We start from the raw sequence: 50515 nt of genomic DNA, 5'->3' as shown, positions 1-50515 counted from the left end.
GACAAGCCTGGTCGCCTGACCCCAGTAACGAGTCTCTACCGAACCCGGGGCGGTTCATGCACGTTCGGGCACGCGAGTTGTCCATGTAAGTGGTCCCGAGTGTGTATTTCGGTTGCCTGAGTGTGTGTTTCGCTTGCCCGAGTGTGGAGTTCGGCGACCGGAACGGGGAACACACGCGACCAGAAACGTGCCTGGGTGGCGGGCGGCCGGTGTGGTACAACGGAAGCGTCAAAGCAGAAAACAGTCAGCGCCAGGTCGGTCGGTGGAGTGCGCTGACGTGTTTCCCGTGGAAAGGAACATGTCTCGTGTCCACCGACCGATTCGGTCTGGCCGAGGGTGAGTACACCCCGGACCCGGCCAAAGATCTGACCCTGCTCCTCGACGGCTTCTTCGAGCACCTCGCGCGCGCCCTCGAGCTGCCCGCGGATCGGCTCGGCGCCATCCGGCGGCGGCACGCCGAACTCGAGGAATCGAACGCGCACCTCATCGTCGACGAACCGGCCCGGTACAACCTGAAACTGACGCTCGCACTGGTCGCCGCGTACCAGTTCCTGCGTCCGGAACTGGGCCGGGACAAGGCCATCGCGGCCATCCAGGCCGCGTTCGTCGAGCCGTATGCCGAGGACATGCGATCCGGCACCCGCGCGATGCTCGACGCGGCGCCGGATCCGTTCACGGCCATGGTGGACATGGCCAAATCACGCGAGAAGTACGCGTTCGGCGCGGGTTTCGAGTTCCGGCACGCGGCCGATGACGACCGCCGGTTCTTCGAGGACGTGCACCGGTGCTTCTACCACGATGTGCTGGTCGCGAACGGGGCGCCGGAACTGACCCCGTCGATGTGCGCGTTCGACGCCAACTGGATCGAGGCGATCGATCCCGCACGGCACGGCTTCCGGTTCGAGCGCCGCACCACGATCGGCATGGGCGGAACGCACTGCCCATTCCATTTCCAACGCAACGAATGAGAAATCCGGGTGCGGGAGCCGGAACACCCCGACTCCCGCACCCGGCCCCTCATCACGACCCGGAGTTCTGCCCGATCCAGGACGTGTAGGCCACCGCCGAGGTGTAGATCGACGGCCCCGTCGCACAGGTCGAGTCGCCGTTGCCGCTGCGGCTCGTCACCCCGATCAGCTGCCACTTGCCGTCGGCCTGCACGACCTGTGGACCACCCGAATCGCCGTAGCACGCGCCCTTGTCGCCGTCCGGGTTGTTGGTGCACAGTTCCACCTTGCCGTCGATCCCGGTGCACTTACCGGCATCGACGACCTCGGTGTCCAACTGCTGCAGGGTCTTCGGCGCACCGCACGCACCGCGCTCGGGGCAGGTCTGCCCCCAGCCGATGAGCCGCGACTTGGTCCCGGCGTCGGCCTTGCTGCCGAGATCCACCGGAGCCGCCTTGGCCGGCGCCGACAACTGGACCAGCGCGATATCCCCACCGGCTTCCTGCTTGCCGTAGTCGGGATGCACGATGATCTTCGACGCCTGCGCCTCTTCGCCGCCCTGCGTGCGGTCGGTGGTGCCGATCCGCGCCTTCACCGAACCGGGCTGCTCACTCTGCACGCAATGCGCCGCGGTGAGCACCCAATCCGGTTTGATGAGTGAGCCGCCGCAGAAATGGTTGCCCGACCCGTCCTGCAGGGACACCATGAACGAGTACGTCTGGTCGGCGTCGCCACCGCCGACGATGAACGGGTTGACGTCCGCACCCGCCGAACCCGCTCCCATGACACTCGTCAGCACGCACGCGGCGCCCGTGACCAGGCCCGCGAGCAGTGAACGTGCCTTCATGTCCGCCTCTCCTTCCGTGTCCCCTTGCCCCTGGGGACACCACGGAAGGTAGGTGACGTTGGTTATTAAGTAACACCTCCGAAAGTTCCAACTAACCTTTCTTGCCGTCTTCCGCCAAAACGCAGCCGAGCATCGCGACGATTTCGCGCTCCGCGTCGGCCTTGGCGACCCCGATCTGGCCCAGCACTTCCGCCCCGGCGCCCTCGCCGTGCTCGAGCAGGGCCAGCAACATGTGCTCGGTGCCCACGTAGTTGTGCCCCAGCCGGAGCGCCTCGCGCAGGGTCAGTTCGAGCACCTTCTTCACCGGCGCGCCGATGGTGATCTTGCCCGGCGCCGCGCCGGTCCCCGGGCCGATCACCGCGCCGACCTTCGCCCGGACCTCGCCGAGGGGCGCCCCGAGTTTCGCGATCACCAGGGCGGCGATGCCTTCCTCCTGGCTCAGCAAACCGGACAGGAGGTGCTCGGTGCCGATCGTCTCGCTGCCCGCGGCGAAGGCCGACTCCTGCGCCGCCACGATCACCTGCCGCGCACGAAGCGTATACCGGTTGTATACACGTGCGATGTCGGCGACGGTCTCCATGTCGACATCCTTGGGCACGAACCGCTTCTGGGCCGCCTGCTTGCTCACGCCCATGCTGGCGCCGATCTCGGTCCAGGAGGCGCCGGAGCGCCGGGCCTGGTCGACGAAGTGGCCGATCAGGTGGTCGGCGACCTCGCCGAGGTGGTCGGCGGCGAGGACCGCGGCGGACAGGTGGCCGAGCACGTCGGCCTCCGGGGCCTGGTTCCTGATGAACTCGATCAGTTCGTCGAGCCGTGGTGGTGGAGTGGTCATGCGTCAACCATAAGTTGACGACCCGAGATCCGTCAACCACAGGTTGACGATCAGGCGAACGGCAGGCCCACGTAGTTCTCCGCGAGGCTGGTCGCCGCCGCGGCCGAGGACGCCGTGTAGCGCAACTGGGAGAGCTGCAAGCGGCGGGCGAACTCGTCCGCGCCCGGATCCACGTGCAGCATCGTGGTCATGAACCAGGAGAAGTGCTCGGCCCGCCACACCCGCCGCAGGCAAGTGTCCGAATAGGACTCGGCTAGCTCGGTCCGGTTGTGGCGCACCCATTCGGTCAGGGCCGCCGAAAGCGCGTAGACGTCCGCGACGGCCAGGTTCATCCCCTTCGCCCCGGTCGGCGGCACGATGTGCGCCGCGTCCCCGGCCAGGAACAGCCTGCGGTAGGCCATCGGCTCGGTGACGAAACTGCGCATCGGCGTGATTCCCTTGTCCACCAAGGGGCCCTCGTGCAACGCGAAGTCGCCGCTCGTCTCCAGCCGCAGCGCGAGCTCGGCCCAGATCCGCTCGTCCGGCCAGTCCTCGAGCCGTTCGTCCGGCGCGACCTGGAGGTAGAGCCGGGTGAGCTCGGGCGAACGCATGCTGTGCAGCGCGAAACCGCGTTCGTGGTGCGCGTAGATCAGTTCCTCGTGCGAGGGCGGGGTCTCCGCCAGCACGCCCAGCCAGGCGAACGGGTATTCGCGATCCAGCGTGCGCAGCCGCCCCGCCGGAATGGCCGGCCGGCTGATCCCGTGGAAACCGTCGCAGCCCGCGACGAAATCGCAGACGAGTTCCCGCGCGCCACCGCGCGGATCGCGGTAGGTGAGCCGCGGCCGGTCCGATTCCAGATCCTGGATGTCCACTTCGGACACTTCGAATTCGATCGGCCAGCCCTTCGCCTCGTGCGCGGCGATCAGATCCTTGACGATCTCCTGCTGACCGTAGACGGTGATCGACTTCCCGGTCAGCTCGGTGAGCGCGATCCGGTGGTCCTCGCCGTCGAAGCGGAGCGAGAAACCGTGGTGCGGCAAGCCTTCGCGGGCCAGGCGGTCGCCGAGGCCGAGTTCGGTGAGCAGTTCCACGGTGGGGTGTTCGCAGACCCCGGCGCGCACCCGCTGCTCGACGTAGGACCGGCTGCGCGCCTCCAGCACGACCGCGTCGATGCCCTCGCCGTGCAGCAGGTACGAGAGCAGCAGTCCGGCCGGACCGGCGCCGATGATGCCAACCTGGGTGCGCGTCACGCGAAACTCCTCACTCCGCTCGATCGACCCCCAGCGTGCTTTCGACCGCCCGCCCAGACGAGCTGACCTTCCGCTGAGCGGAAGACTTTGTCCGGGGTGCGCCGAGCGAGCGGGACACCCCGCGCGCGGCGGCGCGCACCGCGGGCACCAGCGCCATCGGCTCGGCGCCCTCGGCCGGGACCACGATCGACAGCGCGGCGACCACGGTGTCGTCCGGGCCGAACACCGGCGCCGCGACCGAAAGGGCCACCAGTTCGACCTGCCGGTCGCTGATCGCGAACCCGTCGCGGCGGACGTCGGCGAGCACCCGCCGCAGCCGGTCGGGTGCGGCGATCGTGTTGCGGGTGAAGCGTTTGAGCGGGGCGGCGAGCACGCTTTCCTGCACCTCGGCCGGCGCGTGCGCGAGCAGCACCAGGCCGACGCCGGTGGCGTGCGCCGGGAGGCGGCCGCCGGGCCGGGAGACCACGTTCACCGCGCCCCGCCCGGAAATCCGCTCCAGGTAAACAACGTCCGGCGCGTCCAGCACGACCAGCTGGACGTTCTCGTGGGTGGCTTCGTACAGGTCTTCGAGGAACGGCATCGCGGTCTCCCGCAGCCCCATCCCGTGCGGGGCGAGCGAGGCGACCTCCCACAGCCACAGCCCGACCCGGTACCGGCCGCGGTCGGTGCGTTCCAGGGCGCCGCGCCGGGTCAGCTCGCCGACCAGCCGGTGCGCGGTGGACAGGGGCAGCCCGGTCCGGCGGCTCAGCTCGGACAGGCTCAGTTCGGAACGGTCCGGGGTGAACGCGCCGAGCACGTCCAGAACCCGGCCGGCGACCGACGGCGCGCGGTCGGTGTTGTGGCGCATCGCCCCATTCAACCGGGTACCGGCGAGTCAGGTGGCGCCCCACACCAGATCGGCGGTTTCGGCTATCCGCGCCAGTTTGCGGGCCTGCTGATCGGCGGTGAGGTCGTTGCCCTCGACGGTCGAGGAGAACCCGCATTGCGGGGACAGGCAGAGCTGGTCGAGGTCGAGGTACTTCGCGGCCTCGTCGATGCGGCGGCGCAGCTGGTCGACGGTTTCCAGTTCGCCGCGTTTGGTGGTGACCAGGCCGAGGACGACGTACTTGTCGCGCGGCACGAACCGCAGGGGTTCGAAACCGCCGGAACGTTCGTCGTCGTATTCCAGGAAGAAACCGTCCACGTTCAATTCGGTGAACAGCGCCTCGGCGACGAATTCGTAACCGCCTTCGGCCACCCAGGAAGAGCGGAAATTGCCCCGGCACAGGTGGGTGGTGACGGTCAGCCCGGCGGGCCGGTCGGCGAGGGCGGCGTTGATCTGGGCGATGTTGCGCAGGTGCAGGGTGTCCGGATCGCCGCCGAGCGCGGCGATCATCTCGCGCTGCTCCGGATCGTTGAGGTAGGCCAGGCTGGTGTCGTCGAGCTGCAGGTACGTGCAGCCGAGCGCGGCCATCCCGGCGACCTCGCGCGCGTAGGCCGCGGACAGGTCGGCGAAGAACTCCTCCAGATCCGGGTAGACGCGCTCGTCGACCGCCGCCCGGCCGCCGCGGTAGTACACCATGCTCGGGGACGGGATCGTCTGCTTCGGCGTGACGCCCGGGTCCACAATGGACTTGAGGAAGGCGAAGTCGTCGCCGAAGATCGTCCCGGACAGGCCAACGGGTGCGTCGACGCGCAGGCCGAGCGGGGTGAATTCCAGGTCACCGGCGGCGTTGCGGAACTTCACGTGCAGGCGTTCCTCGGTGCGGGACACGCCGTCGAGCTGGTAGATGAAGTCCATGTGCCAGGAGGAGCGGCGGAATTCGCCGTCGGTCGCCGACCGGAGCCCGGCGGCCCGCTGCATCGCGACCACGTCGGTGATCGCGGCGTCCTCGGCGGCGCGGAGTTCGGCGGCGGTGCTCGTCCCGTCGGCGAACGCCTGGCGCGCCCGGTGCAGCTCCGGGGGCCGCAGCAGGCTGCCCACGTGATCGGCTCGGAACGGCGGTGTCCTGCGAGGAGCCATCGTCCAATGTTCAACTACCCACCCCGGCCCGCGCAAGCCCCGCCCGCACGGCGGCACCGGCGCGGGACCTCGCGGATGACCACCGGAGACGGTTTTTAATCACGTGCCGGGAGCCGACCCGGCCAAGTACCGTCGCGCCCATGCTGCGCCCCGAGTACCCGATCGAGACGCCCCGCCTGCTGCTGCGCCCGTTCACCATGGACGATCTGGACCCGCTGCACGAAACCCTGTCCCGGCCCGAGGTGGTCCGGTTCCTCTACTTCGACGTGCTGACCAGGGAAGAGGTCAGGGAAAAGCTCGCCGACCGCGCCAAGGCGACCGAGCTGACCGCCGAGCAGCCGACCCTGCGGCTCGCCGTCGACCGGCGCGACACCGGTGAGCTGATCGGCGACGTGATGCTGCGCCGGATCAGCGCGGAGTACGAACAGGGCGAGATCGGGTTCATCTTCCACCCCGACCACCACGGCCAGGGGTTCGCCTACGAGGCGGCCCGGGAGATGCTGCGGCTGGGCTTCGACGAACTCGGCCTGCACCGGATCATCGGCCGGTGCGACGCGCGCAACCACGCGTCCTCCGGGCTGCTGGAACGCCTCGGCATGCGCCGGGAGGCGTTGTTCCGGGAGAACGAGTTCGTCAAGGGCGAGTGGTGCGACGAACTCGTGCTCGCCATCCTGGCCAAGGAGTGGGCCGACCGGGGTTAGGGCTTCCGCTGGTCCTCTTCGGGCGCCGGTTCGTCGGTGGATTCGGCGGCGAGCCATTTGAGTTTGATCTCGAACTGGCCCTGCAGACCGGTCTTGGCGATCACCGCGCCCGCCTGCGCGTCCAGCTTCACGCCGAACTTGAGCTCCACCTCGTCCGGCCCCATCTCCCGGAACTGGGCGAGCGCGGCGGTCGCGGCGCTGCGGACCTCGTGCAGGGCCCGTTCGAAGGACGCCGACGCCTGCCGTACCACGCCCGAGGCCCGCGACGCCCGGGCCAGCCCGGGTTCCTCCTCGACCTCCACCAGCACCGAACCGCCCTCTTCCAGGGCGAAACGCACGAACTCGGTCACCGCACTCCTCTTGCGCCGCCGCGGTCCCTCATGGCGTTTCCGAACCTTACGCCGAAATGGCGGCACCGGTCAGCGGCCAAGCGGTGGCCGGGACGAGCGAACGCGTCGTCCGCGTGCCCGTCCCGGCCACCGTTCGAGCATCAAACCTCCCCCGGACCCCCAGGCCGGGGGTGGCGGTTCGCACTCTTGTGCAGGGCCCGACCCCTAAACTGCTTCACATCAGTGGAGCCGGTCACGAGGAGAGCCTAGACTGGTGGCACGGACGTTTCAACTGATGAGGAAACCATCGACCAAAATCACGTTTTCGCCAGTGGAGAACGTGACGTGCTGCGGGGAGGTCACGATGGTCGAGCGCACGCGTCAGGGGCGCACCCTGGCGGACAAGCTCAACCACCTGTTCACCAACAAGACGCCGCGTGACGGCCAGGAGTACAGCAACGAGCAGGTAGCGGCGGCGATCACCGCCCAGGGCGAGGTGAAGATCTCGCAGAGCTACATCTGGCAGCTGCGGAAGTCGAAAAAGGACAATCCGACCTTCAAGCATCTGCAGGCGCTCGCCGGGTTCTTCGGGGTGCCGGTGAGCTACTTCTTCGACGACGAGGTCACCGACCGCGTCGACCAGCAGCTCGAGGCGCTGAAGAGCGAGCAGGCCAGGCTCAACGAGATCGCCGCGAGCAGTGACGCGCAACTCATGGCGTTGCGCGCGGGTGAACTGTCCCCGCACCGCCGGCGGCTGGTCATGGATCTGCTCGATGTCGTCTACCGGGAGGAGCAGGCCGGCCGGGGCGATACGTCGAATGAGTGAAGGTGGGGACGGGGGTGATCGAACTCTGGCCAGGTCGCTACCGTCTAAGCGATGCTTCGAAGGACGGGCCCACTCACACCGATAGCGGGGTGACTGGTGCGGGAACGCAAGTTACGGCGACGCTGCAGGCAACTGCTGCACGAACTGGACATCCACCCACCCCTTGACGTCCTCGAGCTGTGCCGGAAGGTGGGGGAACAACGCGGCCGGCCGATCCGGCTGATCGCGCACCGGATCCCGGTGCCGGGGCCGTTCGGCGCCTGGGTCGCCACCGGCCAGGCGGACTACATCGTGTACCAGCGGGACACGAGCAAGGCCCACCAGTGCCACATCATCCTGCACGAGCTCGGCCACATCCTGGCCGGTCACCGCGCCACCGCCGAGGACGACAGCCTGGTCGCCGAGCTGACCCCGCCCGGCGACCTGCGCGACCGGTACCCGGACCTGGAACCGGAGTCGGTCCGGCGCGCCCTGCGGCGGACCTCCTACGACACCGATCACGAGCGGGAAGCCGAGACGGTCGCGACGATCATCCTGGAATGGGCGTCCGTGCTGGACCGGGTCGCCCCGAAGTCCTCGAACGAGGCCGCCGCGCAGCGGATCGAGACCGCGCTGGGCGAACGGCTGGGCTGGTTGTGAACAGCAAGGTCGCGCTGACCGTGGTGCAAGGGGTGATCCTCTACCCCGCCCTGTTGTGGAAGACCTACCAGCTCACCCGGGCGCCGAAGGACGTGGCGCGCTGGATGGTCACCGCCTGCCTGGCCTGCTTCGCGGCCGCCTACCCGTTCGGTCTCCTGGCGGGCAAGGTGAACCAGCCGGACCCCGGGCCGATCGTGCCGCTGCTGTTCCAGCACATCTTCCTCTGCGGGCTGGTCTACACCCTCGCCTGCTTCTTCCTGTTCTCGGCGCTGCCGGCCGCGCGGGCCCGGCGGCGGGCCTGGCTGGAGGCGGTGCCGCTGGGCGCCGCGATCCTGGTGATGGCGATCGTCGCGGTGCTCATGCCGGACACCCCGCCGGCCGAGTACCCCCTCGCCGGGGTCTCGGTCTTCTACCTCGCCGCCGATCTGTACCTCACCTACGGCATCGCGAGCGCGTGCTTCTTCGCGCGGCGCTACGCCCGGGGCGCCGCGCCCCGGCTGGCCCGCGGGCTGCTGGTGGCGTCCGTGGGATTCGCCATCGGCGCGGTGGGCGGGGCGACGCTGATCGCGATGGTGCTGGTGCACTGGGCGGGCGCGGCGATCCCCTGGCTGCTCGTGCAGGGCACGGTCTTCCTGGTGTTCCCGAGCGCGATCCTGCTCGTCGTCGGCCTGTCCTATCCCGGGGTCGCCACCCGGGTGGCCGCGGCGCGCGTGTGGTGGCAGCACCTGCGGATGTACCACCGGCTCGGTCCACTGTGGACACGGCTGCACGAGGCGTTCCCGGAGGACGCCCTCGCCCGCGCGCCGCTGAACCCGTGGCGGGACGCCCTGAGCCTGCACGGCGTGCACCGCAAGTACTACCGGCGGGTCATCGAATGCCGCGACGGGCTGGTCCGGATCAGCCCGTACCTCGCGCAGCTGGGCCCCGGCGGTTCCCTGGCCGACCGGCTCACCGAGGCGCTGCGCGCCCACGCCCGCGGCGAACCGGCGCCGCCCGAGGCGATCCCGGTCGCCGTGCCCGACGGCGACGGCCTGGACGACGACGTCCGCGAACTGGTCGCCCTCTCCGAATCCCTGCGATTGGCTCCCGCATGACCAGGGCGTTGATCATCGGCGGCGGGATCGCGGGCCCGGTCACCGCGATGGCGCTGGACAAGGCGGGGCTCGGCGCGACCGTCTTCGAGGCGTACCCGACCGGCGCGGACGACGTGGGCGCCTTCCTGACGATCATGCCCAACGGCATGGACGCGCTGCGCGCGATCGGCGCGGACGGGCCGGTGATCGAGGCGTCCTTTCCCGCCGACACCATCGAGAGGTACGACCACACCGGCGCGAAGCTCGGCGAACGCCGGGCGGGCGGCGGGCGGGGCGGCGCCCGCACGCTCAAACGCGCGACCCTGTACCGGGTCCTGCACGACGAGGCCGCCCGCCGCGGAATCCCGCTGCACCACGGCAAACGGCTCACCGGCGCGCGCACCGCGCCGGGCGGCCGGGTCACCGCGGAGTTCGCCGACGGCTCGCACGCCGAAGCCGATCTGCTCGTCGGCGCCGACGGCATCCACTCGACGACCACCCGCGCACTCATCGACCCGGCGGCGCCGCGTCCCCGCTACACCGGGCTGAACATCGTCTACGGCTACACGCGTTCGCGGGACTTCCCGCCCGCCACCACCGCCTACCGCATGATCCAGGGCAGCCGCGCGTCCTTCGGCTACACCACCGCCCCGGACGGCGAGACGTTCTGGTTCTGCCGCCTCCCGCTCCCGGAGGTCACCCGGGACGAACTCGCCGCCGCCCAGTGGCGGGATCGCGCGCTGGAGTTCTTCGCCGCCGATCGCAGCGCCGCACGGGACGTCATCGCCGCGACCGGCGAGGATCTGGTGGGCAGCAACGGTTACGACGTGCCGTCGACCCCGGCCTGGCACGCGAACCGGATGGTCCTCACCGGCGACGCCGCGCACGCCGCCTCCCCGGCCGCCGGGCAGGGCGCCTCGATGGCGCTGGAGGACAGCGTGGTGCTCGCCCAGTGCCTGCGCGACCTACCGGACCTCGAGCGGGCGTTCGGCGCGTATGTCGCCCGCCGCCGCGCGCGGGTGGAACGGCTCGTCGCCGCCAGCGCGGGACAGGACGCGGCGCGGGTGCGGCACGCCGCCTCCGCCGCTCCCCGGCAGTCCGAACCCGGCGACGACCGCGAGTGGCTCTACGGCCACCACATCGACTGGCACACCCCGGTCACCGCCGCCTAAGGTCACGCCGGTGGGGCGAGAACCACCGCGGCGTTGTGGCCGCCCATGCCGATCGACGACTTGAGCGTGAGCCCGTCGGCCATCGGCGTGACCCCGTTGAGCAGACCGGGCAGACCGTCGGCGACGGTCGGCGGCGCCGGGATGGCGCCCCGCTGGTAGCTCATCGCGGCCACCGCGAGTTCCACCGCGGCGGACGCGCCCTGGCAATGGCCGGTGAGCGGTTTGGTCGAGTAGACCCCGGTCTCCGGCGGCAGCAGTTCGCGGAGCACGGTGGCTTCGGCCTCATCGCACTGTTTCGTGCCGGTTCCGTGCGCGTTGAGGTAGCGCACGGCAGACGCCGGCACGTCCGCGTTCTCCAGCGCGCCCGCGAAGCAGTTGCGGATCTCGGTGAGCGAGGGCTCGATCGAGATGACGTGGTACGCCTCGTGGGTCATCGCGCCGCCGAGTACCCGCAGATAGGGATCGGTGGCCTGGTTGGAAAGAACGAAACCGATCGAGGCCTCGCCCATCACGAAACCACGGCTGCCGTCCTGGAACGGGCGGCAGGCGTCGAGGGGGTCCGCGTCGGTCACCGCGACGCCGATCTTGGCGAAATGCAGAACGTTGTCCCGGTTCGCGGACAGATCGGTGGCCACGAAGACCACGTCGTCCGCCATGCCCGCGTCGAGCCACAGTTTCGCGGTGATCAACGCCGAATTCCCGGACGCGCACATCGCGGTCACGTTCATCGCCGGGCCGTGGAAACCGAATTCCTTCATCAACATCGCGGTCGGTGTGGACGGCATGAGCGCGAGGTAGTCGCGGACCGACTGGGTGCCGTGGTGGTCGACGTGGAAGCTGCGCTGCACGTCCACGTCGCCGAGCACGACCGCGTGCAGCAGCCCCACCCGGCGCCCGGGCCGCCAGCCGCGCGCCCCGGCGTCGGCGATCGCTTCCCGCGCGGCCGCGCGCAGCGCGCGGCTGAACCGGCTGAGCCCGTCCTCGGGGTCCCCGCCGTCGGGGACCCGCACGACCCACGCGGTTTCGTCGAACGCGACGCCGTACCCGTCGGCGAGGATGGCCGCCGGTTTGGCACTGACCAGCCCGTTCCAGAGCGCCTCCCGCCCCCAGCCGTAGCCGGTGACGGCACCGATCCCACAGATTCCGTATCCTGCAGAGGCCATGTGCTCGCCCTCTCTTCCTATCCTTGTTCCAGCTCCGCTCCGGGGTACGGGCGGATGCTTGTGTTCTGGCGAAATGGACACCGGTGATTTGTGTCACCCACAACCATCCGCCGCTCCGACGATGGTCGCCGCGCATCGAGTTGTCGGACAGTCAAACTGTAATGCCCGATTTTTCCCGTTCACCGGCGATCAGGGCGTGATGTAATCGGAGTCCACACTGCGAACGGGCGGATCGGACGGGACATGGAGGCTGACGCTCACGACCTGGGCGGGCTCGCCACCGGCACCAAGCTCGGCCACGAACTCATTGTGGACCTGGCGTTATCCGCCGAGTCCGCGATCATGTGGTCGTTCGACTTCGCCGCGGGCAACATCACCTGGATGCCTGGGCTGGACGCGGTCCTCGGCATGCCCGGAGCGCCCGCGGAGGAGGTCCAGACCAGGCTGGGCGAGTTGCTCGCGCCGCTGACCGTGGCCGCGCGGTCCGCCCCGGTGTGGGAGGACTTCGAACTCGAACAGCCGTTCGCGACCCCGGCCGGGGAAACGAAATGGGTCCGCTTCCGCGCCCGCACGTTCGGCGGCACGCGCCCGGGCGGGCTGCTCGGCATCGCCACCGACGTGACCGACCGGCACCAGGACCGGCAGGCGATCGCGGACCTCGCGGACCGCTACCGGCTCCTGGTCGACCTCAGCCCGGAAGGCATCTGCGTTCACGAGAACGGCCTACTGGTCTACGCCAATCCGGCGACCGTCCGGCTCCTCGGCGCCGAATGCCCCGGCGACATCCTGGACCGCCCGATCGTCGAACTCGTCGATCTGCGTTCGGTTCCGGGGATGCGCAAGCGCATTCAGGCCCTCACCACCCCGGGCGCCCGGTCGGAGCCGTCGGAACTGCTGCTGCGGCGGCTCGACGGCAGCACGATCATGGTGGAGACCGTTTCGGTGCGCACCACCTGGAAGGGCCGCCCGGCCTACCAGGTGATCCTGCGCGACGTCACCGACCGCAAGGCGGCCGAGGCGGCGTTGCGTTACCAGGCCGCGCTGGTCAGCCATGTCAGCGACGCGATCATCGCGACCGACAGCCAGGCGGTGGTGACGAGCTGGAATCCCGCCGCGGAATCGGTGTACGGCCGGTCCGCGGCCGAGGCCATCGGGCGGCCGGTGAGCGAACTGGTCGGCGCGCCGCTGGAGCCGGGTGCGGTGCTGCTGGCCGGTGGCGTCGTCCAGGACACCCATCGCGCGGCGGACGAATCGGCGTTGTCCATCCGGGTGTCCGCGGCTGAGATGAACGGCGGCTACGTGCTGGTCTGCGCGGACGAAACCGCGCGCCGCCGGGCGGAGCAGGATTTCAGCACGGTGGTCGCCTCGCTGGACGAGGGGGTCGTGGTGGTCGGCGCGAGTGGTCTGGTCGAATCCGCGAACCCGGCCGCTCGCCGCATTCTCGGTATGCGCGAAGAGGATCTGCTCGGCATGCCGCCGACCGCGTTGCGGCTTTACGACGAATCCGGCACACCGGTGCCGCTCGACGAATACCCGACCACGCAGACCCGGCTCACCGGCGAACCGCAGAACGGCCGGGTGGTCCGGGTGCGCCGGCCGGACGGGCGCAGCGTGTGGCTGTCGCTGACCTGCCGCTCGCTCAGCCCGGACGGCGAACTCCCGGCCCCGGTGGTCAACTCGTTCACCGACATCACCGAACGCCGCGCGATCCGCGAACGCCTGGAGCACGAGGCGACCCACGATCCGCTGACCGGGCTGGCGAACCGCACGCTGGTCATCGAACGGCTGTCCGCGGCGCAGGAAAACCCGGGGCAGCCGGGGCTGACCGCGGTCCTGTTCATCGACCTGGACAAGTTCAAGGTCATCAACGATTCGCTCGGCCACAGCGTCGGCGACAAGGTACTGCGGATCGCCGGCGAGCGGCTCCGGCACGGCGCACGCCGCGGCGGCCTGGTCGGGCGGCTCGGCGGCGACGAGTTCGTCGTCGTGACGCACGGCGTGACCGATCACGGCGAGATCCGCCTGCTCACCGAGCGGCTGCGGGATTCGCTCACCGAACCGATCACCGTGGACGGGCGGCAGCTGCACGTCGACGCGAGCATCGGCATCGTGCTCGCCGGTCCCGGGGACAGACGTTCGCCCGAGGATCTGCTGCGCGACGCGGATGTCGCGATGTACCAGGCGAAAACGCTGGGCCGCGGGCGGTACGAGTTCTTCGACGTCGAACTGCGCGAGCGGATGCAGCGGCGGCTGCGCCTGGAACAGGATCTGCGCGACGCCGTGCAGAACGGGCAGCTGTGGGTCGCCTACCAGCCGGTGGTGGACCTGCAGACCCGGCACATGGTCGCCGTCGAGGGCCTGCTGCGGTGGGACCACCCGGTGCACGGCGCGATCTCGCCGACCGAGTTCATCCCGCTGGCCGAGGAAAGTGATCTGATCAATCTCATCGGCATGCACATGCTGTGGGAGACCACCCGGGAACTGGCCATCCGCCGGGTGCGGCACGGCCTCGACACGCACCTCAAGGTGAACCTGTCCACCCGGCAGCTCGACGATCCGCAACTGGTGCCCGCGGTCGCCGAGGCACTGCGCACGACCGGGCTGCCGCCGCACACGCTGTGCCTGGAGATCACCGAAAGCGCGCTGATGCGGGATTCCGCGGCCGCCACCGGCGCGCTCAGCGAACTGCGCGGGCTCGGGGTGCGCCTGGCGATCGACGATTTCGGCACCGGGTACTCGTCACTGGCCCAGCTGCAGCGGCTCACCCTGGACACGCTCAAGATCGACCGTTCGTTCGTCACCGATCTCGGCGAATCCGCCGACGCCGAAGCGATCGTCACCAGCATCATCGCCATGGCGCACGCGGTGGACCTGACCGTGGTGGCCGAGGGCGTGGAGAAGCCGCGGCAGCTGGAGATCCTCCGCGGGCTCGGCTGCGACCAGGCCCAGGGTTTCTACCTCGGCCGCCCGGCCCCAGCCGGACAGCTGTTCCCGCGGGCCAGCACGGCCACCACCTGGCCGGTCGAGCCGGATCCGACGCTGTGACAGCACCTCTGAAGAGAACTTGACCTGCCAAAATGCGCCGGGGACTCGCCGGCCGAAGGCCCCGCTATCGCGGCGGCAGGGCGCCCCACAGCGAAAGGTGATCATGCCTCACCAAGGAGCGCCCTGTCGACGGGATCGCGGAGCGAGTTCTCAAATGGGCGCTGACTGTTACGGTGAAGTGGTCGCCGCCGGAAGGAGCGCCATGCCAGAGCCCATTTTGATCTCCATCGCGGCCGCGCTCGGGGGCAAGGCGGCCGCCGGGCTGTACGAGCTGATCAAGAAGAAGTTCGCGAAGCAGCCCGACGCCATCGCCGCGCTGGAGGCGGCCAAGGACGCGCCGCGGGATTCCGAACCGGTGCGCGCGCTCGCCGAACGGCTGGAAACCGCCGGGCGGGCGGATCCCGAATTCGCGAAGGCGCTGCGCACCGAGGCAGAGCGCGCCGAGGTTCACCAGCATGCGGAAACCGGCGGGGTGACCAACCACATTTCCGGAAACGTCACCGGCCCGGTCGTGCAGGCCCGCGACATTCACGGCGGAATCAAGTTCTGAGCGGATGGCTTCCGGCCACGCCGCGGTGGCGGACGGCCCGAACTGAACGCACCATTCTCGCGGTCGCGCACAACGTGACCGCGGCGACCCGGCTGTTCGACGTGCTGCCGGTGGTCGCCGGGGACCCGCGGGTGCAGATCGTGTTCACCAGCACCGGATCCAGCGCGTTCACCGCGGGAACCGAGGAGTTCCTGGCCGGGCACGAGGTGGCGGTCCTGCCGTGGCGGGAAGCGCTGCGCACCCGGTTCGATCTCGCGATCGCCGCGAGCTACGGCGGAGATTTACCGGAAATCAAAGCCCCACTGCTGGTCGTCCCCCATGGAATGGGATACAATAAGTACCTGGAAATCGGAAATCGGAAATCGGAAATCGGAAATCGGAAATCGGTTTTCGGGCTTTCGTCGCCGTGGCTCCTGCATCGCGGTGAACTGGTTCCCTCGATCATCGTGCTGTCCCACCACGAGCAACTCGACCGGCTGCGGCTCGCCTGTCCCGAGGCGGTCGGCGCCGCCGTGGTCGCCGGGGATCCGTGCCTGGACCGGATGCGCGCCAGCCGCCCGCTGCGGGAAACCTACCGGCAGGCCCTGGGCGCGAACCCCGGCCAGCGGCTGGTCGTCCTGTCCTCGACCTGGGGCGCCGATTCGCTGTACGGCCAGAACCCTTTGCTGGTAAGGGAACTCGCCGCACGGTTGCCGTTCGACTCGTACCGGCTGGCGGTCGCGCTGCATCCGAACATCGTGCACGGGCATTCGCGGTGGCTGGTCAGCCGCTGGTTCGACGACTGCGCCCGCGCCGGTGTGCTGGTGCTCCCCCGCGAGGAGCTGTGGCGGGCCGCGCTGGTGGCCGCCGATGTCACGATCGGCGACCACGGCTCGGTCACCTTCTACTCGGCCGCGCTGGGCACTCCGGTGCTGCTCGCGGCGGCCCCGGCCGGCGCGGTGGACCCGCGTTCCCCGATCGGCCGCCTGCTGGACCTCGCCCCGCGCTTCGATCCGGCGCGGGACGCGGCGGCCCAGCTCGAACGGGCCGTGGCAACGCACGATCCGGCCGCCTACGCCCCGGTCACCGACCTCGCCACCGCCCGCCCCGGCGCGTCGGCGGCCGTGCTCCGGCGCACGATCTACCGCGCGCTCGACCTCCCCGAGCCGCCGCACCCGGTCGACGAGCGGGCGTTGCCCGTGCCGGAGGTCGACACGACCCCGCCGCACGCGCAGCTCGTCCGGGTCGCCCTGCGCGGGAACGGCGACCTGGCCGCCACGGTGACCCGGTACGCCGCCGACGCGCTGCGCAAGCCCCCGCTGATCCCGGCGGGCGCCCACCTGGTGGTGGGGACCGGGGAACCGGCGACCCGGCTGCTCGACCTCGCCGACATCGTGGTGCACGACCGGCCCCGCGACGCCGGGCGGTGGATCACCGGCACGCTCGCCGCGCTGCCGGGTTGCGCGCTCGCCACCGCCCGCGACGAGGACGGTTCGTGGCTCGCCGGAACCATGAACGGGCGGTTCGTGCGGTTCGACGGGCCGCGGCGGCACGGCGCGCTGCTGGCGTCGGTGCTGCACGCCTGGCTGGAATCCGGCCGCGCGCTCGACGAGCTGCCGAAACGGATCACCGTGCACCTCGCGCACGATTCGTTCACCGCACACGCCACCGTGTGCTAGGCCGGGAAATGTTCCCGGCCGCCTGGGACCCGGTTCCCTGTCCGGCGGGGGTTCCGCGCCGCGACGATCTCCTCCTGCCCACGACAGGAGGAGAAAGATGCGACGGATGATCTCCCGCGCGGCGATCGCACTGGCGTTCGCGCTGCTCGGCGTTGCGCCCGTCCCGGCGGCGTCGGCCACGGCCGCGGAACCAGGGGCCGCCCCGCGGGTGTGCTCCTACGACGTGCCCCAGCCGCTGTACCGCCGGTGGTACGACAACGGCCGCGGCGACGGCTCGTTCGGCTGCCCGACCGGGAGCGCGTTCGCCTACGGCAACGGCTCGTACCAGTGGTTCGAGAACGGGGCGATGGTCTTCTCGCCCAGCCAGGGCACGAACATGGTCACCTCCGCCTTCCGGGTGGGCGGCACCGGAATCCGCTTCGAATGGGGTGTCAGCGACCCGTTCAACTACGTCGACTGGCTGGTCAACATCCGGCGCGACGGCCAGGACATCGGCGGTGACCAGGAGTGCGACCTGACGCAGGGCGCGGGCTGGTGCGGGCGGTTCAGCGGGATCACGTCCTGGGGCAACCTCCGGCCCGGCGAGTACCGGATCGTGGTGGAAGGCTGCGATCTCGGCTCGGGCGGGCACACCTGCCGCCAGGGGTGGACGTTGCCGGTCTGGCTCACCCTGTGAGCCGGTCCAGCCGCTCCTGAACCGCCCGCACCCGGGCGCCGAAGTCCCGCAACCGGTAGATGGCGGCCGCGTCCCGCAGGTACGCGGCCGCCACCTCCGGTTCGTCCCGCGCCAGCGCGAGATCGGCTCGGGCCTCGCCGAGCTGCCCGCGTTCGAAATGCCAGCCGCCTTCGGCCGCCAGCTCGGAAGCTTCGTCCAGCGCCACCGCGGCCTCCGGCAACCGACCGGCTTCGATCAGCTTCTTTCCTTGCCACAGACCGGTTTTCACCAGATTGTACGGCTCCGCCCGGTCTTGGAAATCCGCGCGGACGGCCGCCAGCAACGGCAACGCTTCGGCCGCGGGCAGGGCCTTCGCGAGGTGGAACCGGGCCAGCGTGAGCCGCCGCGGCACGCCGATCCGCTCGGCCATCTCCAGGTTCCGCCGCAGCAGTACGGCGGCCTCCGCGGTGCGCCCCTGATCGAGGCGGACCAGCGCGAGCGACTCCACGGCGGTCGCCTCCGCGTCCGGCGAACCGGCGCGGCGGCCCGCTTCGCCCGCGGCGGCGAACAGTTCGGCGGCGCGCTCGAGCTCGCCCCGTTCCCGGTGCGCGAACCCGTGCTGGCAGCCGAGCACGGCCGCGCTCAGGTCGTCGCCGAGCGCCACCGCGGCCTCGACCCCGATCGAGTTCGCGGCCGCCATGTCGTGGACGTACTTGCCCTGTTCGTGCAACGGCCACAGCGCCAGGCACAGCTGGCAGGTCCGCTCCAGCTCACCGAGCTGGTAGGCGAGCCGCACCGCGCCGAGCAGGTTCTCGCGCTCGTCCTCCAGCCAGCGGCGCGCTTCCGCGGGGGTCTGCCCGCCGGTGTCGACGGGCAGCCCGGGCCAGATCCGCTCGCGCCAGCCGCGATCGGGCATCAGCAGGGCGTCGGCCGCGCGGGCGCGGGCCCAGTAGTACGCGATCACCCGCCGCCGCAACGCCTCGGCGTCCTCGGCCTGCGCGCGGGCGTGGCGGCGGATCAGCCCGGAGATGAGGAAGCGATCCTCCTCGGTCTCCTGAACCAGCCTGGCACGCAACAAATCCCGCAGCCCGTCGGAAACGTCGTCGGGATCCTCGCCGAGTGCGACCGCCACGGCGTCCGCGCTGACCGAACCGGATCCCGGATGGACGCCGAGCACCTGGTAGCACCGCCGCGCGAGGGCGTTCAGGCGGCGGTAGGCCGCGTCGAACACGACCGACACCGAAAGGTCCGGGTCCGGGGAGAGCTCGGCGAGCGTGCGCTCGTCCCGGGCCAGCCGCCGCGCCAGGCGGGCGATCGGGCGGTCCGGGAACTCGGTGAGCAGGGACGCGACCACGCACAGGGCGACCGTCGAACCGGCGCACAACGCGATCACCTCGCGCACCGCGTCCGGTTCGGCGGCGAGCCGGTCCTCGCCGACGATCCGGCCGAGCAGCAGGCGCGCGGCGTCGTCGGCCATCGGCGAGATGTCCACCGGCCGGACCGCGACCCAGGCCCGCAGGCTCTCCAGCCGCCCGGCCTCGGTGACCAGCACCGCCGAAGCCCCGGCTCCGGGCAGGAACGCCCGCACCTGCCCGGCGGTGAGGGCGTCGTCGACGACCAGGGCGAGCCGCTTGCCCGTCGACCACGACCGCCACTGCGCGGCCCGGCCCTCCAGGCTCGCCGGGATCTCGTCCGCGGTGATCCCGGCGGCCATCAGGAGTTCGGCGAGCGCGGGGCGTTCCTGCTCGGCCTCGTCCGGCCCGGCGGTGAGGCGGACGAAGAAATGCCCGTCCGGATAGGACTCTTCGTGCTGGTGCACCCAGAATCCGGCGAGCGTGGTCGTGCCGCAGCCGGGCGGGCCGCGCAGGATCGCCACCTTCGGCCCATCGCGGTCGTGCTTGTGGACCAGCCATTCGTCCAGTTCGGACAGTGGCCGTTCGTTGTCGGTGTAGTGCGCGGGCGCCGGCGGCACCTGGCAGCGGGCCGTGGCGGCCCGGCGGGAATGGTGGAAGTGGACGCCACCGTAGATGTCCCGCCCCTGCAGGACGTTCTCGGCGTCGCCTTCGAACCGGTTCTCGTCCGCCACAATCGCCGAGGCTACCGCCAATCAGAGCAGAGAACTCAGCGGACGACCGGTTTCCAGCTGGGACTTGAGGCTCGACAGCACCAGCGCCCAGCCGTCGTCGGTGTCCTGGAGCTGGTCGGAGGGCAGGTCCTCGTGGGTGACGGTGAGCTTGACGGCGTCCGCGACCGGCTCCAGGTCGTAGGTCACCCGCGAGTGGCGCCCGGGATTGTCGGCATCATCCGGCGACGCCCAGGAATGCACCAGGCGGCGCGGCGGGTCGACCTCCAGGATCGTGCCGATGACGTCGGCGACGCCGTCCTCCGGTCGCTGGTGTTCCCAGCGGTCGCCCTTGGCCCAGCCGGAAACGTTGCGGTGCCCCCAGTATTGGCCGGTCAGCTCCGGATCGGTGAGCGCGTGCCACAACCGTTCCGGGGTGGTCGCGATGTAGATGACGTGCACGAGCTTGGGTTTGTCCATGGCGTAACCGTCCTGTTCGATTCGTCTCTTCAGGCCGCTGAGCGCGGCGAGTTCGGTGCGTTCGAATTTCGCGATCCACCGCTCGTAGATCTCCTGGAGCGGGACCGGGTTGAGGTAGTGCAGTTTCTCCCGGCCGCGCCGCACGGTGGTGATCAGCTCGGCCGCCTCCAGCACCGCGAGATGCTGCGTGATGCCCTGTCGCGTGATGCCGAGATCCCGGCACAGCGCACCGAGCGGTTGCCCGTTGTCCTCCCGCAACCGGTCCAGCAGGCGCTGACGGGTCGGATCCGCCAGCGCCTTGAACACCCGGACCGGATCAGTGCGCACTCCGCCACCATAGGCAAGCGATTACTTGCATGTCAACTCGGCAATACTGAGTCCCCCTTTTTACCCTTTGCCGCCCTTCTTGGTGACCAGATAGAGTTGTTTAAGGAACTTTTCGGAAGCATCTCTCACTCATGGAGGGCCGATGAGCATCTACCGGTCGCCCGAGGGCGAACGCCTGATCCGGCAGCGGTACCTGGACCTGCTGGAGCGCTGGCCGGTGCCGAGCGAGCGGCGCACCGTGCCCACCCGGCACGGCGACACGTTCGTGCTGGCCTCCGGTCCGGAGCACGCCCCGCCGGTGCTGGCGTTGCACGGATCGGCGGGGAACGCGGCGGGGTGGCTGCCCCGCGTCGCCGCGTGGACCCGGGACCGGCGGGTGTACGCCGTGGACGTCATCGGCGAGCCGGGCCTGAGCGCGCCCTCCCGACCTCCGCTGGCCTCCGCGGAGTACGCGTCGTGGCTGGACGACGTGCTCGACGGGCTCGCGCTGACCAGCACGTCGATCGTGGCGGAGTCGCTGGGCGGGTGGTTCGCCCTGGACTACGCGACGCGGCGCCCGGAGCGGATCACCGAGCTGGCGTTGCTGAACCCCAGCGGCATCGGCCGCCGGAAGGTGGGCGTGCTGCTGAAGTACGCGCTGCTGCGCCCCTTCGGCGACCGCGGGCTGCGCAAAGCCCTGGTGCTGGCCGCCGGACCGGCGGCCCTCGCCGCGGATCACCAGGACCCGATCGGCGCCGCGCTGCTCGAGCTGAACCTGCTGACCACCAAGCACTTCCGCCCCCGGATGGAGCCCCTGCCGACCTTCCCCGACGACCGGCTGCGCGAACTGACCATGCCGATCCTGACCGTCCTCGGCGCGCGGGACGCCATGCTGGACGCCCCCGGAACGGCACGACGGCTCGCCGAAGCGGTCCCGCACGCCCGGGTGCGCGTGCTCCCGGACGCGGGGCACTACCTGCCGGACCAGTCGCTCACGATCGCCGATTTCCTACGCGACCCGACCGGAGCCCGGTCCTGACCGTGACGTACGGCACCGTAACCTTTTTCGCCCGCGCCGGACGGCGCACAGTTGACCGATGTACTGGCCCGTGCCGGTCTCCTGGACTCCCGCCGACGATGCCGAACTGGCCGCCGGCTGGCGGCTCTGGCTGGAACTGAGCGACCGAACCTGGCCGAACGCGACCTGGAACGGCACCCCCGCCGACGCGGTCCGCCAACTGCGCGAGCTACTCGCCGCCTGCGACGAGATCGAATCCGAGTTCCGCGCCGCGTCCCCCCGGAAATCCGCGGACATCCTCCGGCTGATCCAGTCGATCGTCGTCACCACCGCCCCGGCGATCGACCTGTGGTGGGACGACCCCCACCCCCTCGACCCCGAACGCGCGGCACTCCTGCACGCCGACCTCTCCCACTTCGCCGACCACGCGACCCAACTCCTCACCGCCCTGGCCACCGGCGGCAACTGGCTGACCCTCCACACCACCCGCCACCCATAACCACCAAAACCCCACCCAGCAAAAGAAAGGCCGTCCCGCCCACAACGGAGCAAGGCGGGCGCGCTTCCGCTTGTGCGACCGCGCATAAGTACGATAAAAGAAACCTTCGCCCGGGCCGTCGCAGGTACCTACAAGAGAAGAACTCTTTAGGCATGGTGATTATCGACCGTCTCCCCAAGGAGACAGCGCATGCCTTGCTGCGCGCCAAGTTCCACAGCACCCCGGACGTGCCACGGCTCCCGGGCAAGCGCTATGCACCGGGAGCCGCAGGCCAGCTGACACTCACGAGGATCACCACATCTGACCCCCCTCGGGGTCTCCGGCCGACGTGACCTCCAAGCCACAAGGCCGGAACCCGCATCACACCCAGATCTAATGACCCTCGCGTCACGAGTATCCAACGCCGACCCGTCGCCATCAAGGTCGATCCAGACAGCGCCGTGGAGCCGGTACGAGCTGTGGGTGTGTCGACCAACCCAGGTGCGACTAGCGGCGGAGACCGGCGGCCAACCAAGGTCAACAGCGGACGGCGCTGGGATCGGCCGCACACATGAAAAACCGCCCTGACTGCGATCAGGGCGGGTGAACCAACGGTGGCCAGGGCCGGGGTCGAACCGGCGACCTTCCGCTTTTCAGGCGGACGCTCGTACCAACTGAGCTACCTGGCCGGAAACGCCGGCGAGGAGCCGAACGCTTTGGCGACCCTGACGGGACTCGAACCCGCGACCTTCGCCGTGACAGGGCGACGCGCTAACCAACTGCGCCACAGGGCCTTGATTTACTGCGTACTCCCAACGGGATTCGAACCCGCGTTGCCGCCTTGAAAGGGCGGAGTCCTAGGCCGCTGGACGATGGGAGCCCGACCGGTTTTCGGCGAACCGACCGACCGCGCTCTCAGGGTCCCCCTGGGAGCGAACATAAGCATAGGGCACGCCTCCCAGGCCCTTCAAACGGGTATGCCTTTCGCCTTCAACAGGCCGCCGAGCTGCACCGATGGCGCCGGTGCGCCCGACCCGCCCCATGGTTCCACACTCGCGCCCGGGACGCCGCTCTGGTCCTCACGGGAGGACCGCGCCGTCCAGTTTCCCGAGAAGTTCCCGGAGTTCCCGGCGCTGGTCCTTGTCCAGGGTTTCCTCCAGCAGTTCGCCGATCCGCTCGTCGGTCAGCTCCTCGGCCCGCCGCCACCGCTCGCGCAGGTCCGGTTTGGCCTCCGCGCGGGCGATCAGCTCGTCGGCGGCCTCCGGCGTCCAGGCGGTGCGCAGCAGCCGGGCCCGCCCGCCTTCGGGGTCGGCGACGACAGCCTCGCCGACGGTCAGCCCGACCGCCCGGAGCGTGGCGAAATGCAGCCCGCCGCGGTACTCGCGGAACACGGTGAGCGCGTGCCCGAGCCGGGCGAGGTCGTCCTCGGGGCGGTCGGCGGCCTGCCAGCCCGCGAAGAGCGCGAGCCCGCTCGCGTCCGCCGCGTCGATCAGCCGGGTCAGAAGCTCCGCCAGGCGCGCCGCCTCCGGCACCTCGGCCAGGTGCGCCCGGGACCACGCGGCCGAGGCGGCCGAATAGGCGCGCACCGCACCGGCCGCGTCGATCGCCTCGATCGCGGGCGGGAGCGCGAAATCGAAGAGCCAGCGCGGAAAGATCCCGAACAGCTGGGCCACTACGGCGGGCGACGGATCGCCGAGCACCGCCGAACGGCCGCGGAAGTACAGCGCGCGCTGGTTCAGGCCCGCTTCCCGCTCGGCCGCCGCCAGTTCGGGCGAGGTCATGAACTTCCCGCCCCACACCTGGACGATCGGCCTGATCTCGCGGGCGATGACCACCGCCGACTCAGTCCCGGTCATGCCGTTCTCCCTTCGTCCACTGAACGATAACACTGTTACCAAACGAAGACGAGAACAATCTGCATGGGAAGAAATTTTCCACGCAACTATCAGCATGGAAGCAAAAATATTTGCCCGAAGGCGAGCACGGACAGTATCTTCTCCACGGTGGCGCTCAGGGGTGTGACCAGGGGGCATACCCCTGAGCGCTCGTGAAAACCTCAGCTCAGCGCTGCACCGGCGCCTGACCGTCGTCGTCCAAGGTCAGCCCCAGCATGTCCAGCAGCTGAGCACAATCCTCCACCCCCAGCGCGCCCCGGGCGACCGCGAGCCGGGCCCGCCGCACCTGATCATCGGAGACCCGCTGGGTATCCCCCTGCCCCGTACGCTGCGCCGGCACACCACCGGGATAACCGGCGTTCCCCGTGTCCGCCCCCTCGTACCGCAGGAGGAACTGCCGCACCTCGAGAGACCCGCTCATAGCTCCTCCACAGGCTTTCCGAACAACTTGGCCGCGAGGCTAGCGAGCGGTTGAACTCTCACGCAGCCCCCCGCAGAGTGAACCTCTGAACACGCAGTGTTCGCAACCGGCCGAACGTCGTTCATCGACGCAAGGTGAACCTAAGGGAACCGGTACATGACGAGTCAACCGGATTTTTCGGCACGACCACTCGCCGAATGACGAAAGTCGTGTAACAATCAACGTGCTGACACACCCCCGGTCAGCGCCTGTGGAGATCCCCTCCGGCCCCCGCGTTCCTCCCCCTGGCGCGGGGGCCTCTCCATTCCTGCTCGGGGTTCGCCTTCGGCTCCCCCTTCGCAGGGCTCGGTATCTATTGGGGGGCCGAGCCCCCCAAACCCCCCACGGTGCGTGCTCCTTACTTTGACGGGCGCTGGGCGCGTGGGGTTGGGACCAGCATGGGGCTTCTGGGGGAATCACTAACTGGGGTTGTGTTCGGTTGGGGGACGTTGGTGGGGGCTAAAGGTTGCGGCCGGGTGCGGCAGTTGGTTCCGGGATGTCTGTTGCCGGAGGTGGTAGGGGGGTTGCGGAGGGTGGTTGGTGGGGGTGGCGTTTGGGGGTTGGGGTGGCCTGAATGGCCTAATGTGAGACTACTGCGTGTGTTGCGGGTCACATTCGTGTTGGGTTCGAGATCCAACCGTTATCGTGTGTCCGTGCCTCTTCCCTCATTAGGACGCCTGAGCAGCAGGACCAACCTCAAGGCCGTGAACCCTGGACGGCACCGGAACTCGCCCGCCAAGGAGGCGGAGGGGACCGTCGAGGACCACGAGCTGACCAGTTACCTGGCCGCCCTCGCGCCGGACTCCGACCCGGAGAGCACCGGCAGCGGCAAGCGTTTCGGCGAGGCGCAGGTCTACCAGCTCCGGATGAACCTGATCGCCAGCGAACAGCTGAAGGACATCGCCCGCGAGCGCAACACCTCGCCCCAGGCCCTCGCGCAGGAGTGGATCCTCGAGCGGCTCTCCTGGGAGGGGCAGGCGGCTTCGCAGCAGCGCCGCCAGTTCGCGACCACCCCGGACAACGAGGTGACCGATCAGCACAAGTTCGAGCCCGGCTGGGACCGGCCCGCGGCCACGCGACGCTGAACGACGACAGCGCTGAGCAAGAAAACGAGCCCCCGGCGGGGAAACTTCCCGCCGGGGGCTCGGTTGTCTCAGAGGGAGACCGTTCAGATCACGCGGACCTTCTGGGCCTGCGGGCCCTTCTGGCCCTGCCCGACCTCGAACTCCACTCGCTGGTTCTCTTCGAGGGTGCGGAAACCGCGACCGTCGATCTCCGAGTAGTGCACGAACACGTCGCCCTCGCCGCCGTCCTGGGCGATGAAGCCGAAGCCCTTTTCGGCGTTGAACCACTTCACAGTGCCTTGCGCCACCGCTTACTCCTCGTTACAGATCCGCTTCGAGCATTGCCGGAGCGATACCCGGGCCGTCCCGGGCGGTTCCAACGAGACGAGCGAAGAGCACGTGTCCTGCTCCGGCTCGCGTCAGAAGTTCCGCGAGTGTGAAGCCACGAACACGCAAAACGACGGCCTGTCCGGAAGCCTACCGGGATCCGGCGAAATCTGAACCCCATCGAGTCTGGTTGGGTCCAACGGGTCTATCGGGTCACCAAAACGTTGTACGGCGCTACCAATACCGTCGGACCCACCCGCTAGGCTGACGCCCGCGCCGACCGTCGCCGACCTCGCCTCCTGCCTGGGGCGAAGCGCGGCCCGCCCACGTTGAACGACCACCTTCCGGCGTGACCTTCGTCACGTTTCGCTGGCTCAACGTTCGGGATCGGTCAGGCGTCACTTGTGGGGACAGGGGAGAATCGGGGATAGGGGCAGATAGGTGACACAACAGCACACCAGGCACCGTCGTTTCGCGTTGGCCGGTCTGGCGCTGAGCGTCGTGATCGGGCTGGGCGCGTGCTCGTCCGGATCGGATACCCCGGCGGGAAACCAGAATTCGGGAACCGGCGGCGGGCACGGCGCCCCCGCGGGCGCGAAGATCATCGCGCAGCCGGCCGCGGGCGCGAAGGACGTCGCGCCGGGCGAACCGGTGAAGGTGTCGGTCACCGACGGCACTATCCAGACGGTCACCCTGACCAACGCGGAGGGTAAGCAGGTTCAGGGTCAGCTCACCGAGGACAAGCGCACCTGGAACACCGCCGAACCGCTCGGCTACGGCAAGACCTACACCTGGAACGGCACCGCGATCGGCGGTGACGGCCAGCCGGTGCAGCTGTCCGGTTCGTTCGACACGGTCACCCCGCGCAAGCAGCTGCACGGTCAGCTCAACGTCGGGGACAACCAGACCTACGGCATCGCGATGCCGATCGCGCTGACCTTCCCCAGCAAGGTCACCGACAAGGCCGCGGTGGAGAAGGCGCTCACCGTCGAGACCACCCCGAAGACCGAAGGCTCCTGGGCCTGGCTCGAAGGGGACACCTCGGTGCACTGGCGGCCGAAGGAGTACTACAAGCCGGAAACCCAGGTGAAGGTCACCGCCAAGCTGTACGGCGTGAAGATGGGCGACGGCGTCTACGGCAAGGAAGACGTCAGCGCGTCCTTCAAGATCGGCCGTTCGCAGATCGTGAAGGGCAACACGCAAACCCACCGCATGCAGGTCATCCGGGACGGCCAGCAGGTCGCCGACTACCCGGTCAGCTACGGGCTGGACTCCGACCCCGGCCGGGTCACCAACAGCGGCACGCACATCGTGATGTCGAAGCACGCGACCTACTCGATGAGCAACCCGCGCTACAACTACACCGACGTGAACGTGCCGTGGGCGGTCCGGATCTCCAACAACGGCGAGTTCATCCACGGCCTCGCCGCGTCGATGTGGGCCCAGGGCAAGAAGAACATCTCGCACGGCTGCCTGAACCTGTCGCCCAAGAACGCCAAGGAGTACTACGACGGCGTCCTGCCCGGCGACCCGGTGGAAATCGAGGGCAGCACCCAGAAACTGGGTCCCGAGGACGGCGACTACGCGGACTGGACCTATTCATGGGAAGACTGGACCGCGAAGTCCGCGCTGAAGAACAGCTGACCGAGCGAGCGGACGGCCAGGAAGTCGCGAGCGGCTTCCTGGTCGTTCGCGCTTCCGGAGCCAGCGCCGCGCTGCGCGCGCTCGGCGGCGCGAAGGGCGGCGAGCCGGATCGCGTCCAGCTCCTGATGCGCTGCCCGATTCCGGCGGTGGTCGCCGAATCCGGCTCCACGCTGCGTTTCCCGGACTCCGCCCTGCACTTGCTTCCGGTGTCCACACAGGACGGTCCGGGCGGGCACGGCGTGGTGATGCTCACCGTGTCCACCGCCCGCTTGTCGTTGTCGTTCGGTGAGTTGCGGCCGCTGATGTTCCAGCCGGTCGCGGTGGACGCGGTGCTGCAGAAGGTGTTCGCGGGCGCGATCGAGCACCTGCTCGCCGCGGCGCCCGCCCTCGATCCGCACGGCATCGCCCACCACCTGCTCGGCCTGGCCGAACTGGTGCTGCGCAGCGCGCTGCGCACCGAACTGGACCGGGCCGACGTCCTCGGCAACCGGCGCCGCGAGGCGATCGACTACATCAAGACCCACCTCGCCGAACCGGGCCTGTGCGCCGAGCGGATCGCCGACGCGCTGTTCATCTCGCGGCGCCGGCTCTACCAGCTCTTCGACGACGGCGACGGGGTGTCCGGACGGATCCGCGCGCTGCGCGTCGAGCGGGCGAAGGCGTTGCTCGGCGACCCGGCCAAGGCGTCGCAGGGCATCGGGGAGATCGCGAAGAACTGCGGGTTCACCAACGCCGCGCATTTCTCCCGGACGTTCCGGAAAGTGGTCGGCGCGACCCCGCGCGAGTACCGGGACCGGGAACTGGCGGGCCGGTGAGAATTCGATGCAACCCCGGGCGCGGGGGCACGCATGTCTAACGGCGAAGGCGTCGCCAGGGGCGGCGCGGAACCGAAGACATCGAGGAGATCCATTGCGCACGCGTATCGCTCTGTGGGCCGGAGCCCTGCTGCTCGCCGGTGGCGCGGTCACCGGGACCGCGCTGGCCAGCGCCAGCCCGGCGCCCGAGCCGCCGAAGCCGGTGGCCGGGCAACCCGCTCCCACTTCGGCGCCGACGGCGACCGAAGCCCCGCGGCCGACCGCGACCCCCGCGCCGACGCGCCCACGGCCGAACACACCGCCGAGTGCCGCACCGGCCGAGACGACCAAGCCGAAGGGGCCGGCGCCCAAGGTGCCGACCGCCGTCCCGGCGGGACCGACCGGTGACTGCCCGGCGAAGGCGTGCCCGGCGGTTGGTGGCAACTGACTTAGTGGGCAACGAGCGCGACCGGGGTGCCGGGCGGAGTTCGCCGTGGGACGGCGAGTTCGCCCGGTACTTCGAGCTGCGCGCGCACTCCCTGCGGTCCACCGCTTTCCTGCTGTGCGGCGATTGGCACCACGCGGAGGACATCACGCAGGCGGCGCTGCTCAAGCTGTACTTGGCGTGGCCACGGCTCGCCCGGCATGACGCGCTGGACGCCTACGCGCGCAAGATCGTGCTGCGGACGTTCCTCGCCGAACGCCGGCGGCCGTGGCGCCGCAAGGAGTACCTCACCGATCTCCCGCCGGAGGCGGCCGGGGCGGAGCCCGGCGGCACCGAGCAGCGCATGCTGGTCCTGCACGCGCTGTCCGCGGTGCCGCCGAAACAACGGGCCGTGCTGGTGCTCCGGTACTGGAACGACCTGAGCGTGGAGGAAACCGCCGAGGCGCTCGGCTGTTCCACCGGCAACGTCAAGAGCCAGAGCGCCCGCGGCCTGGTGACCCTGCGGCAGCGCTTGGGGCCGCATTTCAGCGAAATCCTGTCCAACGCGGCAGAGGGGAGGTGACGAATCGTGGCCGAGAACGAAATTCGCGAGATCCTGGCCGAAACGGTCGCGGACGGGCAGCCGCCGCTGACCCTTTCGCCGGAGGCGATCATCCAGCGCGGCGGCCGGGTCCGGCGGCGGCGCAAACGGCTCGCGGTGGCCGGGAGTTCGGTGGCGACGGCGGGTGTGGTCGCCGCCGCCGTGCTGGTGCTCGGGCAGCGACCGGCTCCGCCCCTCCCGGTGGAACCGGCCGCGCCGCCGGTCCTGGAAACCCGGCCGCCCGCGACCAGTCCCCCGATTCCCTCGCCGAGCGAACAACCCAGCCAGCCGCGCACCAGCGTGGAACCGCCGCACGCCAGCATCGCGCCGCCGAAACCGGAATCGAACCCGCGCCCGGGCGCCACGACCCGCAATCCCCGCCCGACGACCAGCGGCGCACACGTCTCCCCGCCCGGCCAACCCAGCGTGCCGACCGCCACTTCCGCTCCCTGAACGACCGGGGCGATTCGGCGCCGAATCGCGGTATCTCAGCGAATCGCGGTAGTCGCGGGCGCAAGGAGGGCACTCTTCGCCAAGAGTGCCCTGGGCGCCCGCCGAGAGTCCCTGGGCGCCCGGAAATGTCGGTGGGGAGCGTTAGCCTTGAATCAAGGGGTTCCCCCCACGGCGTGAATGGACCGTTCATGTGCCGGGGGGTAGCGGGGCCAGTGGGCGCGGGGCTAACAGGCTGGGGTTGCGGGGTCAAGTCAGCGGGCCGGGTCAACGGGCCGGGTCGGCGGGGCCGGGTAAATGGGGCCGGGTCAGCGAGTCGGGTCAGCGGGCCGGGGAGGGGACGGCGCCGAAGTCGACGCCCGAGACGAGAGTGCCGATCACGGTCGCCAGTTCCAGCCAGCCCCGGCCGGTCGGCGAGTGCAGGGTGAAGACCGCGATCCGCGGCACGGACGGATCCACCACCACCGCCTGGAGTTGCGCGCCCGCCGGTGGGCCGGAGCGGAGCTGATCGGTCACCAGGATCCGCTCGGCGATCACCACCGGATACCCGGTGGCGGTGCGGGCCTGGGTGACCTCGCGGATGTCCGGGCCACCGGAATCGGCCAGGTAGTACCGCAGTTCCGCCGCCGCGTCCAAGTCCATCGGCCGGTCCACACCGATCACCGCGGCGACCAGGATCGCCGGATCCGCCGCCGCGTGCTCCACCACCGCGACCAGCCCCGCCCCGTGCTCGTGCGCCAGTTCCGCCGCCTCGGCGGCGGCGAGTTCCAGCCCCGGGTCCCGCGCGGCGTCCGCACCGCGCAGCCGGACGAGCAGTTCCGCCAGTTCCGCCGTGGTGGCCTCCACCGAACGCAGCGAAACCGGGGTGATCCCGGGAACCGAGGGCAGTCTCACCGGCCGCTCTCGAAGGGGTTCGAGGACCACGGATCCGCGGGTGGCCCGGCCACGGCCGCCGCGAAGGCGTCCGCGGCGCCGGGCGGCGGGGGCGCGCTCTCGCTGTCGGTCGACCCGAGCGGGCTGAGCACCGAGGTGACCTGCCGGGACAGCGACGACCAGCGATCCAGGCTCGTCGTCGCCGGGCGGAACGGATCGGCCGCGAAGGGCGAAGCCTCGGGCGGGCCGTCGGCCGGAACCGCGCGGAGCCGTTCGGCGACCCGCGCTGCCTCGGCGAGGTGGTCGTGCCGGAGATCCCTTGCCCGGTCGAGGATCCGGTCCAGATCCGTGCGGTACCGCTGGTGCCGGCGGCGCATCTCGGTGATCTCCTGATCCACGGTTTCGCGCGCGGGACCGTTCAGGAAATCCGCCTCGGTGGTGAGGCGCTGCAGGATGTCCTCGGCTTCGGTGAGCCGCGAGCGCAGCGCCACGGCCTGCCGGTCCAGTTCCTCGGCGGCCCGCTGGTTCGGCGCGAGCTTGTCCAGCCAGTCGTCCAGAACCCTTGCCGCGGCGACGAATTCCGCCCGCACGGTGGCCAGCGAACGCGCGAGGGCGGACAGCCCGGCGACGAAGGCGTCGGACGCCTCGCCCGCCCAGCCCGCGGGCAGCCCGGTGACCCGGCGCAGATCGGCCTCGGCGGTCCCGGCCCGTTCGGCGAGTTCGGAAAGCCGAGCCCCCGAGGAGGCGACGGCGTCGCGGCTGCCCGGCGCCGGATCGAAACCCAGACCCCGGTAGTCAGGCGCCATCGGAGAACCGGTCGAGTCGCGAACTCGCTTCCTCATCGGCCGACCGGTAGTGGTGCCGCGCCGCGCGGAGCCCGGCCAGCGCGTCGGCGGCCTGGTCCTGGGCGGCGCGCGTCCGCTCCGCCCACCGGGCCGCGAGTTCCTCGGCGGCGGGCGTGATCCCGGCCGGTCCGAGATCGCCGCCGGCGCCGCCTTCCAGCACCGGCGGCACCGGGGTGAGCTGCTGGGTCACGTCGTCCAGCAGGCGGATGGCTTCCGCCATACCGGGCAAATCCGCTTCGTAATCACTCACTGGCCGAACACCGGCGGGTACGCCGGAGGCAGGTCGTCCATCAGATCCAGTCCCAGGTCATAACGGTTGGTGTGTTCTTTGTCCTCTTCGGAATTGCCCGCCCCGGCCATCGGCGGGTACATGCCGAAACCGCCCATCCCGGGGCCGCCGCGCGCGCCCGCCGCACCGGCGTTCGCCGCGAACGGGCCGACCATACCGCCGCCCGGGACGCCGGATCCGGTCGCCATTCCCGGGCCGCTCGCGCCCGGACCGCCGCCGTAACCACCCGTGCCGCCGACCCCGGACATCGCGCCGGGACCGCTGCCGGTCGAGCCGTAACCGGTGCCGCCGGGACCGGGACCACCGGTGCCCGCGCCGATCAGCGACGGATCCACGGTGACCGCCGAGGACGCCGTCGTGCTCTCCGCGGGATCGTGCGCCGGCGAGCCGCCGGAACCCGGCGGCGCCTCGGTCGCGCCGAACGTTCCGCCTTGGGTGACCGCGGGCGCGCCCTGGAAACCGGGCAGCGAACCGTGCACGGTCTTGCTCGCCGATTCGTACTCGTCCATCACGCGCACCGCTTCCTGCTTGGCGCGCGTGGCCTCCTGCTTCGACGGCAGGTGGTCGTCGAGGAGCTGGTTCATCAGGTAGGCGCCGTTGGGGCCGCTCAGCGCGTTGATGTCGTACCCCTCGCGGAACCACCGCTCCAGGTACGGGTGCACCGGCTCCGGGATCTTCTTCTTCGCCTCGGCGACCGCCGCGGTGTAGGTGTCCAGGCCCTCGCCGATGTGCCGCGCGGTCTGGCTCGCCTCGCTGGCCCAGGTGGTGAGCTGGGTGGACGACTCCGCCGCGGTCACCGCGGATTTCCCGCGCCAGGACAGCAGAAGCTCCTGCAGCGTCTTCTGCACCTCCTTGGTGGCGGAGTCCACATTGGACGCTAGCTTGGCCCAGTCGTGGGCGCGCTGGCCCATCGCGCCCGGTTCGGCGGACTTGATCATGTCCCAGAGCTGGCGGTGCTCGTAGGCGTCCCAGTTGATCTTGCCGAACGCGCTGTCCTTCAGGTTGGCCCGGCGCTGCCGTTCCAGCCGCGCCTTGCGCAGCTTGGCCTTCCGGCTCAGCGGGTGGTCGTCGTGGTAGTACCGCTTCTTGCGGTGCTTGTTGTACTTGAGAGTCATAGCCCGCTCACCCCTTAGCGGTCCGATTCGCGCGGCCGCAGGTCCGCCGCGGAGTCCTCGTCGAATGTCCGGTGGGTCGCCCCGGCCTGGCTGATCGACTCGCGCAGCGCCGCGAGTTCCTCGAGATAGGCGCGCAGGGTCGCCTGCACCCCGCCCTCGTCGACGCCCGCGCGGATGTTGAACGCGTGCCCCATCGGCTTGGCCACCGGGCTCTTCCCGTCCTGCAGGTGCCCTTCGAGGCGTTTGGCCTGCTCGAGGTACGCGGCGAGTTCGAAGTAGTGCTGCCCCAGTTTGCGCTCGGCGGCGGCGAGCGCCTCGGGATCGAGGTCGATCCCGTTCTTGTCCTCCGCCTGGACGCCCGCGGAGCCCGCGCCGGTCGGTTCGGCGACGTCGCGCGCGCCCGAAATGTGCTTCGGGTCCCCGTCTTCCCCCGCGTACTTCTTATGCAGCGCCTTGGCCTGCTCGATCGTGCGCACCCTCTCCACGCCGGCTCCTCCTCATGTCACCTGGCGAACGGGCATCCCCATCTTGCCGCTGTCAAGGCGGCGAGACCAGCATCGCGCGATTACTCCGCGTCGACCCTATCCAGTGCACGAACGGTCACGTTCGCGGCACCGCCGGACAACTTCTCGGCCTCACCAACAGCTTCGACGCGCCCGGCAGGGGCCCGTTCCGCAGGAATAGGGGAAAAATTTCATGAACCCGTCCCACCTGCGCAGACATCACCTGAACGGGCTATGGACGCCTGCCAAATGGCAGGAGTCGACTGGACAACTGCGGTGAAACACCTACGGTCGAAGATCCCGAGAGGGTTATTGAGCAACAAGCGAGGGCTGGCTGGGAGGACTTTCCATGGCCGAAGAGGCACTACAGGTCGACGGTGATGCGCCCGCTGAGGCGCCACCGCACGAGATCCGCAAGGCGGTCGCCGGATCGGCCATGGGCAACTGCATCGAATGGTACGACTTCGGTGTCTTCGGCTTCATGCCCGCCATCCTGGGCCAGGTCTTCTTCAACGCCGGGAGCCTCGAGGAAGGCGCGCTGGCCACCTTCGCCGTCCTGGCGATCACCTTCGTGGTGCGGCCGTTCGGCAGCTTCGTGTTCGGCCCGCTCGGCGACAAGATCGGCCGCCAGCGGGTGCTCGCGCTGACCATCATCCTGATGTCCGGCTCCACGTTCGTCATCGGCCTGCTGCCGTCCTGGGAGACCATGGGACCGGCGTCCGCGGTGCTGATGATCCTGCTCCGCGGGGTCCAAGGCTTCTCGGCGGGTGGCGAATACGGCGGCGCGGCCACGTTCATCGCGGAGTACGCGCCAGCCCGCAAGCGGGGCTTCTGGGGCAGCTGGCTGGAGTTCGGCACGCTGACCGGTTTCGCCATGGGCGCCGGTTTCGTCACCTTGTTCACGGTGATCCTCGGCGACGACACCATGCGCGAATGGGGCTGGCGCCTGCCGTTCCTGATCGCGGGCCCGCTCGGCCTGGTCGGCCTCTGGCTGCGGATGAAGCTCGAGGACACCCCGCTGTTCGTCGAGCTGGAGAAGAAGCAGAAGGTCGAGAAGTCGCCGCTGAAGGCGCTGCTCACCAAGCACTGGACCTCGATCCTGCACGTGATCGGCATCGTCGTGCTGATCAACGTGGCCAACTACATCGTCATCACCTACCTGGAGACCTACCTCAAGGACGTGGTCGGCTTCACCGGGCACACCCCGCTGCTGATCATCCTGGGCGCGGTGCTGGGCATGCTGATCGTGATCGTGCCGTTCGGGACGCTCTCCGACCGGATCGGCCGCAAACCGATCCTGATCACCTGCTGCGCCCTCTTCCTCGCGCTGCCCATCCCGGCGTTCTCGATCATGGAAGCGGCCAAGGACGACCGGAACTGGCTGCAGCTCGCACTGGGCGTGGTGATGATCGCGATCCCGCTGGTGATGATCCTGTCCGTGCTGGCCGCCACGCTGCCCGCGATGTTCCCGACCCCGGAGCGCTACGGCGGCTTCTCGATCGGCTACAGCGTGTCCACCGCGGCGTTCGGCGGGACGGCTTCCTACGTGGTCAGCAGCCTGGTGAGCGCCACCGGGAACAACCTGTGGCCCGCGTTCTACCTGATGGGGGCGGCGGCCATCGCCGCGGTGCCGATCCTGCTGCTGCCGGAGACCTCCGGGGTGTCGCTGCGCCGGATCATCAACTCCCGCACGGTGGGTACCGATCCGCAGGTGCAGCCCGCTCCGGCGACGACGTAACCGCTCCCGGTTCCGCAAGAACCATCGCCAAGGCCGATGCGCCCCGCGTCCCGGTGACGCGGGGCGCATCGCGTTCCGGGGCCAGCTCGAGCGCCCCGCTCAGCGCCCGGGCCAACGCCGATGCGGCGACCAGCGACCGCGAGATCTCCGCGTCCGACACGCCTCCCACCCTCACCCGGCGCCGTCCGCGGCACCAACCCGCGGTGCACGGGACGGCACGACCACGGCTCAACGGGGCAATTCGTGCGTCCGATCACCTCGTGTGTGGCGGTGGTAAAGAAGCGGGTTAACGTTGGGAGATGAACAGGACAGCGCAGCCCTGGCCGCCGGTGGAGGTCGAGCCCGCGGTCGCCCACCCGAAGGCGCCCGCACCCGGCGAGAAGCTGCCGGTGCACTACGCCGAGTGCTTCGGCTGCGGGGACGAGCTCGAAGGCGGGCTGCGCATGCGGTCGGCCATGGGCGAGGGCCAGACCGTGCACGCGCAGTTCACCGTCACCGAGGCCCATCAGGGCGCCCCCGGTCTCGCCCACGGCGGGCTGCTGGCCTGCGCGTTCGACGAGGCGCTCGGCTCGACGGTCGGCAACCTGCTGCGCCGGCCCGCGGTGACCGGGCGGCTGGAGACCGATTTCCGGCGGCCGGTGCCGGTCGGTTCGACCCTGTACATCACGGCCCGGCTGGACGGGGTGGCGGGCCGGAAGATCTACGTCAGCGCGGACGGCCGCCTCGACGCCGAGGACGGGCCGGTCGCGGTCCGGGCGCGGGCGCTGTTCGTCATGGTCGGCTTCGAGCATTTCACGACGCACGGGGACGCCCAGGCCCTGGAGAAGTTCGCCGCGGCCCGGCGGCAGAAACCGGAAAAGGACTGGGACATCAACCCCTAGACGAGGGTTGAACGCAGTACAACTTTCGGTGGCTCCCGATCGTTTCAGCGCGCCGAGCACCGGTTTTCCGGTCATAATGGGTGCTCGATTCTGTGCCACGCTGATTCGGCGGGGGGAAGGATGGATTTCGCGGAGGAAAACCCGGATCCCGCGGAGTTCGACCTGCGGGCGTCGCTGGCCGAGCTGCACGCCGCGACCGAGCCGGGCGAGTTCCAGGCCCGGATCCAGCGGCTCAACGACGGCTACCGCGCCCAGCAGGAGGCGCGGGCACGCGGCCTCGACCTGGCGGAACAGGCCGAATAGATGCTCCGGTCGTTCTCGCTGCCGCAGCAGGCCATGGACGCGTTGTGGGGGAAACTCGGGCTCGGCCAGCACGTCTTCCCGTTCACCGTGCCGGACGGGCCGCGGAACGGGGCCGAGACGCCCAGCCCGGACGTCGAGCGGGCGCTGACCCTGCTGGCCGGGTCGCAGCGGGCGGTCGCGGTCTGCGGGGTGCTCGCCGGCGGGCGGAACCTGCTCGCCCGGGTCGCGGTCAAGGGCGAGCAGGCGGTGCTCGCGGTGCACCAGGCGGAACGGTTCTTCTTCCAGTTCATCTACCCCGAGTCGGTGGAGCGGGAATGCGTGCACCTGCTGCCGCGGGAACGCGCGGCGCCGGGGGTGGCGGTGGCCAGCGATCTGCACGCCGCGCAGGCGATCTTCGCGCGGCCGCGGCTGCGGAGCGGCTACTTCACCGCGTTCGCCCGGGGCCGGGACGGGCGGGAACGCCAGCTCGGCACGCTCGCGTGGATCGACAACGCCGACGGGCGGTACTGCATGACCGAGCAGGGGCGGCGCCAGGGCACTGTGGCACCGGCCGACGACGCCAACCTGACCCGCCAGCTCAGCGAGCTCCTCACCCGCCACTTCGTCGGCTGAGCCCCCGCGACTCCTCGCCGAATCGCGGTCAGGTGAGGGTGCGGGGCCGGATGGCGTTGGCGCGGTCGACGAGTTCGATCCGCTGGTCCGCGGTGCCCGCCAGCCGGGCCAGCGCGCGGTAGCAGCGTTCCAGCCCGAACCGCAGTTCCCGCTCGGACAGCTCGCAGCCCAGCAGGGTGGCCGTGCGGCCGTTGGTCCGGTCCGGCGCCGCGCGGACCCACGCGTGCGCGGCCTCCAGGATCTCCGCCGACAGCCGGGCCCGCCGCTCGGCGTCCAGCGTGAGCCGTTCCAGCCGGACGCCCGCGTCGACCAGGTCCTGCTCCGAAAGCGACGCCGGATCGGCCCCGGCGCCCCGGGCCTTGATCTTGATCGCGGCGACCTGCGCGGCGACGTAGTGCGTCGAGGAGGCCGGAATGGTCCCCAGCACCTCGATCGCCCCGGCCCGCGCGCCCTGCGCGAGGTACACCCGCGCGAGCCCGAAGGCCGCGCTGACGTACGAATGGTCCGTTTTCCACACCAGTTCGTAGTACCGGGCCGCGCCGAAGTAGTCGCCGACCGCCTCGGCGCTGACCGCGAGCCCGAGCTTCGGCGCGATCTCGCCGGGCAGCTCGTCGTACACCGTCTCGAACGCCACGTGCGCGACCCGCGCCCGGCCCCCGGCGAGCTCGATCAGCCCGCGGTACCAGTCGATCCGCCAGTCGTGCGGGTACCCGGACTTGATCGCCAGGTACTGGGCCGCCTGCAGCTGCCGGTTCGCCTCGGCGAGCTCGCCGAGCTCGATCCGGGCCCGGACGATCCGCAGCCGCACCTCGATCGACTCGCGGGGCGCCCCGGCGAGCGCTTCGATGGCCTCGCGCGGATCGGCGGCCGTGGTCGAGGCCAGCACCCCCGCGGCCGCGTCCCCGGTGTCCACCTGCGGGATCGGCAGCCCGGCGACCACCTCGGCGGGATCCGGCAACGGCACGCGCCGCCCCGGGTCCGGCACCACCATGTCCACGCCGAACGTCTTGGTCTCCGGGCCGAACACCGTGGACGCGCCGGGCCGCGGTTTTCCGGTGCCCAGCGCCATGATCTCGCGCAGCACCCCGGTCAGCTGATCGCCCATGTCCTCGGCGGACAGGAAGCGGCGGTCCGGGTCGGGATGCGTGGACCGCTTCAGGAACCGGTAGTACGAACCGAAAAGCGCGAACAGCGGCACCTGGTCCGGGCCGGGGAGCGTGCTCTTGTACTTGGTCGTGTACCCGGTGAACTCGAAGCTCAGCACCGCGAGCGTGCGGCCGACGGTGTACAGGTCCGACGCCACCGAGGCACCCTGATTCGCCAGTTCCGGCGCACTGTACCCGGTGGTGAAGAACAGCGGGCTCTCGTAGTCGTCCATCCGGCGCACCGCGCCGAGGTCGATCAGCTTGAGCTGCTCGTGCGTCTGGATCACGTTGTCCGGCTTGAGATCGCAGTAGAGCAGGCCCTGCCCGTGCAGGTAGCCGATGGCGGGCAGGATCTCCAGCCCGTAGGCGATGACCTGCCCGATCGGCAGCGGTTCGGCGCGCCCGGCCGAGCGGTGGTGGGCCAGCGCGAGCTGGCGCAGCGACTGCCCGCCGACGTACTCCATCACGATGTACCCGACCGAGGTGCCGGTCTTGGTGTCCGGGTGCTGCACGAAGTTGTAGATCTTGACGATGTTCGGGTGCTCGACCTCGGCCAGGAACCGGGTTTCGTTGACCGCCGCGGCCAGCGCGGTCGCGTCCCCGGTGTCGATCAGTCCTTTGAGGACGACCCAGCGATCGCTGACGTTGTGGTCCTGCGCCAGGTAGATCCAGCCCAGCCCGCCGTAGGCCAGCGCGCCGAGCACCTCGTACTGCCCGCCCAGCACCTCGCCCTGCCGGAGCCGGGGAACGAACGAGAACTGCGTGCCGCAGTTCGGGCAAGTTCCTTCGGGCGCACCCGGTTTGCCGTTCTCGCCCCGGCCGACCTTCGCGGAACAGTTGCCGCAGAAGCGTTTCTCCTCCGACACGACCGGATCGGACAGTACGGCCGAGGCCGGGTCGCGGTAGGGAACCTGGGGCACGTCGACCAGCCCGGCGCCGAGCCGGCCGCGCCGCGAGGTGCGCGAACCGGTCCGCCGGGAGGTGCCGGGAAAAGCGCCGGAACCGGTGCCCGGGCCGGTCCCGGGGCCGGTGCCCGGACCGGTGTGGCGGCCGTCGCTGGTGCGTTCGGGCAGCACGCTTTCCGTGCCGGGATCGGGCAGCACGCCGGGGCCGCTCGGCTCCGGCCGGGGCGCGGGCGGCACGATGCTCTGCGTCTCGGGCGCGGGCGCGGCGAGCACGCTCGTCGGCTGGGCCGCACCGGGCTGCGGCGCGGGCGGCGTCACCGGGTTCCGCGGGGCGACCGGCGGCCGGTTCGGCGGCGGGGCGGCCGGGGGGATCTCCGGGTTCCGCGCCCGCTCCGGCGGGACCCAGGTTTCGGCCTCCGGCTCCTCGTCCGGCGCACGGTGCCGAGCACGGCGTGGCTCCTCAGACACAGCTACCTCCCAGAAGCTCCCGCGTGCGTTCCCATCGATCCTAGTGCGCGCACCCTGGCTCAGCGGTAGCTGGCGGCCGGGGGGTTCGCGTCACCGAGGCTCGCGGCGAGCCACTGGTTGTAGCTCTCCTTCCACTTCCCGGCCCGCACCGACTCCAAAACCGCGTTGACGTACCGGATCATGTCCTCGTTCTGCTTGGGAATCCCGATGCCGTAGGGCTCGTCGGTGAGCGCGTCGCCCACGACGTGGGTGGTCGGGTCCTGCTGCGCCATCCCGTTCAGGATCACGTCGTCGGTGGAGACCGCGTCCACCTGCCCCTGCTGCAGCATCACCAGGCAGTCCGACCAGTTGTCCACCGAAACCGGGATCGGCTTCGAGTCCGCCGTCGCGATCTTCTTCAGCGAGGTCGAGGTGCTGGTGGCGCACACCTTCTTGCCGCCGAGGTCGCCGAGCCCCTGGACCGGGGAGTTCTTGCTCACCAGGACCCGCTGGTGCGCCACGTAGTACACCGACGAGAAGCCGACCTTCTGCAGCCGCTCGCAGTTGATCGTGTACGTCCGCACCACGATGTCCGCTTCCCCGTTCTGCAGCACCGATTCGCGCCGCGACGACGGGATCGCCTTGAACTGGATGTGGTTTTCCGCGGTGCCGAAGATCGCCGCCGCGATCTGCTTCGCCATGTCGATGTCGAAGCCCTCGAGCTTCCCGTTGGTGGTGTTGCGGTAACCGAAGGAGTAGTTCGTCTGGTCGACGGCGGCGATCAGCTTGCCGCGTTTCTTGATCTTGCTCATGGTGGAGCCGTCGGCGATGGCGGTGCCGTTGGTCGGCGCGAGACTCCGCTTGTCGCAGTCGTTCGGCGCCGCCGGGCCGCCCCCCTTGGTGTCCGCGCCGCCGACGTGCGCGGGCTGCGGCCGCTGCACCGACCCGACCGGCGCCGGGTCGACCGGTTCCCCCGCGCTGCCGCATCCGGTGGCGAGCACGGCCAGCACCGCCGCGAGCGCGGCGAGTTTCTTCGATGTCTTCATCAGCGGTACTCCCTCAGGCGTTCCCGGATCCCCATGGTCGCACCCGCCGCGGCCACCACGGCCAGTACCGCGACCCCGGCCGGGAGCAGGGTCAGCGCCCGGTCCGCGCCCCGCGTCTCGTCCAGAAACCCTTGCCGCCCAACGTCAATCGCCTCGACGAGGTTCTTGTCCAGGCGTGCGAACGCGGCCGCGGCGCTGTCCGGCGACTTCATGTCGATGGCCAGTTTCACCGCGTCGTCGTAGTCCCCGCTGTCGTCGCGCTTGCGCACCTCGGCGTGCGCGCGCAGCCACGCGTCCGCGTCGGCGACCGCGGCTTCGACGTGCCGCGCACCGGCCTGCCCGGCCACCAGGCCCTTGGCCTCGCCGAGCAGCCCGCCCTTGCGGTCCTCCCCGGCCAGTTGCACGGCCAGTCCCGCGAAGTCCTTTTCGTAGGCGGCGCCGTCCCCGCGGGCGACCAGGGTCAGCGTCTCGTCCGCGCGCGCCTGCAGGGCGGTGATGCGGGCCCGCACCAGGACGTCGACCTGGTGGCTGCCGTCGTCCTTCCCGCTGCCCACCAGGATTCCCTGGACGACCAGGGCGACCGCGCCCCACAGCACCATCAGCACCACCGCGCCGGTGGCGACGACCAGGCCGACGTTGAGCAACCGGTTCGTCCGCCGGGTCAGGTAGATCTGGGTCGCGACCAGGGCCGCGAGCAGGCCGAGCACGAGCAGCGTGGTCAGCCACGGGAAGCCGGTCGCGTCGTCCTGTTCCGCGGCGAGGCGGTCGGTGTCGATCCGGTACACGTCCTGCGCGGCCGGGAGGATCCTGGCGCGCATCAGCTCGGAGGCCTCGCGCAGGTAGGAGGCGCCCGCCGGGTAGCCCAGCCGGTTGTTCGCCCGCGCGGTCTCGACCAGTCCGGCGTAGACCGGAAGCTGCTGGCTGAGCACGCCGACCTTCTGCGCCGCGTCCGCGACCCCGGCCGAGTCCGACGCCGCCTTCGCCAGCGCGGCGCCCGCCTGCGCGATGTCGAATTCGTAGCGCTCCCGCAGTTCCGGCGGTTCGGCGCCGACGGACAGGAACGCGTTGGCCGCGGTGGCGTCGGCGTCGGACAGCGAACGGTAGACCTGCTGGGCGGCCGCGGCGAGCGGTTCGCGGTGGTCGATCAGGTCGTTGATCGTGTCCTTCCGGTCCTGCGTCGCGATCACCCCGATGACCCCGGTGAGCAGCGAGAGCAGGACGAGCCCGACGGCGATCACCGAGAGCCTGCCGGGTGTGGTGCGCGCGAACCGGAGCACGCCGCGCACGGCCTGCGCGGGCAGGTCGAGCAGTCCGGCCAGGCCGGATCGCGCCTGGAGCGCCCGCCCGCCCCCGGGAGCTTCGGGCCGGGTCGCCGTGCTCGTCATCGTGTCCATCCTCCGCCTTCACCACGTGCCCGCACCCGCAAGAAGGTAGCCGAGTCCGCCGCCGTCCCGGGACACCACGCTCGAATCCCCCACGATCCGGCGGCTCACCGGTCCCAAGTCACTCGAAAAGCGCAGCCGGAGATCAGCCGAGCTGATGGCGGTAGGCATAGCGAACCGCCTCGGCCCGGTTCCGCACGCCGATCTTCGCGAAGGCGTTATTGATATGTGTCTTCACGGTCGCCTCGCCGATGAACAGTTCGGCGGCGATCTCGGCGTTGCTCAGCCCGCCCGCGATCAGCCCGAGCACCTCGGCCTCGCGGGCGGTCAGGCCGTCCGGCGGTTCCGGTTTCGCGGCCGCGCGCCGCCCGCTGAACGCGGCGACGAGCCGGTCGGACACGGCGGCGTCGAATGTGGACTGACCGGCGGCCGCCGAGCGCAGCGCCGCCGCGAGTTCGACGCGCCCGGCGTCCTTGGTCAGGTAGCCGCGCGCACCCGCACGCAACGCCCCGGCGATCGATTCGTCGTCGGCGTAGGTGGTGAGCACGAGGACCGCGGTGCCGGGGTGCTCCCCGGTGATCCGGCGGGTCGCCTCGACCCCGTCCAGCACCGGCATCCGCAGATCCATCAGCACGACGTCGGCGGGTTTCTCGGCGAGCAGGTCCAGCACCTGCCGCCCGTCCGCGGCCGAGCCGACCACCTCGACGTCGTCGACCAGGCCGAGCAGCGCGACCAATCCCTCCCGCGTCACCTGCTGGTCGTCGGCCACCACAACCCTGATCACTCCGGAACCTCCGCGTACACCTGCCATTCCGGGCCCCGCGGCCCGGAGTTCAGCGTGCCACCGGCCAGGGCGAGCCGCTCGCGCATCCCGGACAGCCCGAACCCGCCCGGCCCGGACCGGTCCCCGGGGGTGGTGGGCAGTTCGTTGCCCACCCGCAGCCGCACGGCCCCGTCCGCGAACTCCAGCGCCAGGGTGACGGGCGAGCCCGGGGCGTGTTTCGCGGCGTTGGTGAGCGCCTCCCGGGCGGTGCCCAGCAGGGCGACCGTCGCGGCCGAGGACACCGCGCGTTCGGCCCCCTCGGCGCGGAAGTCCACATCGGACTGATGATCGCGGCGGTGGTCCTCGGTCAGCACGCGCAGCGCCCCGGTGAGCGACGGAACGTCCTGGCGCAGTGCGGCGACCGCGTTGCGCGCCTCGGCGAGCCCGTCGGCGGCCAGCCGCCGCGACCGCCGGACCGTCGCCAGCGCACCGTCCACATCGGACTTCTCCGCGAGCAGCGCCTCGGCCAGCTCGAGCTGGATGCCCAGGGCGCCCAGGGAATGGGCGAGCACGTCGTGGATCTCCCGGGCGATCCGGGTGCGCTCGTCGAGCGCGGCGGCGCGGGCGTGTTCGGCCTGCGCGCGGTGGGTTTGCTCAAGCAGTTTCTCGGCCTGGTTCGCCTGCACCTCGTACTGGCGGCGGTTCAGCCCGAGCAGCACGATCACCAGCAGCAGCCCGAGGTCGGCGCCCGCCTCGAGCGGCGACCGGCCCGCCGGCAGGCTGCCGGCGGTGGCCGCGGCGATGTCGAGCAGGCCCAGCAGCACGATCACCGTCACGCTCGGCGCGAGCAGGGCCGCGAACCGGCCGAGCGTGATGAACGCGAGCACCAGCGCCGACGAGTCGTCCGCGAGGCCCAGTACCGCCGACGGCAGCAGGGACGAGACGGCGAGGCAGCCAGCCGCCCAGGCCGCGGCCCGGTGGTCCAGCACCACGAACGCGGTCCAGCAGGCGGCGCTGGCCCCGTAGAGCGCCCAGATCCAGCCGGTGTCCTCGCGGGCGGTGAGCAGGGTCGCGGCGATGAACAACGTGCCGAGCACGTGCACGACGAGCCAGCCGGGCGCGATCGTGTCCGGCAGCAGGGGGCGTTTCCCGGCCATGTCCCGATCTCACCGCATCGACGGGCCGGGGGTCAGCGGTGGCCGCTCAAGTTGGTGATCAGTTCGACCAGGATCAGCCGGTAGGCGAGGAAACCGAGCAGCACCAGCACCCCGACCACCAGGACCGCGAGCCACGCCTTGCCGTTCATCTTCCCTCCACGCAACGATTCCTGGGCCTTCCCGGCGGCCAGCCGGAGGAGTTCGTTCTTGTCCATGGCGCCGAAGGTAGGCGGCGGGCCGGGTGGAGTTGGACCGCTCCGGGGTGGAGATCGGGGTGGAGATCGCCGCCTAGCCGGCGGTGACCAGCGAGTCGAGGTGCCGCCGGAGGACGCGGCGGATCAGCTCGGACGGCATCCGGTCCGGATGGGACACCGCGTCGTGGGCGAGCCCGTCGAGGAGCGCGGCGAACCGTTCGGTCTCCAGCTCCAGGTCCAGCCCGCCGAGGAGGCGGCCGCGCGCGTGGATGCCGAGCAGCACCCGGCGGACCAGCGCGCGCACCCCGTCGAAGGACTCGTCGGCCAGCGGGCGGAGTTCCGGCCGGGTCCGCGCGGCCGCGGTGAAGGCGAGCCAGACGACGGTCTCCTCCCGCCGGTTCTCGTCCAGGGGCAGCAGCTCGGCGAGCAGGTCCTCGGTGAGGCGACGCCGGTCCGCGGCGGGGTCGCCGAGCCGCTCGACGTGCGCGAGCAAACGTTTGCCCACCCGGTCGGACAGGGCTCGCATGGCGAAGACCATCAGCTCCTCGTGCCCGACGAAGTAGTGCCGCACCGAGCCGATCGCCAGCCCGGCCTCGGCGGCGACGTTGCGCAGGGACGCCTGCTCGAGGCCGTCCCGGGCGACCACCCGGTACACCGCCTCGGCGACCTCCTGGCGCCGGGTCTCGGGATCCACGATCTTGGGCACGTTGTCTTTATAGCACACCCCTGCTAACTTATTTGGCATAGCCGTGCCACAAAGGGGGAGCCCATGCATCCACTACTGCTGATCGGCCTGATCGCCGCCGCGGTGATCGCGCTGATCATCCGGCGCCTGCGCGGGGAACCGCTCACCGCGCGCGAGTTGTTCGGCGCGCCGCTGATCCTGATCGCGATCGGCGGGTACAGCGTGGTCAAACTGCCGGTGTTCACGCCGACGGACGGGGTCTGGCTCGGCGCCGGGGCCGTCGCCGGGCTTGGTTTCGGCGCCCTGCGCGGGCTGACGATCCGGTTGTTCACCCGGGAAGGCGTGCTGTGGCAGCGCTACACCGGGTGGACCTTCGGGGTGTGGGTGCTTTCGTTCGCGGGCAACTTCGGGCTCGGTCATCTCGCGGTGGCCTGCGGGATGCACGCCGACGCGCGGCCGATGCCGCTGTCCATCGGGGTCAGCCTGCTCGGCGAGGCGCTGGTGATCGGCAAGCGCGCCCTGGACTCCGGCGTGCCGTTCGCGCCGAGCGAGCGGATCTCGTACGGCGCGCGGCGTAGCTGACAAGCCGCTTCCGCTCCGACGCGCGCGGGCGTGCCGACGCCGACCATGAATCGCATGAATACTCGTGCCGATCGGAAAATCCTCAGCCCGCGAACCCGCAAGTTCTTCGTGCTGCTGCACGTGCTCACGTCGATGACCTGGCTCGGCCTGACCATCGGCAACGTCACGATGGCGATCGCGGCCGCGACCGCGGACCGCCCGGAAACCCAGCACGCGATCTTCCGCGCGCTGGGGGTGATCGGGGACTACCTGATGATCCCGGTGAGCCTGCTCGCGTTCGCGACCGGTGTGGTGCTGTCGCTGTGCACGCGGTGGGGCCTGTTCCGGCACAAGTGGGTGGTGGTGAAGTTCGTGCTCACCTCGATCGCGATCCTGCTCACCCCGTTCTCCCTGGTGCCGGGGATCCACGACCTGGTCACCGCGGTCGACGCGACCCCGGCCGGGCAGTTCGCGCCGGTCGACCTGGTCGGCCTGTTCTCGGCCGGAGCCGTCTCGCTCACGATGTACACCACGTGCACGGTTCTCTCCGTCTACAAACCCTGGGGCCGCACCAGAAAACCCGCGCCGCGCAAACCGGAGATGCTGTCCACAGTGGACGTATGACCGCGTCAGCGGAGGAAGTCCACATCCGGGTGGGCTGGGCTCGGGCCGTCGAGCAGGGGGCCGTCGGCGCCCCGGAGGAAGCGGTCGAAGAAGGCGGCGACATAGGCCCGGTTCGCGGCGAGCACGCGAGCCGGGTCGGCCGCGCCGATCCGCTTCGAGACCGGTTCCGGCAGGTTCACCTGCGCCGCCACCTGGGGCAGCAGGGCCTCGGCGTCGGTGAAGGACGCGTGGCCGGAGTTCTTCAGCAGCAGGTCCGCCTTCCACCCGGTCGAATGCGCCCACAGCGATCCCCAGGACGGCCGGGCCGTGTGGCCGCCCGGTTCGTGGCCGAGCAGCAGGAACGGCCGGTTCACCCCTTCGGTGGCCACCGTGGACAGGTTGGTGCCGTCGTCCTCGTGGCCGATCGACAGCAGGCCGTCCAGGTTCACCGCCGCGGAGATCCGGCGGTCGTCGTGCATGGTCTGCAGCGCGGCGAAACCACCACCCGAATGGCCGAACATGCCGATCCGGTCCGGGTCCATCGCACCGCGCAGGCCGGGCACCCGCGCCCCGATCTCGCCGAGCGAGTCCAGTACGAACCGCGTGTCGGCCACGCGTGCGTCCAGGACCGTACGCATCAGGTCCAGGGTCGGCTCGCGGTCGAGCAGCACGCTGCGCGCCACCCGGCCGCCGGGGAACTCGACGCCCGCCGACTCATACGTGTGGTCGATGGTGATCACGACGTACCCGCGACTCGCCAGGTCCTCGACCAGCGTGGCGTTCCACGTGCGCGGATCGGCGACGCCCGGCGAGTACAGCAGCACCGGCCGCGGCCCGCCGCGCCGGTCGACCGGGGCCCCGGAGTGCGCGTGGCTCTTCGTCGCCGCCCAATCGACCAGTCCGGCGGGCACGCCCGCGTTGGCCGGTCCGGCGATCTCGTCGAACGCCTTCGCCGCGCCCGCCCCCATCTGCGGCGCCACCGGGTACCGGTCCGCGTCCCGCGCCGGGTAGAACACGCTCACCATCAGCTCCCGGAACGGCTGTTCCGGCTCGCGCAGCGGATCGGGTCGCGAGGTGTCCACCAGCCGCAGCGAGGCGGTGCCGAGCTGGCTCCGGCCGGTCGGTTCCGGCAGGCTCACCCGGGCCGGTCCCTCGGCCGCCACCGGGGTGGCGACGGTGACCATGGCCATCGCGGCCAGGCCCGCCGTGATCATCTTCCGCACATCCGCTCCTCACGTCCACTGTGGAGGTCAACGCTAGGAGCGCCGCGGGACCTCGGAAACCCGGTTCGCCCCCGGGTTCATTCGGGTTTTCCCCACCGTTCGGGCGATGGTCGTGCGTGGCCAGACCCGTTCTAACCGGCCGGACTCACGACCCCGCCACCCGGTCCCGGTGCGGTGGCAGGTTGCCCTTCGGCAGCCAGGCGCCCCCGAAAGCGCGCGCGCTTTCGGACCCCCGGGGCCGCACTGAGCCGGCAAAGTAAGACGTGTGAGCACGAAGAGAGCCGCCGCCCCAGAAGCGGGGCGACGGCTCTCAGTTCGAAGTCTGCGTCAGATGACGGTGACCGAGGTGGCCTGCGGGCCCTTCTGGCCCTGACCGATCTCGAACTCGACGCGGGCGTTCTCCTCCAGGCTACGGAAGCCGTTGCCCTGGATTTCCGAGTAGTGCACGAAGACGTCGCCGCCACCGTTGTCGGGGGTGATGAAGCCGAACCCCTTCTCGGAGTTGAACCACTTCACAGTGCCCTGAGTCATAAAAATATTCTCCATGTGTAACAAACAAAAACGAGAAACCACTTCGGCGTCTCGGGTCGCCTGCGAGGCGGTTTGCTTCCCGGAAGAGGAACCACTACGCCCGCGAGATCTTGCGAGCGTGGGTTAGCACGAACACAAAAACTTGAGACCACCACAAGTAAAGCACAGACCGGCTCGATTTGCCAACCGGCCCATCCGGGTGATTCGCACGCTATTCAACTTTCGCGCTCCGCGGCGCGGGCTCGACGGTGAATGGCGATCTGGTCACCACGTCGAGGTCGACCTGGACGGTCGTGTTCTCGGCGGGCTCACCCTCCGAGCTGAACACCAGCGGCGGCACACCGGAGCGCGCTCGCGCGGTGCCTGTTGCCTCTTCGGCCATACGGGTCCTTTCCGGACGGGACTAGTGCTGTGCGGTGATGCGGGTCAACCGGGCCGGAGTCGGCCAGCGCACGTTCGACGCCCAGCCGAACTTCTCGAAGATCCAGATCAGCCGCGCGGAGATGTCGATCTGCCCCCGCAGCACGCCGTGCCGAGCACAGGTCGGATCGGCGTGGTGCAGATTGTGCCACGACTCGCCGAACGAGAAGATCGCCAGCGGCCAGAAGTTCGCCGCCTTGTCGCGGCTGGTGAACGGCCGCTCGCCGATCATGTGACAGATCGAGTTGACCGACCAGGTGACGTGGTGCAGCAGCGCGACCCGGACGAACCCGGCCCAGAACAACGCGGTCACGCCACCCCAGATCGACCAGGTGAGCAGCCCCCCGGCCACCCCCGGGAGCAGGAACGTCAGCGCGACCCACACCGGGAACAGCCGGTCGACGATCCGGATGTCCCGGTCGCCGAGCAGATCCGGCGCGAACCGCTGCGCGTTCGTGACCTCGCGCTCGAACAGCCACCCCATGTGCGCGTGCCAGAAGCCCTTCGCCAGGGCGCGCGGGCCGGTGCCGAACAGCCACGGCGAATGCGGGTCACCGACCCGGTCGGAGAAGGCGTGGTGCCGCCGGTGGTCGGCGACCCAGGTGGTGACCGGCCCCTGCGCCGCCAGGTTCCCGGCGATCGCGAGCGCGATCCGGAGTGGCCGCTTCGCCTTGAACGAACCGTGCGTGAAATACCGGTGATACCCGGCCGTGACGCCGAGCCCGCTGACGACGAAGAAAACCGCGCCGATCGTCAGGTCGAGCCAGCTCAACCCCCATCCCCAGGCGAACGGCACGGCGGCGGCCAGTGCCAGCAACGGCAAGAGCACGAACACTTTCACCGTAACGTGTTCCGGCATCGATTTCAGGCCGGAGATAATCGGTTTCGGTCGTCGGGTGGGGGTCTCGGTACCGGTCATGAATTCCTCGTGTGTGGGGGAAATCGGGCATCAATCCACCACGCCGGGCGGGCGCACGGCGCGACAGTATGAAAAAACGGGTGAAAATAAGGTGCGTTCCTAGCAGAAGGGGGCTGCGAAATCCTTGCCCGCAACGTGCCTGGTGCGGCAGATCGCCGTCGCCGTAGCACTCCGATCTTTTGAGCGGCTGCGCCGCGTCACTTCAAGGCCGGCCGCCGCGACTCAAGCGGCCAACTCTGCCTACGTCCTTGACGGTACCCGACCCACCGCCCGGGCGCCATGGCTGAGCCACTTCCGGAAACCCACCTGATCTCAGACCGACCGGTCGGCGTGGAAGAGGCTGCTCAGCCGGGTCTCCGGGGTGATCACGTCCGGATCGGTGCGCACGTCGATCACGGTCGGCCGCTGGTGCCGCAACGCCCGGTGCACGGTCGGCTCCAGGTCCTGCGGATCCTCGACGGTGTAGCCCGCCGCGCCGAGCCCGCGCGCCCAGGACGCGAAGTCGACCGCGTCGAGCGTCACCCCGGACAGCCGCCCGTGCGTGCGCGCCTGGTGCATGGCGACCGTGCCGTACAACCCGTTCTGGAAGACCAGCACGATGATCGGCGCGCGGTAGCGCACGGCCGTCTCGATCTCCTGCCCGGTCATCAGCGCGCCGCCGTCGCCGACCATCGCCACCACCGTGCGCTCGGGCTCGGCGAGTTTGGCGGCGACCGCGGCCGGCACCGCGTAGCCCAGGGCGCCGTTCGCCGGGCCGAGCTGCGTGCGCGGCGCGGTGAAGCACCAGTACCGGTGGACGAATCCGGCGAAGTTCCCGGCGTCGTTGGTGACGATCGTGTCCTCGGGCGCGAGCTTGCGGACCGTGCGCACCACGTCCGCCGGGTGCACGAGCACGGCCTCGCTGGTGTCCGGCGGCGTCATGAAGGTGTGCACCGCGGCGTTGGCGGCGGAGCTGCGGCGGGTCCGCGGCGCGGCCACCGCGCGCAGTTCGCGCAGGAACGGCTCGATCTCGGATTCGACGCGGAAGGTCAGGCCGCGGCGGCGGGTGTCGGGCAGCCCGGTGCCGACCATCACCAGGGTCTGCGACGGCAGCGGGTAGCGGTAGCCCTGCGTGGTGATCTCGTCCAGCCGCGCGCCGAGGGAGATCACCAGATCCGCGCGGTCGAGCGCGTCGAGCTGGCGGGCCGGGATGCCGATGCCGAGATGTCCCGCATACCGGGAATGGTTCTCCGGGAACGCGTCCTGGCGCCGGAACGCGTTGTAGACCGAGAAGCCGAGCTGTTCGGCGGCGGTCACCAGCTCGTCGCGGGCGAGCCGGGCCCGGGCGCCCGCGATCACCACCGGGTAGCGGGAGTCGTTGAGCAGCGCGGCGACCTCGTCGGCGGAGCGGTGCAGCGCGCCGTTGTGCGCGCCGCCGACGTTCAGGTCACCGATCGACGCGTCGAAGGGGGCGACCCAGAAGTCGGACGGCACCGACAGCACCGCGGGGCCGCGGCGGCCGGACTGCGCCTGGTTGAGCGCCTCGACGAGGAGGGCGGGGACCTCGGCGGCCGACGCGGCCTCGGCCGCCCACTTGGAGAACGGCCGGAAGAGCTCGGTCGAGTCGATCTCGTCGACGCTGTCCGCGCTGTCCCGGGTCAGGATGCTCGTCGGGCGGCGGCCGAGCAGGACCACCATCGGGGTCTCGTCCTGATACGCGGTGTG

At 70.4% G+C, this 50515-nt stretch carries 53 protein-coding genes and 3 tRNA genes (1 of these 56 cut by a window edge); 24 read left to right on the top strand and 32 right to left on the bottom strand.

Features of this window, described 5'->3' with window-relative positions:
- Positions 1-305 precede the first annotated feature (305 nt).
- A complete protein-coding gene (locus FXO23_RS13840) occupies positions 306-968 on the top strand; it encodes an L-2-amino-thiazoline-4-carboxylic acid hydrolase (RefSeq protein WP_158884684.1) in 663 nt (220 codons plus the stop codon).
- A gap of 52 nt (positions 969-1020) precedes the next feature.
- On the opposite strand, the gene FXO23_RS13835 is transcribed toward FXO23_RS13840, so the two are convergent.
- The 5 genes from FXO23_RS13835 to FXO23_RS13815 form a co-directional block, all read right to left on the bottom strand.
- A complete protein-coding gene (locus tag FXO23_RS13835; protein ID WP_158884682.1) occupies positions 1021-1794 on the bottom strand; it encodes a S1 family peptidase in 774 nt (257 codons plus the stop codon).
- Between the two features lie 91 nt (positions 1795-1885).
- Entirely contained in the window at positions 1886-2626 is a 741-nt protein-coding gene (locus FXO23_RS13830; protein WP_158884680.1) for a Clp protease N-terminal domain-containing protein, read from the bottom strand.
- A 50-nt stretch (positions 2627-2676) separates the two neighbouring features.
- A complete protein-coding gene (locus FXO23_RS13825; RefSeq protein WP_158884678.1) occupies positions 2677-3855 on the bottom strand; it encodes a 4-hydroxybenzoate 3-monooxygenase in 1179 nt (392 codons plus the stop codon).
- A 10-nt stretch (positions 3856-3865) separates the two neighbouring features.
- Positions 3866-4702 (bottom strand): IclR family transcriptional regulator, encoded by an 837-nt coding sequence (locus FXO23_RS13820; RefSeq protein ID WP_158884676.1) that lies wholly within the window; start codon positions 4700-4702, stop codon positions 3866-3868.
- Positions 4703-4729: 27 nt separating this feature from the next.
- On the bottom strand, positions 4730-5857 hold the full coding sequence (locus tag FXO23_RS13815; RefSeq protein WP_158884674.1) for a 5-methyltetrahydropteroyltriglutamate--homocysteine S-methyltransferase: 1128 nt from the start codon (positions 5855-5857) through the stop codon (positions 4730-4732).
- 140 nt (positions 5858-5997) lie between these two features.
- On the opposite strand from FXO23_RS13815, the gene FXO23_RS13810 reads away from it, so the two are divergent.
- The gene (locus FXO23_RS13810; RefSeq protein ID WP_158884672.1) at positions 5998-6558 is read left to right on the top strand and encodes a GNAT family N-acetyltransferase; all 561 of its coding nucleotides are present in this window, start codon (positions 5998-6000) and stop codon (positions 6556-6558) included.
- On the opposite strand, the gene FXO23_RS13805 is transcribed toward FXO23_RS13810, so the two are convergent.
- The gene (locus tag FXO23_RS13805) at positions 6555-6908 is read right to left on the bottom strand and encodes a CU044_2847 family protein (protein WP_158884670.1); all 354 of its coding nucleotides are present in this window, start codon (positions 6906-6908) and stop codon (positions 6555-6557) included. The two genes, FXO23_RS13810 and FXO23_RS13805, sit on opposite strands and share 4 nt — an antisense overlap.
- A gap of 343 nt (positions 6909-7251) precedes the next feature.
- Here FXO23_RS13805 and FXO23_RS13800 point away from each other — a divergent pair, with 343 nt between their 5' ends.
- From FXO23_RS13800 to FXO23_RS13785, 4 genes are all read left to right on the top strand, one after another.
- Complete coding sequence (locus FXO23_RS13800) at positions 7252-7713, top strand: helix-turn-helix domain-containing protein (protein WP_158884668.1); 462 nt, start codon at positions 7252-7254, stop codon at positions 7711-7713.
- A gap of 96 nt (positions 7714-7809) precedes the next feature.
- Positions 7810-8352 (top strand): hypothetical protein, encoded by a 543-nt coding sequence (locus FXO23_RS13795; RefSeq protein WP_158884666.1) that lies wholly within the window; start codon positions 7810-7812, stop codon positions 8350-8352.
- Positions 8349-9446, top strand: coding sequence for an MAB_1171c family putative transporter (locus FXO23_RS13790; RefSeq protein WP_158884664.1), 1098 nt, complete (start codon positions 8349-8351; stop codon positions 9444-9446). The genes FXO23_RS13795 and FXO23_RS13790 overlap by 4 nt, the downstream gene beginning before the upstream one ends.
- Complete coding sequence (locus FXO23_RS13785) at positions 9443-10597, top strand: FAD-dependent monooxygenase (protein ID WP_158884662.1); 1155 nt, start codon at positions 9443-9445, stop codon at positions 10595-10597. Before FXO23_RS13790 ends, FXO23_RS13785 begins: the two co-directional genes overlap by 4 nt.
- Positions 10598-10599: 2 nt before the next feature.
- Here FXO23_RS13785 and FXO23_RS13780 read toward each other — a convergent pair whose 3' ends face one another.
- Entirely contained in the window at positions 10600-11760 is a 1161-nt protein-coding gene (locus FXO23_RS13780) for a beta-ketoacyl synthase N-terminal-like domain-containing protein (RefSeq protein ID WP_158884660.1), read from the bottom strand.
- Between the two features lie 243 nt (positions 11761-12003).
- On the opposite strand from FXO23_RS13780, the gene FXO23_RS13775 reads away from it, so the two are divergent.
- From FXO23_RS13775 to FXO23_RS13760, 4 genes are all read left to right on the top strand, one after another.
- Entirely contained in the window at positions 12004-14805 is a 2802-nt protein-coding gene (locus FXO23_RS13775; RefSeq protein WP_158884658.1) for a sensor domain-containing protein, read from the top strand.
- A 202-nt stretch (positions 14806-15007) separates the two neighbouring features.
- The gene (locus FXO23_RS13770; RefSeq protein ID WP_158884656.1) at positions 15008-15355 is read left to right on the top strand and encodes a hypothetical protein; all 348 of its coding nucleotides are present in this window, start codon (positions 15008-15010) and stop codon (positions 15353-15355) included.
- A gap of 74 nt (positions 15356-15429) precedes the next feature.
- A complete protein-coding gene (locus FXO23_RS13765; RefSeq protein ID WP_158884654.1) occupies positions 15430-17013 on the top strand; it encodes a hypothetical protein in 1584 nt (527 codons plus the stop codon).
- A gap of 97 nt (positions 17014-17110) precedes the next feature.
- The gene (locus FXO23_RS13760) at positions 17111-17689 is read left to right on the top strand and encodes an LGFP repeat-containing protein (RefSeq protein WP_158884652.1); all 579 of its coding nucleotides are present in this window, start codon (positions 17111-17113) and stop codon (positions 17687-17689) included.
- On the opposite strand, the gene FXO23_RS13755 is transcribed toward FXO23_RS13760, so the two are convergent.
- Together FXO23_RS13755 and FXO23_RS13750 are read right to left on the bottom strand one after the other, a co-directional pair.
- A complete protein-coding gene (locus FXO23_RS13755) occupies positions 17679-19754 on the bottom strand; it encodes an NB-ARC domain-containing protein (RefSeq protein ID WP_158884650.1) in 2076 nt (691 codons plus the stop codon). The genes FXO23_RS13760 and FXO23_RS13755 overlap by 11 nt on opposite strands.
- A gap of 21 nt (positions 19755-19775) precedes the next feature.
- Positions 19776-20537 (bottom strand): ArsR/SmtB family transcription factor, encoded by a 762-nt coding sequence (locus FXO23_RS13750; protein WP_158884648.1) that lies wholly within the window; start codon positions 20535-20537, stop codon positions 19776-19778.
- 142 nt (positions 20538-20679) lie between these two features.
- On the opposite strand from FXO23_RS13750, the gene FXO23_RS13745 reads away from it, so the two are divergent.
- Positions 20680-21555 (top strand): alpha/beta fold hydrolase, encoded by an 876-nt coding sequence (locus tag FXO23_RS13745; RefSeq protein WP_158884646.1) that lies wholly within the window; start codon positions 20680-20682, stop codon positions 21553-21555.
- Positions 21556-21613: 58 nt separating this feature from the next.
- Positions 21614-22033 carry a hypothetical protein gene (locus tag FXO23_RS13740; RefSeq protein WP_158884644.1) on the top strand — a complete coding sequence of 140 codons (420 nt, stop codon included), beginning with the start codon at positions 21614-21616 and terminating at the stop codon, positions 22031-22033.
- A gap of 594 nt (positions 22034-22627) precedes the next feature.
- Here the strand turns inward: FXO23_RS13740 and FXO23_RS13735 are convergent.
- The 5 genes from FXO23_RS13735 to FXO23_RS13715 all read right to left on the bottom strand — a co-directional run bounded on the left by FXO23_RS13735 (position 22628) and on the right by FXO23_RS13715 (position 24328).
- Positions 22628-22701, bottom strand: a tRNA-Phe gene (locus FXO23_RS13735).
- A gap of 28 nt (positions 22702-22729) precedes the next feature.
- Positions 22730-22806, bottom strand: a tRNA-Asp gene (locus FXO23_RS13730).
- Between the two features lie 13 nt (positions 22807-22819).
- Positions 22820-22892: transfer RNA gene (locus FXO23_RS13725), tRNA-Glu, on the bottom strand.
- 199 nt (positions 22893-23091) lie between these two features.
- Positions 23092-23868 carry an SCO6745 family protein gene (locus tag FXO23_RS13720; RefSeq protein WP_158884642.1) on the bottom strand — a complete coding sequence of 259 codons (777 nt, stop codon included), beginning with the start codon at positions 23866-23868 and terminating at the stop codon, positions 23092-23094.
- Positions 23869-24073: 205 nt separating this feature from the next.
- Positions 24074-24328: a hypothetical protein gene (locus FXO23_RS13715; RefSeq protein ID WP_158884640.1), complete on the bottom strand. Its 255-nt coding sequence runs from the start codon at positions 24326-24328 to the stop codon at positions 24074-24076.
- Positions 24329-25020: 692 nt separating this feature from the next.
- Here FXO23_RS13715 and FXO23_RS13710 point away from each other — a divergent pair.
- Positions 25021-25452 carry a hypothetical protein gene (locus FXO23_RS13710; RefSeq protein ID WP_158884638.1) on the top strand — a complete coding sequence of 144 codons (432 nt, stop codon included), beginning with the start codon at positions 25021-25023 and terminating at the stop codon, positions 25450-25452.
- 83 nt (positions 25453-25535) lie between these two features.
- Here FXO23_RS13710 and FXO23_RS13705 read toward each other — a convergent pair whose 3' ends face one another.
- Positions 25536-25739: a cold-shock protein gene (locus FXO23_RS13705; RefSeq protein ID WP_027941311.1), complete on the bottom strand. Its 204-nt coding sequence runs from the start codon at positions 25737-25739 to the stop codon at positions 25536-25538.
- Positions 25740-26199: 460 nt separating this feature from the next.
- On the opposite strand from FXO23_RS13705, the gene FXO23_RS13700 reads away from it, so the two are divergent.
- The 5 genes from FXO23_RS13700 (at position 26200) to FXO23_RS13680 (ending at position 29674) form a co-directional block, all read left to right on the top strand.
- A complete protein-coding gene (locus tag FXO23_RS13700) occupies positions 26200-27402 on the top strand; it encodes a L,D-transpeptidase (RefSeq protein ID WP_158884636.1) in 1203 nt (400 codons plus the stop codon).
- Positions 27360-28217 (top strand): helix-turn-helix transcriptional regulator, encoded by an 858-nt coding sequence (locus FXO23_RS13695; protein ID WP_179956761.1) that lies wholly within the window; start codon positions 27360-27362, stop codon positions 28215-28217. The genes FXO23_RS13700 and FXO23_RS13695 overlap by 43 nt, the downstream gene beginning before the upstream one ends.
- 94 nt (positions 28218-28311) lie before the next feature.
- Positions 28312-28644 carry a hypothetical protein gene (locus FXO23_RS13690; RefSeq protein WP_158884634.1) on the top strand — a complete coding sequence of 111 codons (333 nt, stop codon included), beginning with the start codon at positions 28312-28314 and terminating at the stop codon, positions 28642-28644.
- A complete protein-coding gene (locus tag FXO23_RS13685; protein WP_246257208.1) occupies positions 28634-29203 on the top strand; it encodes a SigE family RNA polymerase sigma factor in 570 nt (189 codons plus the stop codon). The genes FXO23_RS13690 and FXO23_RS13685 overlap by 11 nt, the downstream gene beginning before the upstream one ends.
- 6 nt (positions 29204-29209) lie before the next feature.
- The gene (locus FXO23_RS13680; RefSeq protein WP_158884632.1) at positions 29210-29674 is read left to right on the top strand and encodes a hypothetical protein; all 465 of its coding nucleotides are present in this window, start codon (positions 29210-29212) and stop codon (positions 29672-29674) included.
- Positions 29675-29992: 318 nt separating this feature from the next.
- On the opposite strand, the gene FXO23_RS13675 is transcribed toward FXO23_RS13680, so the two are convergent.
- The 5 genes from FXO23_RS13675 to FXO23_RS13655 are packed head-to-tail and all read right to left on the bottom strand — an operon-like array spanning position 29993 to position 33278.
- A complete protein-coding gene (locus FXO23_RS13675; protein ID WP_158884630.1) occupies positions 29993-30565 on the bottom strand; it encodes a hypothetical protein in 573 nt (190 codons plus the stop codon).
- Positions 30562-31350 carry a hypothetical protein gene (locus FXO23_RS13670; RefSeq protein ID WP_158884628.1) on the bottom strand — a complete coding sequence of 263 codons (789 nt, stop codon included), beginning with the start codon at positions 31348-31350 and terminating at the stop codon, positions 30562-30564. Before FXO23_RS13670 ends, FXO23_RS13675 begins: the two co-directional genes overlap by 4 nt.
- Positions 31340-31639 carry a hypothetical protein gene (locus FXO23_RS13665; RefSeq protein ID WP_158884626.1) on the bottom strand — a complete coding sequence of 100 codons (300 nt, stop codon included), beginning with the start codon at positions 31637-31639 and terminating at the stop codon, positions 31340-31342. The genes FXO23_RS13670 and FXO23_RS13665 overlap by 11 nt, the downstream gene beginning before the upstream one ends.
- On the bottom strand, positions 31636-32793 hold the full coding sequence (locus tag FXO23_RS52240) for a WXG100 family type VII secretion target (RefSeq protein WP_158884624.1): 1158 nt from the start codon (positions 32791-32793) through the stop codon (positions 31636-31638). Before FXO23_RS52240 ends, FXO23_RS13665 begins: the two co-directional genes overlap by 4 nt.
- Positions 32794-32807: 14 nt before the next feature.
- Positions 32808-33278, bottom strand: a complete 471-nt coding sequence (locus FXO23_RS13655; protein WP_158884622.1) for a hypothetical protein — start codon at positions 33276-33278, stop codon at positions 32808-32810.
- Between the two features lie 367 nt (positions 33279-33645).
- Between FXO23_RS13655 and FXO23_RS13650 the strand changes: the two genes are divergently transcribed.
- The 4 genes from FXO23_RS13650 to FXO23_RS13635 all read left to right on the top strand — a co-directional run bounded on the left by FXO23_RS13650 (position 33646) and on the right by FXO23_RS13635 (position 36830).
- Positions 33646-35034, top strand: coding sequence for an MFS transporter (locus FXO23_RS13650; RefSeq protein WP_158884621.1), 1389 nt, complete (start codon positions 33646-33648; stop codon positions 35032-35034).
- Between the two features lie 299 nt (positions 35035-35333).
- Positions 35334-35915: a PaaI family thioesterase gene (locus FXO23_RS13645; protein ID WP_158884619.1), complete on the top strand. Its 582-nt coding sequence runs from the start codon at positions 35334-35336 to the stop codon at positions 35913-35915.
- Positions 35916-36035: 120 nt separating this feature from the next.
- Positions 36036-36218 (top strand): hypothetical protein, encoded by a 183-nt coding sequence (locus FXO23_RS13640; RefSeq protein WP_158884617.1) that lies wholly within the window; start codon positions 36036-36038, stop codon positions 36216-36218.
- Positions 36219-36830 (top strand): ESX secretion-associated protein EspG, encoded by a 612-nt coding sequence (locus FXO23_RS13635; protein WP_158884615.1) that lies wholly within the window; start codon positions 36219-36221, stop codon positions 36828-36830.
- Positions 36831-36858: 28 nt separating this feature from the next.
- On the opposite strand, the gene FXO23_RS13630 is transcribed toward FXO23_RS13635, so the two are convergent.
- The 7 genes from FXO23_RS13630 to FXO23_RS13600 all read right to left on the bottom strand — a co-directional run bounded on the left by FXO23_RS13630 (position 36859) and on the right by FXO23_RS13600 (position 44575).
- A complete protein-coding gene (locus FXO23_RS13630) occupies positions 36859-39348 on the bottom strand; it encodes a serine/threonine-protein kinase (RefSeq protein ID WP_158884613.1) in 2490 nt (829 codons plus the stop codon).
- A 59-nt stretch (positions 39349-39407) separates the two neighbouring features.
- Complete coding sequence (locus tag FXO23_RS13625) at positions 39408-40373, bottom strand: glutamate ABC transporter substrate-binding protein (protein WP_158884611.1); 966 nt, start codon at positions 40371-40373, stop codon at positions 39408-39410.
- Positions 40373-41758 carry a hypothetical protein gene (locus FXO23_RS13620; RefSeq protein ID WP_158884609.1) on the bottom strand — a complete coding sequence of 462 codons (1386 nt, stop codon included), beginning with the start codon at positions 41756-41758 and terminating at the stop codon, positions 40373-40375. Before FXO23_RS13620 ends, FXO23_RS13625 begins: the two co-directional genes overlap by 1 nt.
- A gap of 142 nt (positions 41759-41900) precedes the next feature.
- Positions 41901-42539: a response regulator transcription factor gene (locus tag FXO23_RS13615; protein ID WP_158884607.1), complete on the bottom strand. Its 639-nt coding sequence runs from the start codon at positions 42537-42539 to the stop codon at positions 41901-41903.
- On the bottom strand, positions 42536-43675 hold the full coding sequence (locus FXO23_RS13610) for a sensor histidine kinase (RefSeq protein WP_158884605.1): 1140 nt from the start codon (positions 43673-43675) through the stop codon (positions 42536-42538). Before FXO23_RS13610 ends, FXO23_RS13615 begins: the two co-directional genes overlap by 4 nt.
- A gap of 32 nt (positions 43676-43707) precedes the next feature.
- On the bottom strand, positions 43708-43890 hold the full coding sequence (locus FXO23_RS13605) for a hypothetical protein (RefSeq protein ID WP_158884603.1): 183 nt from the start codon (positions 43888-43890) through the stop codon (positions 43708-43710).
- Positions 43891-43963: 73 nt separating this feature from the next.
- Positions 43964-44575, bottom strand: a complete 612-nt coding sequence (locus FXO23_RS13600) for a TetR/AcrR family transcriptional regulator (RefSeq protein WP_158884601.1) — start codon at positions 44573-44575, stop codon at positions 43964-43966.
- A gap of 63 nt (positions 44576-44638) precedes the next feature.
- Between FXO23_RS13600 and FXO23_RS13595 the strand changes: the two genes are divergently transcribed.
- The gene (locus FXO23_RS13595) at positions 44639-45136 is read left to right on the top strand and encodes a DUF1453 domain-containing protein (RefSeq protein WP_158884599.1); all 498 of its coding nucleotides are present in this window, start codon (positions 44639-44641) and stop codon (positions 45134-45136) included.
- A gap of 54 nt (positions 45137-45190) precedes the next feature.
- Positions 45191-45739, top strand: a complete 549-nt coding sequence (locus tag FXO23_RS13590; RefSeq protein WP_158884597.1) for a hypothetical protein — start codon at positions 45191-45193, stop codon at positions 45737-45739.
- A gap of 5 nt (positions 45740-45744) precedes the next feature.
- Here FXO23_RS13590 and FXO23_RS13585 read toward each other — a convergent pair whose 3' ends face one another.
- The 5 genes from FXO23_RS13585 to FXO23_RS13565 all read right to left on the bottom strand — a co-directional run.
- Complete coding sequence (locus tag FXO23_RS13585) at positions 45745-46932, bottom strand: alpha/beta hydrolase family protein (protein WP_158884742.1); 1188 nt, start codon at positions 46930-46932, stop codon at positions 45745-45747.
- Between the two features lie 336 nt (positions 46933-47268).
- A complete protein-coding gene (locus tag FXO23_RS13580) occupies positions 47269-47472 on the bottom strand; it encodes a cold-shock protein (RefSeq protein WP_158884595.1) in 204 nt (67 codons plus the stop codon).
- A 211-nt stretch (positions 47473-47683) separates the two neighbouring features.
- Positions 47684-47854: a hypothetical protein gene (locus tag FXO23_RS13575; protein ID WP_158884593.1), complete on the bottom strand. Its 171-nt coding sequence runs from the start codon at positions 47852-47854 to the stop codon at positions 47684-47686.
- 21 nt (positions 47855-47875) lie between these two features.
- On the bottom strand, positions 47876-48751 hold the full coding sequence (locus FXO23_RS13570; RefSeq protein WP_425484860.1) for an acyl-CoA desaturase: 876 nt from the start codon (positions 48749-48751) through the stop codon (positions 47876-47878).
- Between the two features lie 372 nt (positions 48752-49123).
- Positions 49124-50515 carry the 3' portion of a thiamine pyrophosphate-binding protein gene (locus FXO23_RS13565; protein ID WP_246257214.1) on the bottom strand. Its footprint extends 189 nt past the window's final position, so the window shows 1392 of its 1581 coding nt (coding positions 190-1581); its start codon lies off the right edge, out of view; the stop codon is at positions 49124-49126.

The organism is Amycolatopsis anabasis (genome assembly GCF_009765355.1).
In the GTDB taxonomy this organism is placed as follows: domain Bacteria; phylum Actinomycetota; class Actinomycetes; order Mycobacteriales; family Pseudonocardiaceae; genus Amycolatopsis; species Amycolatopsis anabasis.
Note: the sequence above shows the minus strand (reverse complement) of the source record. Positions and strands in the feature narration are given on the sequence as shown.

What these genes read in the sequence shown, in the direction of transcription:
- FXO23_RS52240 (WP_158884624.1), bottom strand. Translation starts at nt 32,793, where the DNA reads ATGACTCTCAAGTACAACAAGCACCGCAAGAAGCGGTACTACCACGAC.
- FXO23_RS13645 (WP_158884619.1), top strand. Translation starts at nt 35,334, where the DNA reads ATGAACAGGACAGCGCAGCCCTGGCCGCCGGTGGAGGTCGAGCCCGCG.
- FXO23_RS13745 (WP_158884646.1), top strand. Translation starts at nt 20,680, where the DNA reads ATGAGCATCTACCGGTCGCCCGAGGGCGAACGCCTGATCCGGCAGCGG.
- FXO23_RS13760 (WP_158884652.1), top strand. Translation starts at nt 17,111, where the DNA reads ATGCGACGGATGATCTCCCGCGCGGCGATCGCACTGGCGTTCGCGCTG.
- FXO23_RS13720 (WP_158884642.1), bottom strand. Translation starts at nt 23,868, where the DNA reads ATGACCGGGACTGAGTCGGCGGTGGTCATCGCCCGCGAGATCAGGCCG.
- FXO23_RS13830 (WP_158884680.1), bottom strand. Translation starts at nt 2,626, where the DNA reads ATGACCACTCCACCACCACGGCTCGACGAACTGATCGAGTTCATCAGG.
- FXO23_RS13715 (WP_158884640.1), bottom strand. Translation starts at nt 24,328, where the DNA reads ATGAGCGGGTCTCTCGAGGTGCGGCAGTTCCTCCTGCGGTACGAGGGG.
- FXO23_RS13835 (WP_158884682.1), bottom strand. Translation starts at nt 1,794, where the DNA reads ATGAAGGCACGTTCACTGCTCGCGGGCCTGGTCACGGGCGCCGCGTGC.
- FXO23_RS13785 (WP_158884662.1), top strand. Translation starts at nt 9,443, where the DNA reads ATGACCAGGGCGTTGATCATCGGCGGCGGGATCGCGGGCCCGGTCACC.
- FXO23_RS13610 (WP_158884605.1), bottom strand. Translation starts at nt 43,675, where the DNA reads ATGGCCGGGAAACGCCCCCTGCTGCCGGACACGATCGCGCCCGGCTGG.
- FXO23_RS13570 (WP_425484860.1), bottom strand. Translation starts at nt 48,751, where the DNA reads ATGCCGGAACACGTTACGGTGAAAGTGTTCGTGCTCTTGCCGTTGCTG.
- FXO23_RS13815 (WP_158884674.1), bottom strand. Translation starts at nt 5,857, where the DNA reads ATGGCTCCTCGCAGGACACCGCCGTTCCGAGCCGATCACGTGGGCAGC.
- FXO23_RS13595 (WP_158884599.1), top strand. Translation starts at nt 44,639, where the DNA reads ATGCATCCACTACTGCTGATCGGCCTGATCGCCGCCGCGGTGATCGCG.
- FXO23_RS13740 (WP_158884644.1), top strand. Translation starts at nt 21,614, where the DNA reads ATGTACTGGCCCGTGCCGGTCTCCTGGACTCCCGCCGACGATGCCGAA.
- FXO23_RS13620 (WP_158884609.1), bottom strand. Translation starts at nt 41,758, where the DNA reads ATGACGAGCACGGCGACCCGGCCCGAAGCTCCCGGGGGCGGGCGGGCG.
- FXO23_RS13650 (WP_158884621.1), top strand. Translation starts at nt 33,646, where the DNA reads ATGGCCGAAGAGGCACTACAGGTCGACGGTGATGCGCCCGCTGAGGCG.
- FXO23_RS13625 (WP_158884611.1), bottom strand. Translation starts at nt 40,373, where the DNA reads ATGAAGACATCGAAGAAACTCGCCGCGCTCGCGGCGGTGCTGGCCGTG.
- FXO23_RS13780 (WP_158884660.1), bottom strand. Translation starts at nt 11,760, where the DNA reads ATGGCCTCTGCAGGATACGGAATCTGTGGGATCGGTGCCGTCACCGGC.
- FXO23_RS13640 (WP_158884617.1), top strand. Translation starts at nt 36,036, where the DNA reads ATGGATTTCGCGGAGGAAAACCCGGATCCCGCGGAGTTCGACCTGCGG.
- FXO23_RS13670 (WP_158884628.1), bottom strand. Translation starts at nt 31,350, where the DNA reads ATGGCGCCTGACTACCGGGGTCTGGGTTTCGATCCGGCGCCGGGCAGC.
- FXO23_RS13810 (WP_158884672.1), top strand. Translation starts at nt 5,998, where the DNA reads ATGCTGCGCCCCGAGTACCCGATCGAGACGCCCCGCCTGCTGCTGCGC.
- FXO23_RS13695 (WP_179956761.1), top strand. Translation starts at nt 27,360, where the DNA reads ATGGGAAGACTGGACCGCGAAGTCCGCGCTGAAGAACAGCTGACCGAG.
- FXO23_RS13770 (WP_158884656.1), top strand. Translation starts at nt 15,008, where the DNA reads ATGCCAGAGCCCATTTTGATCTCCATCGCGGCCGCGCTCGGGGGCAAG.
- FXO23_RS13800 (WP_158884668.1), top strand. Translation starts at nt 7,252, where the DNA reads ATGGTCGAGCGCACGCGTCAGGGGCGCACCCTGGCGGACAAGCTCAAC.
- FXO23_RS13820 (WP_158884676.1), bottom strand. Translation starts at nt 4,702, where the DNA reads ATGCGCCACAACACCGACCGCGCGCCGTCGGTCGCCGGCCGGGTTCTG.
- FXO23_RS13605 (WP_158884603.1), bottom strand. Translation starts at nt 43,890, where the DNA reads ATGGACAAGAACGAACTCCTCCGGCTGGCCGCCGGGAAGGCCCAGGAA.
- FXO23_RS13635 (WP_158884615.1), top strand. Translation starts at nt 36,219, where the DNA reads ATGCTCCGGTCGTTCTCGCTGCCGCAGCAGGCCATGGACGCGTTGTGG.
- FXO23_RS13590 (WP_158884597.1), top strand. Translation starts at nt 45,191, where the DNA reads ATGAATACTCGTGCCGATCGGAAAATCCTCAGCCCGCGAACCCGCAAG.
- FXO23_RS13580 (WP_158884595.1), bottom strand. Translation starts at nt 47,472, where the DNA reads ATGACTCAGGGCACTGTGAAGTGGTTCAACTCCGAGAAGGGGTTCGGC.
- FXO23_RS13775 (WP_158884658.1), top strand. Translation starts at nt 12,004, where the DNA reads ATGGAGGCTGACGCTCACGACCTGGGCGGGCTCGCCACCGGCACCAAG.
- FXO23_RS13585 (WP_158884742.1), bottom strand. Translation starts at nt 46,932, where the DNA reads ATGATCACGGCGGGCCTGGCCGCGATGGCCATGGTCACCGTCGCCACC.
- FXO23_RS13575 (WP_158884593.1), bottom strand. Translation starts at nt 47,854, where the DNA reads ATGGCCGAAGAGGCAACAGGCACCGCGCGAGCGCGCTCCGGTGTGCCG.